Below are 57,458 nucleotides of genomic sequence, written 5' to 3' on the forward strand. Positions count from 1 at the left end.
AACAGGGCGTGGTATTGGTCAGATGCGAACTGTTCGGCGGGGAATTTCCAGTTGCATTCAATGGTCCATTTCTGAACACCGCCGATGATTTCGGTACCGCCTTCGCGCCGGTCCAGCACACCGTCCAGGTACCAGGCAATGTCGCCCATGTACTCTTCCAGATCAGGAGCGGTGGCGTCCCAATTGCCAAAGACCAGGCCTTTGTATACTTTGACGCGGGTCACTTCCTGCAGACCCCACTTTTCCTTGCATAAGCCTTGCGGATAGGCGCGTGGTTCCAGCGGTACATCCACCAGATCGCCGTTGGTGCCATAACTCCAGCCGTGGTAGGGACAGGTAAAGGCTTTGGTATTGCCCGAGTCGGCGTAGGACACGCGCATTGAACGGTGTCGGCATTGGTTCAGGAAGGCCTTGATCGAGCCGTCTTTTTGACGGACCACGATAATCGGGTCTTCGCCCATATAGGTATTGAAGAAGTCTCCCGCTTTGGGAATCTGGCTGGTGTGACACAAAAACAGCCAGGTGCGGCCAAAGATGCGTTCCAGCTCCAGCTCATAAATATCCGGGTCGGTGTAAATGGAAGGGGTAACACGTCCATTACGTGCATCGACCAAGGCTTCGATTTTTTCAGGGTTGATTCCCATCGCTTGCTCCTCGCTATTGCAATGCGTGCTTTTGCAAAACAGGTTTTTGTCGCCAACGGCAAAATGTAGAAGCTTGAAATGAATCCGACCAATACTTGCTTTAGATCGGGTGATCGGCAAACCCGATAAGTCCGCTTTAAAACCCTGGTACGGATAGGGCTTAAGTCTGAAGTCCAAGATTGATGCGGCTTTACAGAGACCTAGGGTTTACGAGAGCTTCAATTGCTGCGCTGCAGCAATGAGAATCGCAGCTGCTTTTGAAGTCTTGGTAGCAGCGACAATAGTGCTTACAAGAACGGCCTTTTCAGGTGAGATACCGCAGGCCCAGCCAGATGCTGTTCGGGTCCGAGCCGGACAGAGGGCGACTAATTTGACAGGAGACAAACTTGGAATTGCGACACTTGCGTTACTTCGTTGCAGTCGCGGAAGAGTTGAATTTCACCCGTGCTGCCGAGCGGCTTTACACCTCTCAACCCTCCCTGAGCGAGCAGATTCGTAATTTGGAGGAAGAGATTGGCTATCCCTTGCTGAACCGGACTCGTCGCAAAGTCGAGCTGACGGAAGCCGGGGCTGTTTTCCTGGATGATGCCCGCGAGATTTTGCAGAAAGTAGACGAGGCGGTGATACGTGCTGGCAAGGCGGCGTCGCAAGCCAGAGAAGTGCTGACGATAGGTTTTGTGCCTGCGGCAGAAGTCCGTATTTTTCCGGCAGTCTTGCCTGCTTTCCGTGCTGCATTTCCACAGGTGGATGTGGTGCTGCGCAGTCTGACGTCCAACGAGCAGGAAGGGGCCATGGCTCGAGGGGAACTGGATCTGGGTTTTATGCGCGGTCCGGTGCGGGCGAGCAATGTCTGTAGCGAGGTGGTGCTGGATGAGCCGTTGCGGGTTTATCTGCCTAAAGGCCATCGCCTGGAAGCGTACAGCCTGATCCCACCTGCGCGCTTGAACCGCCTGCCCATGATAGCGGTGGACCGCTCTTATGGGCGTTCCATGCACGATGTGCTGGCTCGCTATCTGGCCCACCACAAGGTAGTGCCCGAGCATACCTATAACTCGGCCAACCCCTTGATGAGTATTAATCTGGTGGCGGCCGGTTTGGGCTACACCTTGCTGCCGACTTATGCGGAATACTTCATGCCCAAGAATGTGGTGTCGCGGCCCTTGATCGGTGGCGGCCCGCGCTGCGAGTTATTGATGGCCTACCCAAGAGAGACCGGCAGCATGAGTGAAGCCGCTGCCAGCCTGATAGAACGCATACGTAAGCTGGCACGCTGGCATGGTTCGGGACCTTCAGCGGCCAGTCATTTGAAACAGGCGCCCAGCAAAATAGCCTGTATGTAGGAAGAACAAGAGTTTCTTGTTTGAACCTGAAGGGCGGACGGAGAAATGACGCTTGTACCAGCTATGTTTGGGCTGGTACAAGCGTGTGGGGTTAGGAATTGTGGGGAGCAAGCTGCGGTTGCAGTTTGATTCCCAACGCGTGCATGACTTTCAGAATGGTGCCAAAGCTGGGATTGCCTTCGCCAGACAGGGCTTTGTACAGGCTTTCACGTCCCAGGCCCGTTTCCTTAGCCAACTGGCTCATACCCTTGGCGCGAGCAATATTACCTAATGCTTTTGCAATAAAAGCGGCATCGTCGCCAGCTTCTTCCATGCAGGCTTCCAGGTACAGCACCATGTCTTCCTCGGTTTGGAGGTATTCGGCGCTATCCCATTTGCGTAATTTGATGGTTCCCATGATGATCGCCCCTTATAGTTGCCGCGCGATTTCCAGCGCAGTTTTAATATCTTTATTCTGGGTAGATTTATTGCCACCCGCCAATAAGATCACGATCTCCAGTTCACGTTGTACAAAGTACACACGGTAGCCAGGTCCGTAGTGAATACGCATTTCGGACACCCCTTCGCCGACTGGCTCGCAGTCTCCAAAGTTGCCATCTTCAGCTCGGTCAATACGAACCTGAATCCGTCTAGCGGCCTGCTTGTCGCGCAGACCGCCAAACCAGTGATCGAAGGTATCGGTGGTGTGGATAGTCTTCATGGACTGATTGTATAAAACAGGATACAGTCAGTCAAATACTGCTTGGTATTTATTTATCTTCCACAAAACGCATACGGAAGCGACGGCCCTTGATATTGGCGTTGGCGATGCGGTCAAAGTATTGACGCGCAATCCGGCGGTCCAGGGCTACGTAGGAACGGGCGTCGGTAATCGCAATCTTGCCTACCTGGTCGCCTTTCAGGCCCACATCGCGGGTCAGGGCGCCGAGCAGGTCGCCGGGGCGCAGCTTGTCTTTTTTGCCACCCTGAATTTCCAGCGTCATCATGGGCGCGCGTAGCGGCTCTTTGGACTGCGAGCGCAAGGCTTTCAGATTGCCCCATTTCACTTCGCTGCCCTGGAATTCTTCAATCAGCTTCACCCAGCGCTGTTCGCTGCGTGAGACCAGATTCAGGGCCAGGCCTTTCTGATCACCACGGCCAACACGGCCAACGCGGTGAATATGCACTTCGCTGTCCTTGGTGACGTCTACGTTGATGACGGCGCCCAGATTCTGAATATCCAGACCGCGCGAGGCCACATCGGTGGCAACCAGTACGGCGCAGCTCTGGTTGGAGAACTGCACCAGAATCTCGTCGCGATCACGCTGTTCCAGATCGCCGGTCAATGCCAGAGCCTGGATGCCTTCGGATTGCAGTTCTTCCACTACTTCCTGACAACGCATTTTAGTGTTGCAGAAAATCAGGGTAGAGGCGGGGCGGAAGTGCTCCAGCAGTGTTACCACGGCAGACAGGCGCTGCTCGGGATGAACTTCGTAAAAAATCTGTTCGATCTGACTGGCATCGTGCAGCGCTTCCACTTTGACTTCGGCGGGGTTTTTCAGAAAGCGGGCGCTGAGCTTGCGGATATTTTCCGGATAAGTGGCGGAGAACAGCAGGGTTTGACGGCGGGGCGGACAGTGCGAGGCAATGGCCACGATGTCATCGTGAAAACCCATATCCACCATGCGGTCGGCCTCGTCCAGCACCAGGGTTTTCAGGGCGGACAGGTCCAGATTGCCGCGCTCCAGATGGTCCTGAATCCGGCCCGGTGTTCCCACCACCACGTGAGCGCCATTGCGCAAGGCTTCTGTTTGTGGGCGTGAGGGCACGCCACCACACAGCGTCAGCATGCGCACGTTAGGAATCTGGCGGGCCAGACGACGCAGCTCGGTGGTGACCTGGTCAGCCAGCTCGCGCGTGGGACAGATCACCAGGGCTTGCGGTGTCAGTTTGCTGGGGTTGAGGGTTTGCAACAGACCCAGGCCAAACGCGGCAGTTTTGCCGCTGCCGGTCTTGGCTTGGGCGATCAGGTCGCGGCCTTGCAGAATCAAGGGCAGGCTTTGTTCCTGAATGGCCGTCATTTTTTCAAAACCCAGGCTATCCAGGGTTTCAAGCAAGGCGGGCAGAAGGGGAAGGGTACTGAAAGAGGTATGGGGCACGATGGGTGACATCAAAAAGAACTGCAAAATAAAGGATTTAGCGACAGTTTACCGGTATCAGGCCTTACGTGACGCCCCCAATCGTTCAGACAAACGATTCGCCAGCTTGCGCATGGCCTCACCGGCACGGCGTTGAGCTGCTTCATCTGCTTCCTGGGTCAGCAAACTGACGGCTACCCCGGCCACGGCGGCGCGGTTATTGGAATCAAACACGGCGGCTCCAAAGCAGTGCATGCCGTCGCGCACGCCACAGGCATCCACGGAGTACCCCAGGCGCTGCACATCGTTCAGCTCCATCATCAACTCATCCTTGTTGCGTGGACCATGCACGGTGAGCGGTTCGGGCCAGGGATGGTTCAAGGCCTGCTCCAGCTCCGATCCCGGCAAGGTGCTGAGCATGGCCTTGCCCGTTGCCGTATAGACCGCTGGCAAACGCATCCCGGCGCGAAACGTGAAACCCAGTGGGCGCGTTCCGTTGCGGCAGGCTATGTAGACCACATCCTCACCATCCAGAATGGACAGGGTAATGGTCTCTTCAGGCAGGACGCGCATATCGTCCCAGGCCGCAAAGAACTCTTGCGTCAGGTCCAGTTGGGACAGGAAGGCATTGGCCCAACCCATCACGTGTGTGCCCAGGGTGAAACTGCCATTTTCCAGCTTACGAATCAGGTGCAGATCCAGCAAGGTGGTGCACAGACCATAGAGGGAGCTTTTGGGCATGCCCAGGCGTTTGACCAGGTCCGTAAATGACAGGGGCTCCGGTGAGGCCGCCAATTCGTCCAGTACGGTGACTGCACGTACTACAGCCGGAACCAGTTTCTTCTCTTCCACTACGACTAACTCCATAACAACACACAGGAAGTCCATAAGCCCCGGGGGGCTGAACTCTGGAAACAGGGGTAAGGGTCCGTCAGTACCGCTTGACGCATCACTCGGGCGAGCCGACCGGACCAGACGCACAGGTCCTGAATTAGGCCAGATTTGCCGCTTTGATGCCAGCGTTCCATTGTGCCCTCAAACACCCCAAAACAAAAAATACGGCGACTGATCTTCTACGGGTAAACCCGTAAGCCGATTCGTTGACGTCGCGTTTTTTCGGCTCCTATAATTCTATCAAGTTCACTATAAGAGAAACAGGTTCAGCATAATGAACAATATCGCGGCATCATTGATTAGCAAACTGAAGGATCCCAGCCTGGCAAAAGATCAGTCCTGGACCGCTCAGGGTTGGGTCAGCGCAGGTGATGGCAATACATTTGCCGTTCTTAATCCTGCTACGGGCGAGTGCCTGGCCAATGTCGCCAGCCTGGCCACGAAAGAAATTGAAGCGGTCATCAGCGATGCTGAAGTGGCTCAGCGCGAATGGAAGGCTCGCAGTGGGCACGAGCGTGCCAAGCTGTTGCGCGCCTGGTTCGATGCCTTGGTTGCCAACGCAGACGATCTGGCCACCATCATGACCATGGAGCAGGGCAAGCCCTGGGCCGAGGCGCGTGGTGAAGTGCTGTACGCCGCTTCCTTTGTGGAATGGTTCAGCGAAGAAGCCAAGCGCGTATATGGCGACGTGGTCGGACACCCCCAGGCGGATAAACGCATTGTGGTGGTCAAGCAGCCCGTTGGTGTGTGTGCGGCCATCACTCCCTGGAACTTCCCTGCGGCCATGATTACCCGCAAGGTGGCTCCTGCTCTGGCCGCCGGTTGCAGCATTATTGTTCGTCCTGCCGACCTGACTCCTTTGACCGCCCTGGCCCTGGCCGTACTGGCCGAGCGCGTCGGTATCCCCGCTGGCGTGTTCCAGCTGGTGACCGGTCAATCTCGTGTGGTGGGTGCTGCCCTGACGGAAAGCCCCATTGTGCGCAAGCTGTCCTTTACCGGCTCGACCGAAGTGGGTCGTTTGCTGATGGCGCAATGTGCTCCCACCATCAAGCGCCTGTCCCTGGAACTGGGTGGCAACGCACCGTTCATCGTGTTTGACGATGCTGACCTAGATGCCGCCATTGAAGGCGCCATGGCCTCCAAGTACCGCAACAGCGGCCAGACTTGCGTGTGTGCCAACCGCTTCCTGGTGCAAGACGGTATTTACGATCGCTTTGCCAAGGCATTGAGCGAACGTGTTGCGGCCCTGAAAGTGGGCAACGGCATGGAAGAGGGCGTGGAACAAGGTCCGCTGATCGAACAAAAAGCCGTCAACCGTCTACGCGAATTGATTGATGATGCCGTCGAGCACGGTGCCAGCGTTCTGCAAGGTGGCCAGCCTCATCCTCTGGGCGGTACGTACTTCTCACCCACCGTGTTGGGTGATGCAACACCGGCCATGCGCGTGGCTCGTGAAGAATTGTTTGGCCCTGTGGCGCCTTTGTTCCGCTTCAAGGATGAAGCCGAAGCGATCGCGATGGCCAATGACACCGAATATGGTCTTGCTGCCTACCTGTTCACCCGCGACAACGCACGTGCCTGGCGCATGGGCGAAGCGCTGGAATACGGCATGGTCGGCGTCAATACCGGTTTGATTTCCAACGAAGTGGCTCCGTTTGGTGGCGTCAAGCAATCCGGTCTGGGGCGCGAAGGCTCCCGTTACGGAATCGATGAATACCTGGAAATCAAATACATGTGCCAGCAGCTGTAAGTTGATACATGCCCGCGCCCAGCGCAGCGAAGGGGGCCGCTCTTATAGAGAGAGCGCCCCATCAGCAGAACCCCACAATAAGCTAAATAAAGGAGACGCTATGTCTATCCTGTCTGCAACCCCACGAAAATTGACTTTGGCCCTGACACTGGCCACCGCTGGCATCATGGCTAGCACGACTGCCACCGCTGATGATGTCAAACCCATCAAGATTGGTGTGGTGACTTTCTTGTCCGGCGCTGCTTCCGGTCCGTTTGGCGTGCCTGCCAAGAACGCCGCTGAACTGACGGCTGCCCAATTGAATGAAGGTAAAGTACCTGCCCCTTACAACACCAAGGGTCTGGGTGGCGCACCGATTGAACTGGTCTTTATCGACGAGAACGGCGGCACGGCCAAACAGGTTAGCGAATACCGCAACCTGGTTCAGCAACAGAACGTGGACATCGTGGTTGGCTACATCTCCTCGGGCGATTGCCTGGCCGTCGCCCCCGTTGCTGAAGAGCTGAAAAAACTGACGCTGATTTTCGACTGCGGCACACCGCGCCTGTTTGAAGATGCCAGCTACAAATACGTGTTCCGTCCTGTGGCCCACGCCACCATGGACAACGTGGCGGCTGCCCGCTTTGTGTTGGAGCGCAACCCCGAGCTGAAAAGCTACGCTGGTATCAACCAGAACTACGCCTGGGGCCAGGACGCCTGGCACGACTTTGAAGGCACGCTGCAAGCCCTCAAACCCGGTGTAGAAGCCAAGACTTCGCAAATGCCTAAACTGGGCGCCGGTCAGTACAACGCTGAAATCTCGTCCTTGATGGCCGCCCGTCCTGAAGTGATTCACTCCAGCTTCTGGGGTGGCGATCTGGAAGGCTTCGTGGTGCAGGCTCTGCCACGTGGTCTGTTCCGCAACACCCTGACCGTGCTGACCGCTGGTGAAACCGCGACACACCGTGCCAACAACCAGATTCCTACCGGCACCATCATCGGTGCTCGCGGCCCACACGCTGCTTTCGCTCCTGACAATGAATTGAACCGTTGGTTGCGTGCCAGCTACCGCGAGCAATTCAATGCCGATCCTAGCTACCCATCCTACAAGATGACGCAAACCCTGCTGGGTCTGAAAGCCGCTTACGAAAAAGCCCAGGCTGCCAACGAAGGCAAAGCGCCTTCCACCGAACAAGTGATCAGCGCCTTTGAGCACCTGACTTTCGAGAGCCCATCGGGTGACGTGACCATGTCCCTGGGTAAAGGTCACCAGGCTGTTCAAGGTACGACCTTGGGCGTGGTGAAAAACGATAAAGGCGTGATCAGCTACACCGACTTGCGTCACTTCAAACCCGAAGAAGTCACTCCTCCCGAAGGCGTGAAGTCCATCGACTGGATCAAGGGCGGTTTGAAGCACTAAGTTGAGCAAGCGTCCCGCAAGGGACGCTGCCCTGAAAATCCGGGCATGCAAGATCTTGTTTTGCATGTCCGGTTTTTACCGCTAGGCCACTCCCAGGTAAAAGCTTCTCCCATAAGGGGAAGCGAACCGACGGCGTGGTGGCATTTTTTATTCCATTTCCACAGAAACCGACTATGTCTCTTCTTTCTGCTGCCCTAATAGATGGCATCATGTACGCCGCCTGGCTGTTTCTGGTCGCGGTCGGACTCACGCTGATCTATGGTGTGATGAAGATCCTGAACATGGCCCACGGCAGCCTCTATACCATTGGCGCCTATACCGCCGTCACCATGGTGACGCAGTGGCTCTCCACCGATCAAAGCCCTTATGGCAGCTATCTGATGCTGATCCTGGCCGCGGTTATCGCTGGTCTGGTCCTGGGGCTTGTCATTGAATATGGCTTGCTGCGCTTCTTCTACCAGGAAGAACCTGTTGTCTCTTTGCTGATTACCTATGCGGTCTTCCTGATTCTGGAAGATACCGTCAAGCTGGTCTGGGGCGTGGATCCTTATGTGATCGCCGAACCTTACGGTCTGTTGGGTAACGTCGAATTCGGCGACCTGTTCTACCCCACCTACAGCTTTGTGATTGTTGTTGCTGCCATTCTGGCTGGCCTGTTCCTGACCTTGTTCCTGAAGTATTCGCGTCAGGGCCGCATCCTGCTGGCCGTGATTCATGACCGCGAAGTCAGCCAGGCCATGGGCATTAACGTGCAACGCTACTTCCTGCTGACCTTTATTGCAGGCGCCACGCTGGCCGCCCTGGGTGGTGCGCTGACCGCTCCTACTATTTCTGTTGCTCCCGGCATGGGTGTCGAGGTCATTGTGATGGCCTTCGCCGTGGTCGTGATCGGTGGTCTGGGTTCCTTGCCCGGTGCCGCTCTTGGGGCCGTGATTGTTGGCCTGGTGCGCTCCTTTGCCGTGCATTACTGGCCCGAAATCGAACTTTTCTCCATCTACGCGGTAATGGCACTGGTGTTGGCCGTCCGTCCTAAAGGATTGTTTGCTGCTGCCGAGGCCCGAAAGATATGAACAAGACCAACATTACGCTTAAGCAGGGCATGATTGCCCTGGTCATTACGGTGGCCGCCCTGATTGTGGGCTTTGGCTTGCCATCCTGGCAGTTCCTGATCACGGTGGCATTGGCCAAGGGCCTGGTTGCCCTGGGCGTGGTGCTCCTGCTGCGCTCGGGCCTGGCTTCCTTTGGCCAGGGTCTGTACTACTGCATCGGCGCCTATGGTGTCGGTATGGCCATGAACTACCTGGACTGGCGTGAAACCCTCATCCTGCTGCCATTTGCCGCTGCGTGCGCGGCGCTGCTGGCCTGGGTGCTGGGTTTCCTGTTGGCTCGCTACCGCGATATTTTCTTTGCCATGCTCAGCCTGGCTCTGTCCATGATCATGTACGGCCTGCTGGTGCGTAACCCCAGCCTGGGCGGCAGTGACGGCTTTAACGTGCACGCGCCTTCCTTCATGTGGGGGGCCTTTGCTGAAACCCTGTCGCGTCCCGGCGTGTTTGTCCTGACCGTGGTGCTGGTGGGTTTTGTGCTGTGGGCCATGCAAGGCTTTCTGCGCAGCCGTGCTGGTCGTCTGGGACCTGCAATCAAGGACAATGAAATCCGCGTTGAATATCTGGGTGCTTCGGCTTATCGCAATATTCATCTGAGCTATGTGCTGGCTGCGGCTCTGGCCGGTCTGGGCGGTGCCCTGTCCTCGCTGAGCATCGGTCACGTGGACCCTGAACTGGCGTTCTGGACTACCTCGGGCGAGTTCATCTTTATTGCTGTGCTGGGCGGTACTCGTAATGCTTACGCGCCTTTCCTGGGTGCCTTGAGCCTGGAACTGATTCGCACCCTGGCTTACCAATACGCGCCTAATACTTGGCAGATCGTGATGGGTGTCAGCATGTTGGCCCTGATTGTTTTCTTGCCAGGTGGCCTGATCAGTATCCTGAACCGCCGCAACAAGGCGGCTAACACCACCGATTCTTCTTCACCGACAGGGGCCCGCTCATGAGTCAGTCACCCTTGATTTCCGCTAAAGGTTTGTGCAAGCAGTTTGGCGCTGTCCACGCTGCACGCGATATGACCGTTGATATCCATGCGCAAACCATTACGGGCCTGATCGGTACCAATGGCGCAGGTAAAACCACTTTCGTGAACATGTTGACCGGCTACATGAAGCCGGACTCCGGCAATATCTTTTTTGCCGGTCGCGAGATCACGGGTTTGCCACCACGGGAAGTGACCCGTATGGGTATCGCCCGTTCTTTCCAGATTCCGCAGCTGTTTACCTCGCTGAACGCTCTGGAGAACGTGGAAATTGCCCTGGGCGTGGCCAAGCAGCCCTTGTCCGAAGCCAGTGCGATCCTGGAGCGTTTCGGTCTGAGCGCCTTCGCCCAGTCCCAGGCAGGCACCTTGCCTGAAGGGATTCGCAAGCTGCTGGACATTGCGCTGGCCATGGTGGCCCAGCCTAAAGTGCTGTTGCTGGACGAGCCCACCAGTGGCGTGGCCAGTGACGAGAAATTTGAAGTGATGGACCGCGTCATGAAAGTGGTCCGTGATGCGGGTGTGACGGTTCTGTTTGTGGAGCACGATATGGAAATCGTGCGTCGCTACAGCGATCGCGTGCTGGCTTTCTACGACGGCACCATTTTGGCCAACGGCACTCCTGATGAAGTGCTGGCCCATGAGCAGGTTCGTGAATACATCATCGGCGAGCCGGTGGGACGCAATAAACAGGAGGCCGATAATGCTGCTTGATGTCAAAAATCTGGATGTACGTATTGGCCCAACCAGCATTCTGCGCCAGGTAAACCTGCAAGTGCGCCAAGGTCAGATCGTGGGTCTGGCCGGTCGTAACGGCGCGGGTAAAACCACGCTGATGCGTACCGTGATGGGTTTGCTGGCCGTGGACAATGGCTCGGTCATGTTTGATGGTCAGGAACTGACCAAGATGCCTGCGTACCGTCGCACCAGCCTGGGTATGGGTTTTGCCCCCGAGGATCGCAAACTGATCCCCGAGCTGAGCGTGGAAGAGAACATCCGCCTGCCCGCCTGGGCCCTGAAATCCCAGGATATTGAAGAGCGTCTGGAACGTGTCTGGCGCATCATCCCTGAATTGAAAGTATTCGGCCCACGCCGCGCCCTGCAACTGTCGGGTGGTCAGCAGAAGCTGGTCGCGATTGGCCGTGCCTTGATGACCGCCGATAAGCTGCTTTTGCTGGACGAGCCTTTTGAAGGTGTCGCTCCTGCGCTGTCCAAGCGTATTGCAGAAGTGGTGGGCGAATTGAGCAAAGAGGGCTTCAGTGCTTTGTTGTCCGGTGCTGACTTGCAGCACGCAGGCAACGTGATTGATTACACCTACCGGATGGACCGCGGCCGTATCGAAGTACCGCAGCCCGCCATACCATAAGGAGCAAGCCCATGTCGGCATTCGAGTTCAGAACCACCCCCGCTATTTATGTTGAAAGCGGAGCCGCTGCCCGGCTCGGTCAGATCCTGCGCAAGCGCTTCTCGCAAGAGCGTGTTTGTCTGGTGACCGACCGATTCCTGCACGAAAGCGGCTTGCTGGATCCTGCCCTGGCTGATCTGAAAGCCAACGGCTGGACCGTGCAAGTGATTGATGATGTTATTGCCGATCCTCCAGAGCACATTGTTTTGCAGGCAACTGAGCGCGCTCGTCAGGCCAGGACGGAAATCGTCGTCGGCCTGGGTGGCGGTTCGTCCATGGACGTGGCCAAATTGTTGGCCGTCCTGCTGGCATCCGACCAGCCTCTGCAAGAGATGTACGGCATTGATAATGTGCGCGGCTCGCGCCTGCCCTTGGTGCAGATCCCGACCACGGCGGGAACAGGCTCGGAAGTGACGCCTATTTCCATCGTGACCACCGGCGAAACCACCAAATCCGGCGTGGTGGCTCCCGAGCTGTACGCAGACCTGGCCATTCTGGACTCGGAACTGACATTGGGCCTGCCTCCCCGTATTACGGCGGCGACCGGTATTGATGCCATGGTGCACGCCATCGAGGCCTACACCAGCCGTGTCCTGAAAAACCCGCTTTCGGACAACCTGGCCAAACAAGCCTTGCGTCTGATTGGTGGCAAGCTGGTGCACGTTTGTCGTAACGGCAAGGATGCCGCCGCACGTCAGGACATCCTGCTGGGTGCGACCTTGGCTGGCCAGGCCTTTGCGAACGCCCCCGTGGGTGCTGTACACGCCTTGGCTTACCCGATCGGTGGTATTTTCCACGTGCCACATGGCTTGTCGAACTCGCTGGTGCTGCCACACGTTCTGCGCTTCAACGCTCCGGCCGCCGCTCCGCTGTATGCCGAACTGGCTGAAGTGCTGATCCCCGGCATCCAGGGTGATGAGACCTCCAAGACCGAAGCCTTCATCAACTTCATGGAACAGATCGCCATTGATACCGGCATCGAGCGTCAACTGCGCGAAGTCGGCATCAAGGAAAGCGACCTGCGCCGTATGGCCCAGGAAGCCATGAAACAAACCCGTCTGCTGGGCAACAACCCCCGCGACGTGACCGAAGACGACGCCTTCGCTATTTACAGCGCTGCGTTCTGATAGACCGCTAACAGCGGAAACCTTTTTGCCTGAGTCTGGTGCTGTGCCGGCTCAGGCTTTTTTTTGCCTGCGAAATGGTGGTAGCGACGCTAATAGAGAGTGTGTGTGGAGGTCAGGAGGGAATAGGTGAGAGCCATGATGTTTCGATTTCTGCGTTAGGCGGCAGGATAACGGTGCTGTGTCTGCTTGATGAGTGTCAGAACGAACGAGCAGGTCGTACTTTGGGATGGGCTGGTTGTACTAGTCGTGATTTTTTGGGTTATGAGGGTTATGGTATTATTAATCATCATAAATAACCTTCAAGGAGTATATCCATGAGCGTCCTGGTAAGTAGTCCCAGTGTCTCGACCTTGGTGGGTACGCCCAAAGAGGTTAAGGCTCGCTTGGGCCGTTCGCAGGCCGAGCAGGTGCTGGTGCTGGCTTTCGATCACATCAAGCCCGCCGCTTTCAAGGCTTTGGCCGAGAACTTCACCAATGTGGCCTCGTCCATGTTCGAGGTCTTGCAGGAGCGGCAGGACAAGGAGTCGCTGGAGCGTCTGGCTGAAGTGCTGGTGCCCCGCACGCCACCATCGCCCCGTCTGCTGAAAGAAGCCGCCATGCTGGTTCAGGCCCGCACCGCGGTGCTGGAAAGCGGGGATTGGCTTAGCGCTGCTGATGTGGCGCAACTGACGGGCTTAAGCACCCGCAACCCTAGCGCCCAGCCTAATAAGTGGAAGAAGCAGGGGCAGATTTTTGCCATTAACCATGGTGGTGCGGATTACTTTCCTGGCTATGGCCTGGACCCGGCTACCAGCTTCCGTCCTGCCAAACCATTGGCTCAGGTTCTGGAGATTCTGGCCGGGCATAAAGATAGCTGGGGCATGGCCTACTGGTTCATGTCCAGCAACAGCTTTTTGGGTGGCAAGCGGCCGCAGGACTTGTTGATGTCTGCACCGGAAAAGGTCATTGCCGCTGCTCAAGACGAAGTACAAGCCGTGGCTCATGGCTAAGCCAGCGTCGCCCGCGGCCGCTGATAAAAAGCACATTCCGCAGGAGGGGGGATCGGCAATCTCCGCTCCAGGTGGTGAGCTGCGTTTGACCTTGATGGAGTGGCCCAAAGGGCAGTTATTGCATCGCGTTCATCAAGATAAGTATTTGGCGACCCAGTTCAACCCAGGTATGCAGGGCAATGCCCGTTTCAGTCCAATTCAGGATGAGAAGGGCAGGGCCATTCCCACCTTGTACGGTGGCACCAGCCGCGATTGCGCCATGATGGAAACCGTCTTTCATGACGTGCCGCACGCCGCTGGCTTTAAAAGTTATGACAAGAAAAAGCTGCTGGGGCAAGTGCATTCCACCGTGCTGCTGAATGCGCCTTTGGTTCTGGTCGATCTGGCCAGTGTCCCGCTAAGGAAACTGGGTGTGACACGCAAGCAGCTGATCGACACCGAAAAAGATCAGTATCCGGCAACCCGTTTGTGGGCTGCTGCGATTTATCGGCAATGTCCGCAGGCTCAAGGCTTATGCTGGGTGTCCCGGCAGGATGATTCGGCACGGGCCATGATGCTCTTTGGGGATCGCATTGCCAAAAGCGCCTTGAAGCCTCAAGGCCCATCCCACAGCTTGAGCGAAGACCCGGCCAGCTACGATGCCGTGCTGGATCTGGCTGAACGGATCGGGATGCTGATCGTTCCAGGTCGCGTGTAAGCCGCCCATATTTCAGACCTAACGTCTGCTTACAAGAGCAGTTCTGTCCGGGACAGAGAGTGGGCCCTTCAGCGTACTAAACTAGCCGGGTTTCGCAGGGCATGACATGGCTTATCACCCTATGTCCTGACGCCGTCAGCAATGGTGTTCTTCCATCTGCTGTCATTGTTGAATCGATTGCTTTTTACTCTCCATGACCGCGATCTCACTTTCTTCCTTACAAAACCGGCGGACGCTGACTTTATGTCTGGCCGGTGCAGTGCTGGGCCTGCTTGAATGGGTGGCCTTCAGTAATCTGATGATGGCGCCCGCGCCGCGTGAGCATATCTGGGTGTCCTTGCTGTTGGCGGTGGGAATCTTTGGGGTGGCCTCTTTCACCTTGCTGATGCACATTTCTGTGCGCAAGGCCTTGTTGGTGTCCCTGGGTTTGGGGGTGGCTAGTGCAGCGCTGATCCTGCAGGCGCAAGGGGGATATGCAGAGGTCGCCCTTTTTTGGCGAGCCCCGCAGATGTGGGTGGCAATGGGGCTGCTGGCGACCATTACTCTGCCGTTTCTTGCCATTCTGGTAGAGCATCCACGGGACTGGGCTGATTACCGTCGCTTGTTCGAGCTTAGCTGGTCCATGGTGTGTTCCTGGGCGGTGGCCCTGTTCTTCTGCGGCCTGGCCTGGGGCGTGCTGATGGCGTGCCATATGCTGCTCAGCTTTGTCGGCATTCCCCTTTTGGGGGATGTGCTGCTGGAGCCTACGGTTGCGGCTGTGGTGTCAGGTGCTTTGGTAGGAGCAGGTCTGGCGCTTGCTTCGGACTCGGATGGCGGCTATCTGTCTCCGATTCTCTTGCTGAAGCTGCTGCGTTTGCTGACCCCGGTTTTGCTGGTGGTGATGGTGGTGTTCATCGTGGCCTTGCCCTGGCGCACGGGTGACGGTCTGCCACTGGCCGCCTTGTGTGTGGCGGCCGTTCTGGGGGCCTCGACTCTGGTGTCTTCTGTTGTTGCGGACGAGGACACGAATGCCAGCGCCACACCGTTGTTGCGCGCTTCGGCCCGTTTGCTGGGCTTTGTCATGCCCGTGCTGGCAGGCGTTGCCTTGTGGGCGATAGGGGAGCGGGTTGCTCAATATGGTTGGACCCCAATTCGTGTTCTGGTAACGACGGCAGCGCTGGTGGCGGCGGGCTATGGTTTGAGCTACTTCTGGGCTTCCTGCCACCCTCAAAACTGGATGGCGCGAGTACGTCGCTCCAATGTGGGGATGGCGTTGGTTCTGATTGTGCTGGCCATTATCTGGCTGCTGCGCATTGGCTCTCCCGAAGCGATTTCGGCGGCTTCGCAAGTGGCTCGGCTGGAGGCCGGTACCTTAAGCGCGGATGACTTCCCGGATACGGAAATGAGAATGTATTGGGGACTGCCAGGGCAGAGGGCCATGGACTATGTGGTCGAGAAAAACCTGTTGCTTAGCAGGTCCGAGGAAGGGTCTGAAGAAGCTGTGCCGGATCAGGAGCTGGAAGTCTGGAACATAGGTGAGGACAAAGCGCGGCAGATGCTCTTGAGCTCCTTGCCCAGCTCCCCGGCTGATCATCCTTTGCGTCAGTCTTTTATCGAAACCTATCCAGGCTGGGATATTGCTTATCTGGCCAAGGCTTGCGAGACTCGAACGCCGGGTGATCATGCCGGTTGCTTGCTGGTATTTGTGGATTTGTTGCCGGACGAGGCTGGAGACGAAGCAATTGTTCTGTCGGTCAACAATCCCATGAATATGGGTGCTGTGTTTGTGCAGACAGCAGAAGGGGGCTGGGAGAAGGCGACAGGTTTCACGCCCGGCTTGTCTCTGGACAATATGGGCGACGTTATTGATGGCATTCATGCCAAGGGAGCGGTGATTGAACCCGCTCCTTTCAATGTATTGACCTTGCCCGATGGCGGCTTTGTGGGGGCGGCTCAGCGCCCTTGATGGCAGGGCGCTGAGGTGGTGCTCAGAGGTGATGCTTTCGGTTCGAAGGCATCACGGCTGGGCCGCAATTCGCAGGGCGGGTTTCAAGGAGGCGGCCAGCATCTGCCCGTGGTTCAGTTCGCTGAAGTTCTCGTAGCTGACGTTCAGCCCGGCCTCTTGCAAATGCTTGGCCATATCCTGTGTGGACCATTGTGCCGCGGCATTACTCATGGATGTACTGCGGCGCTGTCCGCCGACCATGATGGCGATCTGCTTGTCCTTGGCCCGCGTCGTATCAAACGCCTGAGCCGTCTTGACCAGAATCCCGTCGTACCACCACAGGGAAGGGTCACCGGCTACGTAACGCTGGTACAGATCAGGATGGGTGAACAGGGTGTGCAAGGTGAACAGGCCGCCATAAGAGTGGCCCCACAGGGTCTGGCGGGAGCGATCAATAGGCTCGCGTTCTTCCACGGCTGGCTTGATGTGCGTTTCTATATAGTCCAGAAAAATATCCGCACCGCCCCCTGAACGACCCCGTACTTCCACCGGCTTGCTGACGCCGTTTTCCGTGACCGGAGGCGTGTAGTCGAAGGAGCGGGCAATCACATCGTGACGCGCTTCGGTGTCGTAGCCAATGGCAACCAGTACTGGCGCAGACAGGGCGCTGATGGCTTTCAGGTCGTCCACGTCAATACTGGCCATGGCGGCATTGCCATCCACCATATAAATCACCGGATGACCGCGTGCGGGGGCGGGGCGGTTCGGGGTGCCTATCTGTACTTTGTAGTGTCGCTTGCCGTCTTCCGAGGACATGAGCAGTGTCTCGAAGCGGTACAGGCTTTGTTGCTGGTCCACGATGGTGGGCCCCACCGATTCGTTCCAGGGACGTGTGTTTTGTTGGGCTTGGGTAGGAAGCGTGCAGGCCAGACAGAGTGTGGCGGCACTGAGCAGAAAGCGGGGCAGGGAGGTCATTATCAAATTGTAGGGCGATAAGGTAAGTTGATAATGATTATTATTACATCCTACGGCCTCTGTAGTGACGAATCAATTTATACAGCTGGTAAGCCGCGATGCTACTAAAGAGCAACGCGGGGACAGACCAGACTGCTCCTCCACTGATCAGGTTGCTACCATCAGGCCCATAGCAGCTTGAAGAAGCGGCTTGAATGCAGTCGCGATACTGGTAATAGCGTTCGTAAAATAGCCACCAGAAAAAGAGAGCAGCGATGGTATGGATCATAAATTTCATGCTGGTTCAGCGTACAGAGACAGGCTTGCCTGCCAGTCTATCCTGCTAGCGCAGGTTTCATGACGGTAAGGGTAGAAATATGAAGCCGCCATATAATTGAGAATGTATGCTATTCTCATGTGGCCTATTTCACCTTTTCCCGCCATCCGCGCCATTAAAGAATTATTTGCGGACCTGGCTCGGGCTGCTTGCTCCCACACTCCTATGATCAGATTTACGGTATCGGATTTTGACCGACTCGGTAGTCCGACGGGTTTTCGCTATTGCTTGCCCGATTACAACGGTCCCAAGCAGGACATGGAGCAGGTTTGTATTGCCGAAGGGCGGGTGCAGGAATACGAGGTCCGGCCCGGCATGAAGATGGTGCTTTCAGACATCATCACTCACCACCAATACGAGGCGACCTCTTTGGCCGCGCCGCAGTTCTCGGCCATCGTCATATTGCAGGGACGGGCGCAGACTCAGCTCGCCAGCCAAAATACGGTCGGCATGATGGCCCAAACTGGGGCCACCATTGCACATGCTGACGCGGTGGCCATGACAGGAACTCATCCTGCTGGGCAGCGTCTGCGTGGCTTAAACATCACTGTACATACGCCTGACAGCTTGGCTGACTCGCCGTTGGGGGAGATGCTGGCCAACGTCATGGGTTCTTCGCGGATACGATTGCAACGCTGGGCGGTGCCCCCGCATTTGTTGACCGCGATCGATCAGTTGATAGACAGCCCCTGGCAGGGCACCTTGCACAATCTGTTGTTGGAGGGAGTCAGCTTGCAAGTGCTGGCGCATGCGCTGGATGGCCTGGCCCGAGAAACAGAAGGCGATTCTCCTGTCTCCGCACGCGACCGGCAATTGCTGGAACGTGTCAGAGAGCGCCTCTACCATTCGCCCGGCGAGGATCACACCTTGGCAGATCTGGCCAAACTGGCCTGCATGAGTCCCAGCACCTTACGGGTGAAGTTTCAGGCGGTCTATCAATGCTCGGTATTTGCTTGGCTGCGTGAGCGCAGGCTGGAACTGGCCCGAGAGTATCTGGCGCAAGGCTGGAGCGTACAGCAGGCGGCACATTATGTAGGCTATCGCCATGCCACCAACTTCGCCACGGCATTCCGTGAGCGCTACGGTATCTCACCCAGCGAGTTGAACTAGGCTGTCCCGTCATTGCCCAAAGCTCTTCAGGCATTGCGCATTCCCTGACGACGATTACGTCGGTCATGCTGAAAGACCCTGCCCCTTGGGGGCCGCTTCTTTTTGTATGTGACTGTGCCGCCTTTCCTGCTTCCGCCGTATCCCTTGATGGTTTTGATGTTGGGCCTGCTCGCCTGCGTGGCACCGGCCACCATTGATGCCTATTTACCTGCATTTAGCGCTCTGGAACAGGAGTTCAGTGTGCCGCCACAAAGCGTGCAGCAGACTCTGGGCGTGTACATGTCTGCCTATGCGGCCATGTTGTTATTACACGGTACCTTGTCAGATGCCTGGGGCCGCAAGCCGGTGGTGTTAGCCTCACTGCTGGTTTATGTGGCAGGTTCAGTGATGGCCGCCGTGGCACCCAGTTTCTCCTTCTTGTTGGCGGGCCGTGTCCTGCAAGGCTTGTCTGCCGGAGCGGGTCTGGTGATCGGGCAGGCCATGGTGCGTGACTGCTATGAAGGGCAGCAGGCGCAGCGCACATTTTCTTATATCGTGCTGGTGTTCAATGTCTCGCCCGCGCTGGCGCCGATTGTGGGCGGGCAGTTGATCGCCCATCTGGGCTGGCGCTCCGTGTTCTGGATGCTGGCCGTATTGGCCGCGCTGGCTGCTTGCCTGTGCGCCCTGCGCCTGCCAGAGACCTTGCCGCCGTCCAGACGCCAGCCTTTGGTCTGGTCGCAGTTGCGGGTCGAGCTATGGTTTTTGCTGCGCAATATCCCTTTTATGGGGATGAGCCTGGCTTTGAGCTTGTTGATCGGTGCCCAGGCATTTTTGATTGGCGCCGCGCCTGACTTCATCACCCATACCTTGAAGCTGCCCGAGACCGCGTTTGCTGCCTTGTTCGTGCCCTTGGTGATTGGGGCCAGCGCGGGAGCCTTGGCCTCGGCTCTGCTCTCCCGACGTTGGGAAGCGCGCAAGCTGATTACTTGTGCCTATGGCTTGATGCTGGGGAGCTGCCTGGCCTATGTCGCCTACCTGGCACGTGCTGCAGAACCCGCGTTGCTGTGGGCGGTCGGGTTGCCGGCATTCTTTGCCGCCGGGCTGGCCATGTTGTTTCCCGTGATGACCATGCAGGTCTTGGCGCAGGTTTCCGCACGCTCGGGGCTGGCGGCTTCCTTGCTGGGGTTTTGTCAGATGGCTACCTTTTCCCTGGTCAGTGGCTGGTGCGTGCCTTGGGTCTACGGGCAGCCTGTGCGTATGGCGGCCGCGATGCTGTTGGCCGTTGTTGCCAGCCTTGCAGCTTGGCTTTGGCTGCAAAAGCGTGCAGATCGGGTCGTTTCATAGGCAGGACTGATGTTTGGCATAGCGTTTTTGCGTTTATGAATACATCGCTACGAAGCATGAAGATGATAATTATTCGCATCTAAAACCTTTGCTGAGATCCACCTTCATGTCTGCCGTTTCTTCCAGCTCTGCTCGCCTGCGAGTGCGTTTGCTGACACCTCTTACTCGTTCCGCCATGTTGCTGGCGGCGGCGGGCAGCCCGGTCTGGGCGCAGGACAAGGCTCCTGATCAATCCCCTGTGGAGCTTTCCACGATTACGGTCAAAGGCAATCGAGATCCGGGAGTGACCGAAACCAGCCAGTCCTACACCACCAAGGCAATGAGCACGGCCACGGGTTTGTCACTGTCCATTCGTGAAACACCGCAATCGGTCAGCGTGGTGACCCGCCAGATGATGGAAGATCGCGGTATGCAGACAACGGCCGATGCCCTGCAAAGCGCACCGGGTATTTCTGTGACGCGCAGCGATACCAACCGTTATTCCTTTTCTTCGCGTGGTTTTGGCATCGATAACTATCAGTTTGATGGCTGGACCCAGCCGGTGCTCTCGCCCTGGGCCTTTGGTGAAAGCAATCTGGACCTGGTGGTGTTTGATCGGGTTGAAGTGGTACGCGGTGCGACGGGTTTGATGACGGGGGCGGGTAGCCCATCGGCCTCGGTCAACTATGTACGCAAGCGTCCCTTGCGTGATTTTGCGGCATCGGGGGGCGTGGACGTAGGCAGCTGGGACTTTGCCCGTGGCTATGCTGATGTTTCCACGCCCATTACCGAAGATGGACGTATTCGCGGACGTATTGTGGGGGCTTATGGCAAGGCCAATAGCTACACCAGTTTGCAGGACACGAAGACGCGCACCTTGTATGGCGTGATTACGGCTGACCTGATGCCCGGCATGGAGTTGACCGGTGGAGTGGCCTATCAGTCAAGTTCGAACAATGGCTTTGGCAGTGGTTTTCCGCTGTTCTATAGCGATGGCTCGCGTACGGGCTTCAAGCGCTCTGTTTCTAACAATACGGACTGGTCGCGTATCGAGAATGACACCACTACAGGTTTTCTGGATTTGAGCCATCAGTTTGCCAATGACTTGAAGCTGCGTCTGACTTATAACCAGTCACACACCGATGCGTCCATGAAGCAGATTTTCCGGGGCGGCTACCCGGATCGGGAAACCGGCTTGGGTACGGCCAACTCCTATTCCTATTACAAAGGGGACGTGCGTCGCAAGGCATTCAATGCCTCCTTGTCCGGCCCCTTCGAGCTGTTCGGTAAGGAGCATGAGTTTTCGGTGGGCTGGATGATGTCCCAGGACCGCGTCTCCTTCCCGCAGTATCGCGCCCTGGCACCGTTGCCCGATGCGGGCAGTTTTTATCAGCCGGGTCGCGTGCCCGAACCCATGTGGTCAGGCGAGCCTTCCCAAGCGGATGACATGAACAACAGGCAGTCCGGTGCCTATGCCGTGGGGCGTTTCGCCTTGATGGATAATCTGCGCTTGATGGTAGGTGGACGCTTGAGTAACTGGGAGACGGACCAGACCTACTTCGGTGCCAAACGCCAGTATCGCAACCGCAATGAGTTCATCCCTTATGCCGGCCTGATCTACGACTTTGACGACACTTACACGGCTTACGCCAGCTATACGGAAATCTTCAAACCGCAGAACGCCCGCAACGAACAGGGTGATCTTCTGGCTCCCATCACGGGTAAAAGCTACGAACTGGGCTTGAAGGCCGCCTGGCTGGATGGCCGCTTGAATGGGGCGGTATCCGTGTTCCAGACTCGCCAGGACAATCTGGCCGAAGCCACTGGCAATAACGTGATCGGCGCGCCGCCCAATACCCCCGCCTATCGCCCCGTGTCAGGAGCCAAGGTAGAAGGTATCGAACTGGAGCTGGGCGGGGAGTTGATGCCCGGTTGGAACCTGGCCAGCAGCTTGACGACCTTCACGGCCAAGGATGCACAAGGTAAACCCATCAACACCAGCAAGCCACGTACTTTGTTCAAGCTCTACACCACCTATCGTTTGCAGGGCGATTGGCAAGGGCTGACAGTGGGTGGTGGTATCGACTGGCAAAACCGCATGTACCAGGATGCGACCGCACCGGGCCGTAAAGTGGTCAAGGTAGAGCAGGGCAGCTATGCCATCGTCAACCTGATGGCGCGTTATGACTTCAACAAGCGCATGTCCGCCACGCTGAACGTGAACAACCTGTTCGACAAGAAGTACTACTCGCAGATCGGGTTTTATAACCAGGGCTGGTATGGGGCGCCCCAGAACGTGATGCTGTCCTTGCGGGCGCAGTATTAAGAGGGGAAGGTGCAGGCAGTAGAGCCTGATGCAAAAGCCTGCTGGTGATCACAAGCAGGCTTTTTTTTGGGTGCGGATATGTCGTTTGCTGTATATCGGACATAGAGATCTTGTAGCCCTGGAGCTACAAGAACAGCGCTAACGGTCTGCTTTGAGGCCTGCGGGCTACAAACTCAGGACACCAAAGCCAATAAATCAGTCACCCCAATATCGACACCTGCCTGATACAACAAAGTGCTGGCCTGACCGCGATGGTGAGTCTGGTGATTAAAAAAGTGCGTCACCAGAAGCGCAAAATCCTTCTCCATACTCTGGCCCGCCATATTGCTATAGCGCAGCGTTTGGTCCAGCTGTTCGGGTGTCAGAGTGGCCGCCCAATCAATAATGATCAGGTCCAGCTTGTGACGGTACTGATCCAGTTCCATCAAGGTGTCGAACAGTTGCTGGTCCAGTGCATGTGGTTTGGCCAACACTCCGATTTCTTCGCGCAAGACGTGGGCATCAGGATGCTGGGCAAAGCGATGCAGCCAGACGGTGTCCCCAACTGCAATATGCATCATGGTCTTGAACAGCGAACCAAAGAAGGCCCCGCGTTCCTGATGCAAGTCCTGCGCTGAAAGGCTCGCCGCCGCATCGTAAAGACGTTGGTTCATTTGGCTGTTGTACGAGGCCATGCGGATGGCTGTTTGGGGTGTCATGGTGTGTGCGATGAGTGCTGGCTGTTCTATAGAGATGCCGTTGACTATTTTTTTGCGATTGGGCGTAGCGGTACGATAGCAGACTGAATGTTGTTTCAAGCCTTCCTCCACTTTTATTTCATATATGGAATATCGTTTCTTACAGCTTTTTTAGCTTGATGCCTTTTTAAGCGGACAAAACTGTCCGTATAATTTCGGAATGAAAAACCGGAATTTACCTAATCGTTCTGATGCCTTGGAACGCCGGGAACTGTTGCTGGATGCGGCCAATACGGTCTTTAGCAAGTGTGGTGTCACGGCTCCTTTGGATCAGGTCGTGTCGCAGGCGGGGGTGGGGCGGGCAACGCTGTATCGCAATTTCCCTGATCGGGCTGCCTTGATGGAGGCGTTGCTGATACGGGCAGCAGACCGGATTGAAGAGCGCTTCTTAAGCAAGCGCAAAGGCAATCCCCAGGACTTCAAGGTCTTGATGCAGGTACTGGCAGGGTTCGCGCTGGAGTCGGCTCCCATGTCGGATTACTGGAAGGCGATTGACCCCAATCACCCCACCATTGTGGGGGTGCGCGCACGGTTGGTTGATCTGGCGCGCGAACCCTTGGCAATGGGGCAGGCCGCCGGGCAGTGCAACCCGGCGTTGCAGCCCACCGATATTCCCTTGTTGATTGGCATGCTGGCCGCCAGCTTGCGGGGGCGCACGGACAAGGAAAGGCTGCTGTTTGTAAAACGCTCGTTGAAGTTCTTGTGTGAAGGCGTGTTGTTGCAGGTCGACCGTAATGCTCCTGATTGGGAGCCTGAATGAGTCAGTACATCAAGCCGCATCCACATTGGGAAGACCATGAAAAGCCCTTCATGCCGGGCTCGCCATCGGCCCCTCACCACGAATCGCATATACGCGTGGCCTATGGTCTGGTCGCGATTCTGGTTGGTTTGACAGGCGGTTTGGGCAATGCTTTGGTGTCGGTGAATTTGCCGACCCTGCAAGGGGAATTGGGATTGACGCCTTCCGAGGCTGCCTGGTTACCTGCTGCCTATGCCATGGTCAATATCACCGCCAATCTGCTGGTGTTCAAGTTCAGGCAGCAATATGGCATGCGCCTGTTTGCCGAGATCGGTCTGGGTTTGTATGCCGTTCTGGCCTTGCTGCACTTGTCCATTAATAGTGCTGAATCACTGATTTTTCTGCGTGGTGCCAGTGGGTTTTCTGGTGCGGCAGCCAGCACCCTGGGCGTCTTGTACATGCTGCAAGCTTTCCCCAGACGCCTGTTAGGCAAGGCTTTGGTGCTGGGGGTAAGTATTACGCAAATGGCTACGCCCTTGGCCTGGGTGCTGTCGCCGTCCTTGATAGAGCTGGGGAATTGGCACGGCCTGTACAGCTTTGAAGCGGGCATGGCCTTGTGTTCCTTTGCGGCCGTGGTGCTGCTGAAGTTGCCCCCCGGCTATCAGATCAAGGCATTTGAAAAACTGGACTTCCTGGCCTTCGCCTTGTTCGCACCGGCTGCCGGTTTGCTGATCGCATTTTTGACGCAAGGCTACATCCGCTGGTGGTTCAACGACACCAGCCTGGCCTGGATGGCGATGGCGTCCTTGTTCCTGTTCACCGTCTGCTCGTTTCTGGAGTATCACCGCGTCAATCCTTTGCTGAAGGTGCGCTGGCTGGCGCAGGGCTCGACCATTTACTTTGCCGTTGGCGCCATGATTCTGCGCTTCATCACAACCGAGCAGAATTACGGCATGGTCAATATGTTGCGCTCTTTGGGCATGGGCTCGGAGCAGATGCAGTCTTTGTTCTGGGTGGTGTTCGTGGGCATTGTGTGTGGCATTGTGCTTAGCGCCATCACCTTTGGGCCCAAGACGATTCTGGTACAGGTGTTTGCCGCGATTTTGCTGATTGGTGTCTCCAGCTTCATGGACTTTGGGCGTACCAGCCTGGACCGCCCGCAGGATTTTTTCTATAGCCAGTTTGTGCTGTCCATTGGCGCGGGCATGTTCATGGGGCCCTTGGTGATGATTGGTTTCAAACAAGCCTTCAAGTATGGCCCCGACCATATCGTGACTTTTATTGTGCTGCTCAATGTCACTCAGACTTTGGGCGGCTTGATGGGCACTGCCACGTTGAGCACCTTTCAGCAGCAGCGCCAGCAGCATCATTACGCGGCCATTGTCAGCCATGTGAATGTGGCTGAGCCTTTGGTGGCCAATCGCCTGAAACAGCAGCAACAGGCTGTAGGGTCAACGGTGACCGATCCGATGTTGAGGGCGGCGACGGGCACGGCCCAGCTGGCGCAGATTGCTCGCCGCGAGGCCAGCGTCCGGGCTTACAACGATGTTTTTCTGTTGATTGGCATTCTGGCGACGGGCTTTCTGTTGTGGCCCGTGTTGCTGGCCGCTGGCCCGGCTATTCAGTCCAGACGAGCGCAAGCCGCTGCTGGTACTTCTTCGAATTCTTAAACCTAGTCCGTATTTATGAGTCAAGACACTTCATCTGAAAATCAGGATCGCAATAGTGAGCTTGCCGCACCGACAGACTCGGATAACGATGGCAAGCTGGGTCCAAGCAATGCTCCTTCTACACCTCCCAAGGTCATCAAGCCCAGCAAACGCAGTGTGATTGCGATGGCGTTTGTGTTGCTGGCTGGTGCGCTGTTGATCTTGTGGGCATGGAATCTGGGGCCCTTCAACACCACTCGCGTCACCACTGACAACGCTTATGTGCGAGGGCAAATGACGGTACTGGCGCCGCAGGTAAGCGGTTATGTGTCCGAAGTCCTGGTACAGGACTTTGAACGAGTCAAGGCAGGCCAGCCTTTGGTGCGTATCGACGACCGCATCTATAAAGAAAAACTGAACCAGGCACAGGCCCAGCTGGATGCGGCTTTGGCGGAACTGGCGAACCTGGATCAAGCCCAGGCACAAAACCGTGCCAGTCTGGATGCTCGCAAGGCGGCTCTGGTGTCCGCTCAGGCTGAAGCCCGACGTTCCGAGGCAGATCGAAATCGGGCCAGGGAATTGGCAAACAAGGGGTCGATTTCGGTACGAGAGCGAGATCAGGCGGTGGCGACCGCCGAGCTGGGGCGCGGCAATATGCTGCAAGCCAAGGCGAACATTGCGATTGCCGAAGAAACCATCAAGTCCACCGAGGTGGCTCGGGCGACCTTGCAGGCCAAGGTGAAATCCGCTGAAGCCGCCTTGGGTTTGGCTCGCATCGATATGGATAATACCGTGGTGACCGCGCCTGCAGCCGGTCAGGTCAGCGAAGCGTCCGTGCGTCAGGGGCAGTATGTGACGGCAGGTTCGCAGCTGCTGTTTCTGGTGCCGGATACTCGGTGGGTGGTGGCAAATTTCAAGGAAACGCAGACGGCGGGTATTCATGTGGGCCAGCTGGCACGATTTACCGTGGATGGTCTGGACGGCGCAGAGTTTCAGGGCCACGTAGAGCGCATTGCCCCGGCCACGGGCTCCGAGTTTTCCGTGCTGCGTGCGGATAATGCCAGTGGCAACTTCACCAAGGTTGTTCAGCGCCTTCCCGTGCGAATTGCTATCGATGCGGATCAGCCGGATATGGAGCGTTTGCGTCCCGGCATGTCCGTGATTGCCAAGGTGGACACGTCAGACAAGTCTGATCCGCAAAACCAGGGGCATGAATAATGATCCTGTCAGCAAGAACGTATGGCATGGCTTTATTAAGTGGGGCAGTGCTGTTGTCTGGCTGCATGCCTGCCTACCGAGCCGCACCCGAGCAGGCGCAGGTCACCACGCCATCCGGGTGGATAGGCACTTCCTCTGAAGGTACCGTTGTTGATTCGGCCTGGTGGACAGCCTTCAACGATCCTGGCTTGAGTGCAGTTGTGGAAGCCGCCCTGGCACGTAATAACGATATCTTGAGTGCCGCGACTCGTATCGAGCAGGCCAGGGCAGCCGTGCAGCTGGCGGATTCGTCCTTGGGGCCCTCCTTGTCTTTTGACACGGGCGCACATGCTGAGCGGGCACTGGGGCCAAGCGGTATGGCAATCAGCCGTGCTGTGCAGCCTGCCGTGCAATTGAATTGGGAGCTGGATTTATGGGGGCGTTTGAGTTCGCAGGCGAAAGCGGCTGAACTCAAACTGTCCGCCACGCAGGCGGATTACGATGCGATTGCCTTGAGTGTGGCCTCCGAGACAGCCCGTACCTATATTGCCTTGTTGGGTTTGAACGCGCAGTTGCAACAAGCCAAGGCCACTTCTACATCCCGGACGGAAGCCTTGCGCCTGGCGCAGGAAAAGTTTGAGGCGGGCTATATCTCTCAGCTGGAATTGACCCAGGCCCAGTCCGAGCTGGAAGCGGTAGAGCAGCATATTCCGCAGCTGGAACTGGCGATTAGCCGTCATCACAACGCCTTGCGCCTCTTGTCCGGGGAGTTGCCTGCGGCTTATGAGCAGAACGCCCGTTCAAGCCTGTCGGCGTTGGTACTGCCTGCGCCGGGGGCGGGTTTGCCTTCCGAATTGCTGCGCCGCCGCCCTGATATTGCGCGAGCTGAGCTGGGTTTGGCTTCCAAGGACGCGTCCTTGGAAGCCAGTCGAGCCGCCTTTCTACCGCAGGTTTCCTTGTCGGCGCGGGCCGGGGCTTTATATGTCAGTGCCTTGAGTTATGACCCGACCAAGATCTGGAGTCTGGGTGGCAGCATTCTGGCCCCTATTTTTGATCGTGGCCGTTTGCAGGCGCAGTTTGACTCAGCCACTGCCCAGCGTGACGAGGCGGCTTTTGCGTATCGCGGCGTCGTGTTGACGGCTTTCTCGGAAGTCGAAAATGCCTTGGCGGGTCAAGGTCGCTTTGCGGAAGAATTAAGCCACGTAACGGCGCGTCGGGATGTCTTGAAGCGTTCCTTGGAACACGCCCGCAATCGCTATGAAGCTGGTTACGCCTCTTATCTTGAACAGCTGGATGCGCAGCGTAATCTGTACGAGGCAGAAAACCAGGTCATCGCCGTACGGGAAAGTCAGTTGCAGAACATGGTGGATCTGTACAAGGCGCTGGGCGGTGGTTGGGATTATGAAATGGCGATGAAGCGGGAGTAACTTGAACGGGACGGTAGAGGGGCTCCGTCAGGTGGGGTACGTGTGTTCTTGGGATGATGCCAGAGACCTGAACCTCGGCCTGCGTTATCAGCAGCAACAGCAAGGAACAACTCCGCCTTCCTTCCTGCTCCTTGCTACTGCTCCCGCAAAATCCGCCGAATTTCCAGAATCGCCTCGGGCGTCTCCTGCACGCTGTGGGAGAACGGAATCACCAGCTCTGACGTCGCGCCAGGCAGATGAGAGCTTTGATACGGCACCAGCCCGTCGTCCGAGTACAAGAGGTCTTTCTTGGGCGTGTCATTGGCAATAATGCTGTGATACCGCACTTGCGTGGAGATCGGCATTTTGGAGGTGATCTGCATAAATGGATCGCTGTCGCGCAGGCTTTCCACGCCATTGGGCAGGATCAGCATCTCATCTTTGGCGGGCGTATTGCCAACAGCCACCTGGCTAAGCTTGTTGAGCTGCGTCACCACCGTAACTGGCAAGGTAATCAGTGCCGCTGCCAGGCGTGAAATACGATTTCCTGCAAACGGCGTGCCCTTGTGAGGCGCAGCAATAAAGATGGCTGTCGTCACGCCGGGCAGGGGAGAGAAGTGCACCACATTGCCAAACTCCTGATTCATTTTGGCAATGCTGACATCATCCATTTGATAACGGTCGCGGGCCGCGTCTTCCAGCAGATTATCGGACGAGGACACCAGCAAACGTCCCAGTACACCGCCCATGCTATGACCGATCACCACAATATTGTTCGAGGCGATGGCCTTCCTGTCCGGGTCAAAATGCCGGAAGGTTTCTGTCAGGGCTTTGCGAATCTCGGCATTGTTGTAGGGCAGGGGCAGATTGGTTGGATAGTAGACCTGCCAGATCTGATAGCGATCCCGTAATTCCTCATCGCCCAGCACCTCATTGGCGACGTTAATCCAGGCCTCCGGACTGCTGGCCAGGCCGTGCAGCATGATGATGACGCGGCGGTTCGGATCATAGGGTTGCAGCAGGAACACATGCGGGGATTCAATACCACCGTCCCGTCCCAGGACGGTGCGCAAAGCCTGAGTCGAGAAGTCCGAGCGTGCCAGCCATAGACCGTAGGCAGAGGTGTAATTGGCCGCCAAGGGCACTTGCACGTCTTTTAGCTGGATGCTGGTTTGCTGGTACGGATCGTAGCCAATAATTGTGGCGTCGCGGGTTTGCAGAACCTGGGACAGGGTTTCGCCGGGGAAAGTAATAATCCCCGTCACTGCCTGGAAGGGCGGCTCGCTATAGGTGCTCTGAAAGCTGTTTGGCGTGACATCCTTTGACTCGTTCACGACCACCATCTCGGCTCCAAAACCGTCGCGCCGATAAATGCTACGCACTCCGCGGAATGTTAATTGAGAGGCCGGAATCAGCTCATGGGGTTGAGGGGCGGTGGCATCGCGTACCTGGGACAGATCACCACGAATACGCCATCGACCAATCTCGATAGTTTTCTGGAAGGCGTAGCTGGTGTCGTGATACTTGGCAAACAGCAGCATGGTCGCTTGCTGCACCGCGTAGTTGTAGTAGTCACGCACCTGGGTCTGGCGGTCTTCAAATGCCCGGTCTCCTGGCCTGCGATCCGTGAAGAACAGATAGGCGTAGGCATAGCGGGCGCTTTGCAGATAGGCATCGAACAGCTCGGTCGAGAAGTCTGGCCGGGCATTGCGACGCCCCTGCAAACGCAAGGCCTCTTGCGTCCAGATCTCGGCCAAGGTGGCCATGCGCTGCTCGGTGTCCAGATTCCACAGCTCTGTCAGCCTGGAAGAGCAGTGGGGAGTGTCCTTGGCGCATTGCTCGGGCGCGATAGCCAGACTGGTCAGCGTATCGCGTGCGGAGGCGCTGAGTTTATTAGTGGTAAGAATGTCGCCACGGCGTTGGGCAATGTAGTCCTCAGTGCTGACAGTAGCGATTTTGACGCCGGCGCAGCCGCTCAGCAATATGGCCAGAACTGTGATGGCCCCAGCCTTGTGTAGCCCGCTCCTATGCTTGCCAGATACAAGCCGCTTCAAGCTGGTCGCGATGGCTTGTACCGGTGCCAGGTTAAGCAGCGTGTTCCGTACAGAATTAATCAAGGCCATCACGTTCTACAGTGGGTTCGTTGACAGGTTATGAAGAGCTTGGTGCCGTGATACGGACTCAAGCAGCTGTCCAGCGGCGTCAAATCGGCAGATTTGCGGAATGTATCCGTGTGCGAAATGCGATATTAACCTAAAGGCCTGGTACTGGCAGCAGCCGGATCTGGGCTGTGCAAAGCGTGCTTAGTTTTCTTTGCTGCGGGCGCGGTAGGTGGCTGGTGTATTCAGTCTGTATGGAGGCACTGCGTTCGTAGGCGCAGCGTTCCAGGCATCGCTGCAATGTAGAGCGCTAATTCTTGGTGAGGGGCTAGTTTTAAGCGTGTGGGGTGGACCCACATCAGAGCGTGGTGGAACTATCGGTTTGCTCTTATGGTGTTTTAGCTGCTCTATACGCTTGCCTGCAGCAGAAAATAAAAAAGCCCAAACCGAAGTTTGGGCTTTTTGAATTTGGAGCGGGAGACGAGTCTCGAACTCGCGACCTCAACCTTGGCAAGGTTGCGCTCTACCAACTGAGCTACTCCCGCATTTTTTACTGCACTACCGACTTGTGACCAGAATTACTGGAGGCGCAAGCCGGAATCGAACCGACCTAGACGGATTTGCAATCCGCTGCATAACCACTCTGCCATTGCGCCGTGGTCGATTAAAAAGGGAAGCCTAGGCTTCCCTTAGGAATCTGGAGCGGGAGACGAGTCTCGAACTCGCGACCTCAACCTTGGCAAGGTTGCGCTCTACCAACTGAGCTACTCCCGCATTTTGCTGTGCAGATTGAATCTGTTTTCAGCGCTTTACTTATTAGCTATTGCTTATTAAGTAAAGAAAGCTAGTTTAGAGTGGCTATCTTTGTTTGTCAAGTGTTTTTGATATTTTGCTTAAGCTTTTTATCAATACTGCCTAACAAACTTGCCTGCTTCAAACTGCTTTTTGCTGCGAAACTGACGCTGCGCTAAGCAAGAACGTAACTATAGACTGCAGGAATTAAGCTTGTCAATAGATTCTGTAAATTTTTCCGGAAAACAGGCTGTCCGAGCTATGCTTACTGCTTTCTTTGATCGTGGGACAGGGCCGTGGACAGGCAGCGTAATGTGGATTTGAGCTCGTGTAATACCTTGGGTTTGGGCAGCCGCGCGCGCGACTTGGTGGTGTATTACAATGTTACCCAGCTGCCTGCCTTGCAAGCGTTGGTGGAGCAGGGGGAGCGTATCTTTGTGCTGGGTGGTGGCAGCAATGTGGTGCTGGCCGAGCAAGTGGATGCCCTGGTGATCAAGGTGGAAAGCAAAGGGATCTGTTTACTGCAAGAGCGGGACGATGCCTATATTGTGGAGGCGCAGGCGGGCGAGTGCTGGCATGACTTTGTGCAGCATTGCTTGAGTCAGGGCTGGCCCGGCCTGGAAAACCTGGCTTTGATCCCTGGTACGGTAGGTGCTGCGCCTGTACAAAATATTGGCGCTTATGGCCTGGAGCTGGAGCAGCGGGTGCACAGCGTGCTGGCCTGGAGCTTTAAAGAAGGCAAAGAGGTGGAACTGTCTGCGGCCGAGTGTGGCTTTGCCTATAGAGACAGCCGCTTCAAGCACGATCTGGCGGGTAGCTGGTTGATTCTGGCGGTGCGTTTTGCATTGCCGCGTCAGTGGACGCCGGTGCTGGAATATCCCGATCTTAATAAGCAGGCTCATCTAGCGGGCGAGCCAGACCCGCAACGCATTTTTGATGCAGTCTGCGAGATTCGCCGTCAAAAATTGCCTGACCCTCATGTCTTGGGTAATGCGGGTAGTTTCTTCAAAAATCCCCTTGTGCAGACCGAGCAGCGTGATGCCTTGCAGCAGCAATGGCCCAATCTGGTTTCTTATGAAGTTGGGCAGGGCCAATGCAAACTAGCGGCGGGCTGGTTGATTGATCAGTGTGGCTGGAAAGGCAAGCGGGATGGAACGGTGGGGGTGCATGACCGTCAGGCTTTGGTATTGGTGAATCATGGCGGCGGGACTGCGCATGATATTGAGCGCCTGGCCCAGGCGATTCGGGGCTCTGTTCGAGAGCGTTTCGGCGTGGAGCTGGAACAAGAGCCCGTTGTTGTGAGTTAAGCGTCGACCGCGCCCCACCATCGCAGGGTTTGTGCCAGATGGTGGCGTACGGCTTGCATGGCTGCTTCGGGGTTTCCTGCCTGTAGCGTATCCAGAATCTGCAAATGTTCCTTCATGGCGGGCACAATGCGTTCGGGTAAGGGGCGGCGTGAGTGCTGCAGCACGTTGATGCGATCACAGTTTTCTTCGTAAATCGTCATGGCCGAGCGGTTCTGCAGCGCTTGAGCTAAATAGCGATGCAAGGCCCAGTCCACTTCCATGGCCTGAATCTGCAATACGGTGGTGACGAGGCCGCTTTGTGCCTGTTCCAGAATCTTCTCGTGTTTGTTCCGCAAGCTCTCCAATGCGGGTTGCTTCGCACAGCTAGCCAGTATCCTGGCCCCCTCCTGATCAAAGACACAGCGCAGCTGAAAGCATTCCCGTAGCGCTTCCGTGGTTGCCTCCAGAACCAGCACTCCCCGCTTGGGCAGGATAGACACCAGCCCGGCAGCCGCCGCGCGCTTGACCGCTTCACGCACTGGAGCCAGTGGGAAGTCGCTTAATTTCATCAGTTCTGCCATCGACACCATCTGCCCCGCACGTACCTGCCCTGTAGCCAATAAATGACGAAATGCCTGGAAAGCCTGGGTGGCTAGCAAAGTGTCATCAGAGGAGGAGGGAATACTCATTTAGCGTCTCCGGTTTGTACTGGTAGGGGTTTTATCTGATTTTCTTATGTTTGGTATTTCAAATTATATATATTTTGAAATGCTAGAAGAGATTGTAGTTTCCAGGCCTGCTCTTGAATGAAATGCGAATTATGGAAACACCTGGCCAGTAAAAATACGGGTTTGTATACCGGGTTTGGCCTGAGTATGTAGTTGCCGTTTGGAAAAACGGTGTTTTCGCCGAATTTGATTAATCAGGGCCTGGATAAGTCGGCTCAGGCAAATTGGACTCAGCATGCTATTGGCAAGCTGGCTTAGCTTTTTAGAAGTACAAACCCCGTGTCGGTTGATGCAACCGGCACGGGGTTGTACTGGATTTTATATAAACCAATCATCAATTGAATCAGTGTCTTAAGCCGAAACTTCCTCCAGCGAACGCCCCTTGGTTTCCACGCCCAGAGCGATCACCACCAAAGCAGCAATGGAGAAGGAAATAGCGCCTAAGGTGAAAACGCCTGAATGCCCGGTCCAGGGCAGGATAAAGCCCACCAGCAACGGTCCGAACAAGGAACCCAGTCGGCCAATGGAAGAGGCAAAGCCGGCGCCTGTGCTGCGTGTGCGTGTGGGGTACAGCTCGGGGGTGTAGGCATACAAAACCGACCACATGCCAAACATGAAGAACTGCATGCACAAACCAGCGCCAATCAGTTGAGCAACAGGCGCCTGACTGGTGGCGACGTGGCCATAGATAAAGGCACAGCCGGCGCTACCGAACAGCATCAAGACCATGGTTGCCTTGCGACCCCATTTCTCCAGCAACCAGGCCGAGAAGATGAAGCCTGGGATACCGGCCAAAGAAATATAAATGGTGTAGGTAACGGACTTGGTGACTTCATATCCGGCTTGTTGCAGCAGTGCGCCCAGCCAGGTGGTCAGACCGTAGTAGCCCAGCAAGGAGAAGAACCACAGCATCCACAACATCAGGGTGCGACGGGCGTATTGGCCTTGCCAAAGCTGGGCAAACAGCGCGCCACGTTTCAGCTTCTCGCAAGGGGTGGGAGGCAGGGGAGAGGGCAGAGCCTGGCCGCCGTTGGCCTGAATAACTTTGTGTTCAAAAGCCGTCGTGACCTGTTCGGCGCGGTCGTTGTGGCCTGCCTCTTCCAGCCAGCGGGGGGATTCAGGAACCCAGCGGCGAATCACAAACACAAACAGGGCAGGGATAGACAGGGCAATGAAGATCCCGCGCCAGCCTATATAGTCCAGACTCAGATATGTCAGAATCCCGGCGCTGATAAAGCCCAGCGGCCAGAAGCCTTCCAGAATTGCAATATATCGACCGCGACTTTTAGCGGGCACAATCTCCGAGACCATGGCCAGGCCGATGGGAAACTCCATCCCCATGCCAAACCCCAGCAGCACCCGAAACGCCATCAACTGCTCGACGTTTTGGGACAGGCCACAGGCCAGGCTGCCTACGCCCCAAAAAATCATGCTCCATTGAAAGACGGGTTTGCGCCCGTATTTGTCTGCCAGCATGCCCGCAATGGCAGCTCCCAAAAACATGCCTAAAAAGCTGGAGCTGGCCAGCATCCCCGCCTGTGCGGTGCTGAGCCCCATTTCTGCTTTGATGGAACCTAAAACAAAAGTCATGATGCCCAGGTCCATGGAATCAAAGAACCAGGCGGTCGCGATAATACCGAACAGCATGCGTTGATAGCGTGTCATGGGTAATCGCTCCAGGCGATTGGCCACATTGGGGGATACGGCTGTCATTGGTGTCTCCTGTTGGTCCGCTCTTGTGGCGGGTTTTATGTATAAGTGACCTGCCGTCAGGCCAAGGCAGGCTTTTTTCTTCTACTGATATATTACATGGATACTAGTGGTATTTATTTTAAGATTAAATAATGGTATGTACTTAGCTGACTAATTAATTGTGGGTGATTGCTCCGGCTAAAGTGCCTTCAAAAGCGTGTTGAATAATGCGTTGATAGGCGCTGGCGCAGTCTGCAACCGGGAAGGCTTTGGCAAGACGGCTCACTTGCAGGGCATCGCTCAACAAGCGTTTCAGCTGATGCTCCTGCACGCCGCATTGGCTCAGGTCAGAGGGGATGTCCAACAGCTCCACCTGTGAACGCACATGGGCGGGCAGCGCCAGCAAGGTGTCTTCCGGTTGGCCGGCTGGCATGCCCAGTAGTTGGGCGACTTCCAGCAGTTCGGTGGCACGGGTTTCGCGCAGCTCGTCCAGAACGTAGGGCAGCAGCACCGCATTGGTAGTGCCGTGGGATTGATGCGTCAAACCTGCCAGTGCGTAGGCAATACCATGCACCGCGTTCAGGCCCGCCGTGCCGTAGGACAGGGCGGCATAGTAGCTGGCGCTGGCCATGCCATCACGGGCCTCGGTGTCCGTGCCGTCGCGATAGGCTCGCAGCATGTACTGGCCGCACAGGCGTATGGACTCGCGCGCAAACATCATGGTCAGGCTGGATCGGCCGCTATAACCAGGGTCCGGGCTGCCGCCCCGATCAAACAGGCTGGCGTCCTGGGTCACGAAGGATTCAATTGCGTGGGTCAGGGCATCAATACCGGCGTCGGCAGTGACGCGCGGTGGGCAGCTATCGCTGAGTTCCGGATCGATAACCGCAATGGCGGGGCGCAGCGCATTGCCCATGACGGCGATTTTGGTGGCATTGTCGGGGTCGACCAGAATGGCGCCCGGTGTTGCTTCTGATCCTGTGCCGGAGGTGGTGGGCAAGGCGATCAAGGGCAGGGGCTGGGTGTGTGCTGGCCAGGTGCCGCTATAGGTGCGTATGGACTCCCCGGTGGGGACAGTCAGACACAGGGCTTTGGCCAGATCTATATTGCTGCCGCCGCCCAAAGCCAATACGAAATCTATAGGGTGATCGGCTAGGTGGGCACGTAATTGCAGCGTGGCCTGATCGCATAAGGTGGTGGAAGGATCTGGCTCGCCACCATCAAAAACCACGACCTCAATCCCCAACTCTCTACAGGCGGCGATGTGGTCCTGAACCCAGGTGGTTTGAATGGTGAAAAAGCGGTCGGTAATCAATAAGCCGCGACGCCAGCCCAAGTGCGCAATCAAGGCAGGCAGTTCATGGCGGCAGCCGCGTCCCATCAAGGTGCGGGGCGGTGGGCAAAAGAAAACATGTTTGTTCATACGGAAGTCCTTGCGGTGTGTAGTGAGCAGAAGGGGTCTATCAATGAGGCGATCAGTTCAGTGTGCGAGCCCAGAATGCTGTGGCCCGCATCAGGCAGGCTGTGCAAGGTGGCTTGCGGCAGTGCCTGCGCCAACAGGTGGGCGTGCTCAATGGGGCAGTCCTGATCCTGCTCGCCATGGATGATCAAAGAGGGGAGGGAAATACGGGGTAGCTGTGCGTACAGGTCGTGATGTCGATTCGCCAGCCAGGTCCAGGCCACGTCCTGATGACCGGCGGCTTCAAGCAGGCCCAGGCGTTGTTCCCGCTCTGCAATTTCTTGCAGCAAGGCAGGCGTGTCCTGGGCCTTGAACCATTGAGTCTGGTTCAGGCTGGCTGTGCCCGATAACAACAGCAGGGCTTGCGGTAGTGGGGCCTGTTCGTCCATCAGAGTCAGACAGGTTTGCAGCACCACTGAGACGCCCAGGCTCCAGCCTGCCAGTACATAGGGCGTGTGTTCAGGCAAGGCTTGAATGCTGGCGAGTAGATCGTGTACAAAGCCGTCCAGCCCGTAATCTTCCTGGCTGGAGCCGCGAAAGGCATCGCCTCGGCCGCGTAAGTCCGGGGTGTGCCAGGACATCAAATTCGAGCTGGCTTGGACTACTGGCAACCAGCTGCGATGGGTGCCCTGAATCCCATGCACGGCAATGATGGCCGCTTGTTTTGAATCGCAGGCAATGCTCATGTGGCTTCCTGGAGTAGATAAATACAACTAAGATATGAGGCTGTTGCCCAGCTCCGGCCGTGTACTTGCAAGGCCAGGGCAGGCGTCAGAGTTGGGGTGTCAGCAGCAAACGCTGCGTTTTAAAGGCAGGCTTAGCATGGTCACAAGCAAGCGGAAGGTAGCGGGAAAAGGGCAGGCTCACGATGAGGCCTTGGATATCAAGGCCTTGACGGAACCCAAGCCCAAACTTACGGACATTGCTTACGAGCGTTTGGAAGAAGCCATCATTACCTTGAAGTTGCCGCCGGGCAGCATTGTGTCCGAGCTGACCTTGAGCCAGATGTTCGAGATTGGCCGCACGCCGATTCGGGAGGCCATTCAACGGCTGGCACGCGAACATTTGATGCTGGTCTTGCCGCAGCGCGGGCTGTTGATTCCAGAGCTGGACATGCCCAAGCAGTTGCGGCTGATCGAGACGCGACGGGAGATCGAACGTCTGATCTGCCGTAGTGCGGCCAAACGGGCGACACGAGATCAGCGCGAGCAATTCAAGAGCTTGCATGATGCTTTCCTGGAAGCCGCCACCCAGAACGATGAAGTCAGTTTTATCCGGGCAGATCGACGGTTGAATGAGCTGGAAATCGAGGCGGCTCGCAATGAGTTTGCCGAGGCAGCGATGCGTCTGACCCATGGTCTGTCTCGCCGTTTCTGGTTCTGTCACTATCAGCAGAATCCGGATTTAACAGAGATGGGCAGACTGCATGCCAACTTGGCCATGTCCATTGCCGGGGGCGATATGGACCAGGCGGGTCAAAGCCTGGACCTTTTGATGGACTACATTGAAGAACTCGCCCGCACCACTCTGATTTCCAGCCTGTAAATACAGAGTCAGGGTCTTGGCTAGGCCAGGCCCCGCTCCAGGGCGTGGGCCTCTTCTTGTTTCAGGGCCGGGCCGTCCGTGGTGTCGCCAGTATCCTCAAAGCGGAAGCGGCGGATGATGGGCTTGAGTTCTTCCTTGACGTGCTTTTCGCTATAGCCATTGAACAGGTGGCCAAGCAGGCCGCGACGCAGATCCGTGGTGCCCATGGCCCAGTCCGCAATGGGGAAAGTCAGGTTCATGTTGTACTTCATCATGATGCCCTGATTGTGGTGGGCCGTATGGTGGCGGCGAATGGTGTTGATGAAGGGCATATTGCGCACGAAGCTGTTCTCATGCACGTGACAGCAGTAGTGAAAGGCCTCGTACACCAGGTACTGCGCCACCATGGTCATGAACACAAAATAGCCTGCATTGGGGTTGATGATGGTGGCAGCCAGCCAGCCCAGAATCCCGCCGCCTACGCCCAGCGTTGCCAGAACGCGCCAGGGGAAAAACACAATCCGGAACTCCTTGCTGGAATCAATCGTGGCTTCGTTGTCAGTGAAGTACTGGTGATGCTGGCGGGTGTGGCGTTCGTAGATTTCCCGCAAACCAATGATGTTGATGCGTCGGTGCATCACATAACGGTGCATGGCCCATTCAACAAAATTACCCGCCAGAAAAACGGGAATCACAATCAGCCATTCCCAACCTACCGGGCCTAGCTGGGTGATGCTGTAGTAAATCGCTGCCAGACCCACGATGTAGGTCACAACAACGTGAACAATGCCGTTGTAGGCGGGGCTGATATTGGATTTGTAGTCCTCTCGGAACTTGCGTTGGCGTTCGCTCATCATGTCGGTTGTCTCCTGCGGAAAAGGTTTATTCTTTAAATATCCAACTGACATATTAGTGATATTTTTTTCTGCGTCAAGCAGGGAAAACGGGGGGGGCGAGGAAATGTGGCAAGGGGGCGACTTAAGGGGGGAAGCCGCTGTAGCGCGGGGAGGGGCAGTTTTCAGGCCCGGCTCAGGACTGGTTGTGCAGTTTTACTGGTGAGCTTGGAACTGTTTTTGTTGCGGTGAGGCGAGGCGGGAAGGGGCAAGACGGGACGCACTGGACCAAGGCTGGGGCAGGAGATGAAAGGACCGGTAAAGGACAAAACAAGGTAAAGGGCAGGGACACAGGCAAAGGAATAGGTGCTGGCCAGATCAATCCAGCACGCCACTTTAGGAAAGTAGTCCAACAGGAGGAGGCTCTGTTAAGCGGAGATAAAAAAAGCCGGCTCGAAAGCCGGCTTTTGATCAGAGCGTTTGCAAGTCAGGAACTTACAGGCCCAGCACGTCCTGCATGTTGTACAGGCCAGTGCTTTTATCGCCCAGGAAGCGGGCGGCACGCAGGCTGCCATTGGCATAACCGGCACGGCTGCTGGAGCGATGCGAGATCTCGATGCGTTCGCCTTCACCGCAGAAAAATACGGTGTGGTCGCCCACAATGTCGCCACCACGAACTACGGAGAAACCAATGCGGCCATCCTGACGAGCGCCGGTGTGACCGTGACGGGCCCAGTCAGCGACATCATTCAGAGATTCGCCCCAGGTTTTGGCGATAGCTTCACCCATGGCCAGGGCAGTGCCTGATGGCGCATCCACCTTGTTGCGGTGGTGAGCTTCAAACACCTCGGCGTCGTAGCCCTGGTTCAGCAAGGCTGCCGCCATTTCAATCAGCTTCAACGTGGCGTTAACGCCCACGCTCATGTTCGGAGCGAAGACAATCGCAATCTCGCGGCCAGCCGCCAGAATCTGTTGTTTCTCTGCTTCGGAAAAGCCGGTGGTGCCAATGACCAGACGGGTGCCGTGCTGCACGCAGGCGTCCAGATGAGCCATGGTGCCTTCAGGACGGGTGAAGTCGATCAGGCAATCGGCCTGGGCCAGGGCGTTCAAATCGTCCGTAACCTTGATGCCTGTGTCTTTACCCAAAAAGGCCCCTGCGTCCTGACCAATGGCTTTGGAGCCGCTGTGGTCCAGGGCGGCGGCCAGTGTCAGGTCGGTACTGTTCAAAACAGCTTCAATCAGCATACGGCCCATACGGCCGTCTGCGCCAGCAATGGCAATGCGCATGTATCCGGTGTCCTTAACGTAAAGCTTAAAGCGTAGGCTGGTTGCCGCTCACGCTGGGTGTTGGGGCAGCTTGGTCGGCGTCAGCTGGGGGCGGGGTGTGTTTCTTGCCCGTGTCGCTGCGTTCGAAAGGCTGGCGGTCAGGTTGCTCGTCACCTTCCCAGCGAACCAGGGTGTCGCCCTCAAACCAGACGGTGAAGGTGCGTTGCTCGCTCTTGCCGTAGCCAGGCTGGTTCAGGTAGGGGTAGTCCCAGCGGTCGGCGTGGAAAATGTCTTGCAAGGTCGGTGAACCCAACAGATAACGAACCTGTTCGCGAGTCATCCCCGGTTGCAGGCGGGCCACTTGCTCGGCAGTGATCCAGTTCCCCTGCTGAATGTCGGCGCGGTACGGGAAGCCCCATTTAGAGGATCCGCAGGCGCTCAGGGCGGCGGCAGCCAGGCTGGCTGCGAGTATGGCGCGGATGACAGGAGTGAATGAATTGGCCTTCTTCTGCACGAAATGCCCCAGTAGGAATAAAATCGTTATCATATAAGGGTTTAGGAAAAAGCGCATGAATTGCGCATTGAACCGCCTCAAGACGAGCTGGTTTTCAACCAGAACGGACTTGAGATCCATCCCCATCAAGATGCGATAATTTAGCCATGAACGATCAAAATGAACTGAAGAACATGGGGCTTAAGGCGACTTTTCCGCGCCTGAAGATTCTGGATATTTTTCGCCGCTCCGATCAGGACGGTCAACGCCACCTGAGCGCTGAAGACGTATACCGTCTGCTCATTGCCGAAGAGGTCGATATTGGTTTGGCCACGGTTTACCGTGTGTTGACCCAGTTCGAACAGGCCGGCATTTTGGTGCGCAGCCAGTTTGATGGCGGCAAGGCCGTTTTTGAACTGAATGATGGCGATCACCACGATCACCTGATTTGCACCAACTGCGGCGTTGTTGAAGAGTTTACCGACAGCAATATCGAAGCCCGCCAGCACCAGGTCGCCAAAGACCACGGTTTTGTGCTGGAGAGCCATACGATGCTGCTGTACGGCATTTGCCCCAAGTGCTCGGAAGCGGGCAAGCAGGCCAAGCCCGTTTTGCGTAGTTAATCCTGTTGTAGCTGGCCCGCAGGCGCGGGATCTGATGATTGGGGGCAGGATAGCCAGGGCGGCATCCTGAAAATTCAAAGAACAGTCAGATCCAGGCCACCGGGCCTCACAACTGGATACAAAAAACCACCAGCCGCCACAGGCGCTGGTGGTTTAGCTTGCGTTTCAAAAGCGTTTATTGCTGACGTGCCAGCATTTCCCGCGCATGTTCACGCGTAGTTTGCGTAATTTCCAGACCACCCAGCATACGGGCGATTTCGTCCACGCGTTCGTCTTGCATCAACGGACGGATAGAGGAAAAAGTCTGGCCTTGCTCAGTCGTTTTCTCGACCTTCAAGTGATGGTTGCCACAGGCTGCCACTTGGGGCAGGTGGGTCACGCATAGAACCTGATGGCGTGCGCCCAGCTCTTGCAGCAAACGTCCCACTACTTCGGCCACGGCGCCGCCCACGCCCGTATCCACTTCATCAAAAATCAGGGTAGGTACACGAGCCGCCTGGCTGGCGATAACCGATAGCGCCAGGGAAATTCGCGCCAGCTCACCACCAGAAGCCACTTTAGCCAGTGGACGAGGTGTGACGCCTTCATGACCCGCCACCAGAAACTCCACTTGTTCCACGCCGTGAACTTGAGGCGCGCACGCGGTCAGGGCGACCTCGAAGCGACCGCCTTGCATGGCCATGGATTGCATTGCCTGACTAACCTGTTTGCTCAGTTGCACACTGGTTTTGCGTCTTGCCGTGCTTAGCTTGCCGCTAAGCTCCTGATAGTGTTTTTCCGCTTGCCGGGCTTTGGCTTGCAAGGCTTCCAGATCAAAAGACTGCTGTAATTGTGCCAACTGTTCCTGCCAGGTTTCCAGCAGGCTGGGCAGTTCTTCGGGCGCCACTTTCAGTTTGCGCGCGGCACTGAAAATGGCGGACACCCGTTCTTCTGCCTGCGCCAGGCGTTCGGGGTCCAGTTCCATATCGCTCAAGTAACTGTTCAGGTCCGAAGCCGCTTCGGTGACAGCAATTTGTGCGGACTCCAGCGCATCCACAATCGCTTGCAGGCCAGGGTCATGGCGCAGCAGGGCACTCATTTCATGGCTGGCTTTGCCCAGTAGTTGCTGTACCGAGGTTTCCTCGCCATCCAGAGCGGTCAGGGCCAGCGCACTGCCATCAATCAGGGCTTGGGCATGGGACAGGCGGGTGTGTTCCTGTTGCAGCTGGTCCCACTCACCTGCGCGCAGATTCAGGCTGGACAACTCGTTGATCTGCCATTCCAGGCGCTCCTGCTCGCGCTTGCCTTGCTCCGCACTTTGGCTGGCTTGTTCGACGGCTTTGCGAGCCTGGCTCAATTGCTGCCAGGACTGGGCCACCTGGCGTGCCAGGGGCAAATGACCGCCTTGGCTGTCGAGCAGATCGTACTGGCTTTGAGGGTTCATCAGGCTTTGATGAGCGTGTTGGCCGTGAATATCCACCAGCAGTTCGCCCAGCTCGCGCAACTGGGTCAAGGTTGCTGCGCTGCCGTTGATGTAGCTGCGGTTGCGACCTTGCTGGTCGATCAGGCGACGCAAGATCAGCTCGTCCGAGACATCGAAGTCACGCTCGCTCAGCCAGCCCTGAATGTCTTGTTCGCAATCGAAGTGTGCACTGACCTCGGTGCGAGCACAGCCTTCGCGGATGGCTTTGGCATCGCCACGTGCCCCCAGAACCAGGGAAAGCGCGTCAATCAGGATGGATTTACCAGCGCCGGTCTCCCCGGAAAAAACCGTGAAGCCGGTGTCGAAATCAATCGTGGCTTGATCCACGATGACAAAGTCTCGAACGTGCAGGGTACGGAGCATAGGGGTTTATTCGTTTTCGTCGTTAGGCAAAGGGATATGGTTCCAGCCCAGCTTCTGACGCAGGGTGGAGAAAAAGCTGTAGCCCTTGGGATGGATAAAGCGAATGGTGTCCTGGGAGCGACGCACATCAATGCGGTCTCCCTGCTGACAGTCGGACCAGGTTTGCATGTCAAAGTGCACGCTGCCACCCGATTCCACCCGGCCCAGCGCCGTAATGGTCAGGTTCAGGGTGCCTGTGTCGGGCAGCACAATAGGGCGGTTCGACAGGGTTTGCGGTGCTACGGGCACCAGCAAAAAGGCTTTCAGGGAAGGGTGCAGCAGGGGACCGCTGGCAGCCAGCGCATAAGCGGTCGAACCCGTGGGAGTGGAGATAATCAGGCCGTCGGAACGCTGGCGGTACATGAATACGCCATCGAGCTCGACGCGCAGCTCGATCATGCCACCGCGACCGGCGCGGTTGATGACCACATCGTTCAGGGCCACGCCTGAATACAGCACTTGCCCGTCACGCACCACACGGCCTTCCAGCATGGAGCGCTCTTCAACGTCATACTCGCCTTTGAGCACGCTAAGCAAGGCTTCGTTGGCGTCATTCAAGGGAATATCGGTAATAAAACCCAGGCGGCCATGGTTAATCCCGATCAGGGGCACTTTGCTGTGGGCTAATTCGCGGGCAGCGCCTATCATGGTGCCGTCCCCGCCCATGACGATTGCCAGATCGGCGCGTTCGCCAATTTGGGCATAATCGCCGATGGGAAATTCGGTAATACCGGCATTCTGGGCGGTTGTGGCCTCAAGCAGCACCGAGCAACCAGTGTTGACCAGGGTGTTGGCCAGCGATCGGATGGGCGCATCCAAGCCGGAGTCCTGGTATCTGCCAACAATGGCAACCGTTTTGAAATGCATGGGGCGAAAACCTTATGATTAATGAAATAATGACGATCAGTGGATTATAGAGTTGCCACTCTAGGCTTGGCTGTAAGATTCTCCCCTTTATCATGCAGAGCTGGTGTTTTTAAGTGACGTACGCGACATGGATGACAGAGCAAATGCCTTGTTGAAGGTGCTGATCGAGCGTTACATCGCCGATGGTCAGCCGGTAGGGTCCCGCACCTTATCGACCATTTTTGATTTTTCCCCGGCCACAATCCGTAATGTGATGGCCGAGCTGGAAGGCCTGGGCCTGATTCATAGCCCCCATACCTCGGCGGGGCGTATCCCCACGCCCAAGGGCTACCGCCTGTTTGTGGATCGTCTCCTGGCTGCCGAGCGTTTCGAGCGGCCGGATGCACGCAACCTTAGTCAGTATCTGCCTTTTGACGAGCCTAACCGCGCGGTCAGTTCTGCCGCTTCCTTGCTGTCGAATCTGTCTCAGTTTGCCGGTGTGGTGCTGGCGCCGAAAAAAGCGCAGACCTTCAGGCAGATTGAATTCATCCGCCTGTCCGACAAGCGGGTGTTGCTGATTATCGTCACTCCGGATGGTGATGTGCAAAACCGCATTCTGTTCGTGCCGCGCGATTATCTGGAGCAGGAGCTGGTTGAGGCCAGCAACTTCTTCAATCAGCATTTCTCGGGCATGTCCTTCGAGTCGGTCAAGCTGGCCTTGTCGCAGGAACTCAGCTCCTTGCAGGCGGACATTTCGCGCCTGATGCAACAAGCGGTGGATGTGGGTAGCCATCAGCCCGATAGTGAAGAAGCCGTAGTGATCGCTGGAGAAAGCAAGTTGTTGAACGTGACGGAAATGGTGGCGGATATGGACCGTTTGCGCCGCCTGTTTTCCCTGTTCGAGAAAAAAACCGATCTGTTGCACCTGCTGGATGTTTCCAGCCAGGCCGATGGCGTACAGATTTATATAGGCGGGGATTCCCAGCTTTTGCCTTTGGACGATGTGTCCGTCATTACTGCGCCGTATGGCGTGGATGGCAAGGTCGTGGGCACGCTGGGTGTGATCGGGCCATCGCGGATGGCGTATGATCGTGTGATTCCTATCGTGGACATTACGGCCCGGCTATTGTCCAATGCCCTGAGCCATCACTCTGCCAGTTAAGGGATGGACCTTCGGCCTGCTGTTGGGCTGAGGGCAATCTGGCTGTCTAACGTACTAATCATCATGCCCAAGTTGTTTGCTTCTCCTTATTTGCCCGAAGCGCAGGACGCCGATATGTTCAATGATCAGGCTCCGGTACGCGAGGCCGGACCCATCGGTATCTTGCTGGTCAATCTGGGCACGCCGGACCAGCCCGATGCTGCGTCCATTCGTCGCTATCTGGGTGAGTTTCTGTCTGATCCCCGGGTCATTGAGATTCCGCAGCCGGTCTGGCAGATTATTCTGCGTCTGTTCATCTTGCCGCGCCGCCCCAGCAAGCTGGCGCCGCGTTACAAGGACATCTGGCTGCCGCAAGGCGCGCCCTTGCTGGTTTACAGCCAGGCGCAGGCAGATGGTTTGCAGGAGCTGCTGCAAGCGCAAGGTCATGATGTGAAGGTGGAACTGGGCATGCGTTATGGCAACCCGTCCATTGCCAGTGGGCTGGATAAATTGAAAGCAGCGGGTTGCGAGCGAATTTTGAGTCTGCCCCTGTATCCGCAATATGCGGCCAGCACCACGGCCACTGCGGTTGACTGTGTCGCTGCGCATCTGGGCAAACAACGCAATCAGCCCGAGCTTCGTTTCCTGAAGCGCTACCACACGCACCCGGACTACATAGGTCCGCTGGCGGCGCAGATACGCCGTTATTGGGACGAGCATGGCAAGCCAGAGCGCCTGCTATTGAGTTTCCACGGCTTGCCACGGCGCTGTGTGGAACTGGGTGACCCTTATTACCGAGATTGTCGCGAAACGGCCAATGCCTTGCGTGCCGCACTTGATGAGCCTGCCGTGGAGGTGCACATGGCTTTTCAAAGTCGCTTTGGCGCTCAGCGCTGGCTGGAACCCTATACCGAACCCACGTTGCGTGAGTGGGGCAAACAGGGTGTAGGGCGTGTGGATGCCGTGTGCCCTGGATTTTTGGCCGACTGCCTGGAAACGCTGGAAGAAATCCAGGTGGAATGCCGTGATGCGTTCCTGGAGGAGGGCGGTCGTGAATTCCATTACATTCCGTGCCTGAATGACGATCCGCAATGGATTGAAGGTCTGGGACGGCTGGCCCTGCAGCATTTGGCAGGCTGGTTGCCCAGCCGCCTGGTGCCAGCTCGTTAAGGCCAGCAAAAGGTTTTTACGGGCCAGAACAGCAAAATACGAAAGCAGGTCTTGAACTGGGGGCAGATGCCCCCATTTTCATGCGATCAACGAATTCTGTAGTGGAGATAAATCGAATGGCTACACATGCCGATCCCAATAAGCCTCTGGACGGGGAAGTGACGGAAAACACGCCTGAGCAGGCACAAGCGGGCGCTGTCGAGCAAGACCAGCCAGAGATTTTGGCCCAGCAGCCCGAAGAAAGCTCGGCTGATCTGGCCACCGAATTGGCCCAGGCCCAGGAAAAAGTGTCGCAGTACTACGACCAGTTGCTGCGCGCCAAAGCCGAAGTGGAAAACATCCGCCGCCGTGCGGATGATGATGTTGCCAAAGCGCGCAAGTTTGGTACCGAGTCCTTTGCTGAGAGCCTGATCCCCGTGCGCGACAGCCTGGAGGCTGCCTTGGCCCAGACCGAGCAAACTCCTGAAGCCTGGAAAGAAGGGGTGGAAACCACCTTGCGACAGTTGAACAAGGCTTTCGAGCGCAACAGCTTGAAAGAAGTGGCCCCGCAAGCTGGTGACAAGTTTGACCCGCATCTGCATCAGGCTATCTCGGCAGTGCCTTCCGAGTTTGAAGAAGGCGCGGTTGCCCAGCTGCTGCAAAAGGGCTACACCATTTCGGATCGCGTTTTGCGTCCTGCCTTGGTGATGGTGTCGGCCCCCAAGTAATTGAGCCAGTCTGACTGTGCCAGCAGGCTGTCCGGAATTGACGCGTTTTCAAATGCTTTTTCGGACTTGCTGCTGGCACAGTGAAAAAAATAAGGCTGTTGCTCTTGAAATGCACGCAGAGTTCCCCATATGCATTTCATCAAATAATTTGCTTTCGCAATCAATCTTTTAGTCAGGTAAAAAATCATGGGCAAAATCATTGGTATTGACCTTGGAACCACCAATAGCTGTGTATCGGTGTTGGATGGCGACCAGGTTCGTATTATCGAAAATGCCGAAGGCGGTCGCACGACCCCTTCCATCGTGGCTTACATGCAGGATGGCGAAATCCTGGTTGGCGCTCCTGCCAAACGCCAGGCTGTGACCAACCCTGCCAACACCATCTTCGCGGTCAAGCGTTTGATCGGTCGTAAGTTCACCGAAAAGGCAGTTCAGACAGACATCGACCACGTGCCTTACACCATTGTTGCCGCCGATAACGGCGACGCATGGGTGGAAGCACAGGGCAAGAAGATGGCACCTCAGCAAGTGTCTGCCGACATCTTGCGCAAAATGAAGAAAACCGCCGAAGACTATCTGGGCGAAGAAGTAACCGAGGCCGTGATTACCGTGCCTGCTTACTTTAACGACAGCCAGCGTCAGGCAACCAAGGATGCAGGCCGCATTGCCGGTCTGGACGTCAAGCGCATCATCAACGAGCCAACCGCTGCGGCTTTGGCTTTCGGCCTGGACAAGGCTGAAAAGGGTGATCGCAAGATCGCTGTGTACGACTTGGGTGGCGGTACGTTTGACGTGTCCATCATCGAAATCGCCGACATCGACGGTGAGAAACAATTCGAAGTGCTCTCCACCAACGGTGACACCTTCCTGGGTGGCGAAGACTTTGACAAGCGCATCATCGACTACATCATCGACGAGTTCAAGAAAGAAAGCGGCGTTGATCTGTCCAAGGATGTGCTGGCCTTGCAGCGCCTGAAAGAGTCCGCTGAAAAAGCCAAGATCGAGCTGTCGTCCACGCAGCAGACCGAAATCAACCTGCCTTACATCACGGCAGATGCTTCCGGTCCCAAGCACTTGAACCTGAAGATCACTCGCTCCAAGCTGGAAGCGCTGGTCGAGGACCTGATCGAACGCACGATCGAGCCTTGCCGTGTTGCCATCAAGGATGCTGGCGTGAAGGTTTCGGAAATCGACGACGTGATCCTGGTCGGCGGCATGAGCCGTATGCCCAAGGTGCAAGAGCGCGTTAAAGAGTTCTTTGGCCGTGACCCACGTAAAGACATCAACCCTGACGAAGCTGTTGCCGCTGGTGCAGCCATCCAAGGTTCTGTCCTGTCGGGCGACCGTACTGACGTCTTGTTGCTGGACGTGACTCCTCTGTCCCTGGGTATTGAAACCCTGGGTGGCGTCATGACCAAGATGATCCAGAAGAACACCACGATTCCTACGCGTCATTCGCAAGTGTTCTCCACGGCTGACGACAACCAGCCTGCGGTGACCATCAAGGTGTTCCAGGGCGAGCGTGAAATCGCTGCCGGTAACAAGGCACTGGGCGAGTTCAATCTGGAAGGCATTCCGCCAGCAGCACGTGGCCTGCCACAAATTGAAGTGACCTTCGACATCGACGCCAACGGTATCTTGCACGTGTCCGCCAAAGACAAGGGCACGGGTAAAGAGAACAAGATCACCATCAAGGCAAACTCCGGTTTGTCCGACGAGGAGATCGAGCGCATGGTCAAGGATGCCGAAGTGAACGCGGCTGAAGACCACCGTATCGCCGAGCTGGCTGTTGCTCGCAACCAGGCCGAGGCTTTGATTCACTCGACCCGCAAGTCCTTGACGGAATACGGCGACAAGCTGGAAGCGGAAGAGAAAGAAGCCATCGAAAAGGCAATCGCTGATCTGGAGGAAACGCTGAAAGAAGGCGATAAGGAAGCCATCGACGCCAAGGTGGAAGCACTGGGTGTGGCCTCGCAGAAACTGGGCGAGAAGATGTACGCCGACATGCAGGCCCAAGCCGCAGCACAGGAAGGTGCTGAAGGTACGGCCCAGCAACCCGCCGACGAGAACGTGGTCGACGCTGACTTTAAAGAAGTCAAACGCGATCAGTAATTGCGAGCCTGAGTAAGGTTCCCTGGCCCGATCTTTGGCGGCATACGCTGGAGATCGGGCATTATTATTCAAACAGCGGCGTTTGGACGTCGTTAATCAAACATGGCAAAACGCGATTTATACGAAATTCTCGGTGTGGCCAAAAATGCGACGCAGGATGAAATCCGCAAGGCGTATCGCAAGCTGGCCATGAAGTTCCACCCTGACCGTAATCCGGATAGCAAGGACGCCGAGGAAAAGTTCAAGGAAGCCAAGGAAGCGTACGAGATCCTGTCCGACGAACAGAAACGCGAAGCCTATGACCGCTATGGTCATGCCGGAGTCGATCCCAACGCTGGCATGGGCGGTATGGGTGGCGGCATGGGCGGGGCCGGATTTGCAGACGCCTTTGGCGATATTTTTGGCGAAATCTTTGGTGGCGGCGGCGGACGTCGCGGCGGTGGCCCTCAGGTTTACCGTGGCGCGGACTTGCGCTATTCGCTGGATATCAGCCTGGAGCAGGCAGCAGCCGGTTTTGATACTGAAATTCGCGTACCCAGCTGGGAAAACTGCGAAACCTGCTCGGGTACGGGTGCCAAGCCCGGTACCTCTGCACAGACCTGCCGTACCTGCCAAGGCAGTGGCGCAGTGCGCATGCAGCAGGGCATTTTCAGCATGCAGCAAACCTGCCCGACCTGTCACGGTAGTGGCAAGGAAATTCCTGATCCCTGCGTGGTGTGCCACGGCGAAGGCAAGGTCAAAAAGACCAAGACTTTGCAGGTCAAGATTCCAGCCGGTATTGATGATGGTATGCGCATCCGCTCCAGTGGCAATGGCGAGCCAGGCGTGAACGGTGGTCCTGCCGGTGACTTGTATGTGGAAATCCGCATCAAGCCGCACGGTATTTTCCAGCGTGATGGCGAGGACCTGCATTGCGAGCTGACCATTCCCTTTACCACGGCGGCCTTGGGCGGAACGGTGGAAGTGCCTACCCTGACAGGGCGTGGCGAAATCACCATCCCTGAAGGTACCCAAGTGGGCAAGACATTCCGCTTGCGCGGCAAGGGTATCAAGGGCTTGCGCTCCAGCTACCCCGGTGACTTGTACTGCCACATTCAGATTGAGACACCTGTACGTCTGAACGAAGAGCAAAAGAAATTGCTGCGTCAGTTTGAACAGGCCTTGAGTGATGGTGGCGTCAAGCACTCGCCCAAAAGCGAGTCCTGGACGGACAAGGTGAAGGGTTTCTTCTCCTGAATCCTGCAAGGGACAGCGAAATAAAAAGCCCGGTACATATGTACCGGGCTTTTTATGCCTGCCTGAGCAGGCCCTGGGTTTCAGCTATCAGGGCTGGGCTTCCAATGCAGTCGGAGCAGTGGGAGCCGGAGCGGGTGCCTGCCCTTGCTCTGCTTCCTGGGCCTCAGGAGCGGCAGCACCTTGTTTCTGACGCTCGTGGTCAGCGGCAATCGCCACGACCATTTCCTTGGGCTTCAGGTACTTGCGCAAAACGGCATTGACCTGCTGTGCATTGAGCTTTTGCAGATCCTGATCCATCTTCTCGGACCATTCAAAGCTGCGACCCAGATCCAGGTAATTCAACCAGGCGCTGCTGACCACGGTGTCCTGGCTGCGTGACAAGCGGCGGTAGTTCAGCAAGGCATTGACGCCTTCCTTGATCTCTTGCTCGCTAAAGCCGTCTTTCAGTGTTTGTGCCAGCACTTCGTCGATGGTCTTGGCCAGCTTGTCACTGTTGCTGGGAGCGTGGATGGCATACACCGTCCACGAACCATGGGGCTCGTAGCTGGACGCGTCCACCTGGCTGCGTACGTTGTAGGACAAGCCATCTTCCACACGCACGCGGTTCCACAGGCGCGAGGTTTCAGACAGACCCAGCAAGTAGTTGGCCAGATAGACAGCGGGGAAGTCGGCATCGCTGTCTTGCAGCTTCAGGCCCAGATCCGCCAGATAGAAGGCGTTGGCCTTGTCCGGGGTGTTGATATCAAAGACCTTGGGAGCCACGGTTTGCAGTGGGTCGTCCGGACGCTGGTAGGTCGGGGCTTTGCGCCAGCCTTTCAAACCATCGGCCAAAGCCTTGCGAACCTCGTCCTTGTCAAAGTCGCCCACAGCGCTAAAGGCGACATCCCCCGTCCCGTAGAACTTTTGGTGGAAGTCACGTACCTGTTTGATGCTTACCGCCTGGACGCGCTCTATGCCTTCTTCAAAGCTGGGCGTGTAGCGGATATCGTCCTTCGGCCATGGGTTGGTATAGCGTTCAATCGTCTGGCTAGCCAAAGCAGCGGGCTCGGTGCTGGCCGATTTCAGGTCGGTAACCACGGCTTGCTGATATTTTTTCAGCTCGTCCTCGGGGAAGTTTGCGTTGCGCAGCACGTCCAGCGCCAGCGCAATGGCTTTAGGCAGGTTCTCGCGGTTCGAGGACAGGCTCAGGTACAGACGACCATTGGAGCCGCTGGTGCTGAACTGGGTTTGCATGGCGGTGAACTGGTCGGAAATCTGTTCCCGATTCAGTTTCTTGGTGCCGGTGCTCAGCAGGCTGGCGACGGCTGCAGCGGTAGCGGTCTGGTTCTTGAGTTGATCAGGTGAGCCAAACTTGAAGGACAAGCGGGCTTCCACACGTTCCGCACGAGTTCCCTTGGGCAGCAGTGCCATTTTCACCTCACCCAGATCCTTGCCCAAGGACAAGGGCTGCAGATCGGTGCGAGCCATGATATTGGCAGGGCTGGGGTCAAAGGCTTCTACCGCTTTGCCACTGTCCTTGCCGGTGTAGTCCTGGACCAGCTTGGCCACATCCACCGTAGTGGCTTCAGGAGCGCGCAGCGGTTTTTCCGTGGGGATGTACAAACCATTGCTGCGGTTGCTGGCGACCAGCCAGGTTTCCAGCGCCTTTTGAACTTGGGGCAGCTTGGCAGCTTCGACCCGGTCTCGTTGCAGGAAGAACAAACGCCAGTCGCCGCTGGCCGCCGCTTCAGATAGCGCGCTGGCCAGGCGGGAGGGGTTGGCATAGGTTTGTGTCCAACCCGTCATCCACTGGCTGCGGATGCGTTCCAGATCCGTTTCTTTCAGCGGGGATTTGGCCAGGCCTTCCAGCGTGTCATTCATGGCCTTCAAGGCTTTTTGCTGATCCATATCGGGTTTCAGCTCGGCACCAAACAGGGCGTAGCCTGGATCGTGACTTTCGGAATCAAAGCTGAATACGCTGGTGGCCAGGTTCTTGTTGACCAGATTTTTGTACAGCTGTCCGCTGGGGGTATCGCCCAAGGCACTGATACCCAGGCTCAAGTCCATGTACTCCGGGCTGGCTGCGCTGGGCAGGTGATACAGCGACATGATCAGCGGTGCCCCCCCGTGACGGCGCAAGGTCACCGTGCGGGTGCCGTCCTGTACAGGTTCTACCGTGTACTCAGGACGCAGCGTGCGAGTGGGCTTGGGGATGGAGCCAAAAGCCTTGGCAATGTTTTCCAGGGTCTGCTCGGTGTCGAACTGCCCGGTCACAAACAGCACGGCATTATCGGGTTGATAGTAGTCGTGGTAGAACTTGCGCAGCTGTTCAATATCCACGTTTTCTACGTCGGAGCGGGCGCCAATGGTGGTTTTACCGTAGCTATGCCATTGATAAGCAGCGGCTGTCAGCTTTTGCATCAGAACACGGAAAGGGCTGTTCTCACCGCTTTCCATTTCGTTGCGCACCACGGGCATTTCCGCTTCCAGATCCTGCTTGTCGATCAGGGCGTTGACCATCACGTCGGCTTGCCAGTCCAGATACCATTTCAGGGTTTCGGGGTCAGCGGCGAAGCTGGCAAAGTAATTGGTACGGTCACTAGACGTAGTGCCGTTGGCTTCCAGACCGCGCTTGGAGAATTCGCCCAGTGCATTGCGCAGGGTGGGCGTGCCGCGAAACAGCATGTGCTCCAGCAGGTGAGCCATGCCGGTTTGCCCGTAGTTCTCGTGTCGCGAGCCGACCAGGTAGGTCATGTTGACGGTGGTCGTCGGTTTGGAATCGTCGGGGGCCAGAACAAGGCGCAGGCCATTGTCCAGAGTGTATTGAGTGACGCCTTCGACAGAGGGGCCTTGGGCCAGACCTGCGGGCAGGGCATAGGCAGCCAGTGAACTGGACAGCAGCGCAGCCCCTGCAAGATGGCGCAGGCGCAGGGCGGCAATCAGTACAGAGAGTTTCATGAACACATCCTTACGGTTTTAGCGATGAAAAAGCCAGCTAAGCCGACCAGTGTCTTTTGTAGCATGGGGCCGTTTGGCTGGGTAGGCAGCGCTCCCTGCAATTAGCGGGGCTTAACAAAAAAAGCCCACCAGGGACACTGGTGGGCAAAACAGCAAGAAAACAAGGCCGCTGCTAATTGGGTTTATGTTTCAGTCTCTCCAGCGCATCCTTGCGCAGGTGGCCAAGACTCTTGGAAAGAAAGTCGTAAAGCGCAGTTAACTGCTTGGGGTTGTAATGTGCCGTGGCATTCATGATGTGATGCGCGGGCAGATCCATATCGGCAATCAGGCGTTTGCAGCGCTCCTGGTTGGGATACAGGCTGGTCATGCGTCCGTCGCGCGGATGCGGCTTGCGCAGCAAATAGCCGGCGCTCTCCAGACGAGCGATCAGGGCTTGCGTACCACTGGGGCTCAGGTCCAGTAACTGGGCCAGTTTGCCGGGCGACAGGGGTTTGAGCTCCAGTACAAACTCCAGTGCCTTGTATTCATTCAGGCTTAAACCCGCTGCTTGTGCCAGCAGGTGTTTGTTGGCTTCCAGATAAACATCAAATTGGCGCAACATCATGCGCACAATGTCGTTTTGCATATGCCCTGACAAAACCTCGTCCCTTGCTTCTGGCTCGGTCCATTCAGTTGTCAGGGGCTGTTTATTGGGCATATGCACATATCCTTAGCGCGGGGGAGCGCCCAGCAAACCGTTAACCAGGCCTGTGACGGAGCTTAGCAGATCAGCATTGGTGGCAGCCACCGTATTGGCAGGAGGTGTTTCGGTTACGGCCGTGGAGGGATTAGCCGGGCCATTACCCAGCAGAGCCGTAATAGGGGCCAGCAAACCCTGATTATCGGCATTGCCACCACCAAGTCCGCCCGTTACGCTGCCGACCAGGTTGGTCACCGGAGTCAAGAGCCCAGCGCTTGCTTCTGTGTGGCCTGTCAGCCCTCCAGTCAGAGAGCCGCCCAGATGAGTGACGGGAGCCAGAAGGCCATTCGTGCCGGTATTGCCACCAGTCAACCCGCCTGTCAGCCCATCGACCAGATTGGTGACAGGGACTAGTAAACCAGCATTGCTATGGAGTGCCGTGGTTTGAGCACCAAGCAAAGGTTGTAGCTGATTGCCGCCATTCAAGAGAGCATCGGTTGTAGCAGCAAGGCTGCCCGTTAAGTTGTTCAGCGTGGAGCTGATCGAGTAGGGATTGTTGTAAAGCAGACCTCTTGCGCTACCGACGGTGTCGCTGACTCCATGCAGCAAAGTGCCAGCTGCTTGTCCTGCGTTGAGTGGGAGATTTGCGTTTTCAATGAGACTGCCTAGGATATCGATGCCGTCTTCAGCTGTGTCGAGTGTTACTTCAACTCCACTACTATCGACTATGTGGCTTAGGTCAATGGCAGAAATAATTCGTTCTCTCAAGCGCTCCAGTATCTCGATATCGACAGCGGCTTCATCGCGAATTAGCCCAATGGGACGGAGAGTATCTGCTATTTCTAGTGGAGCAATGTTATCTACGGCCTGGCCAATATTTGCAACACTTGTCTCGAACGGGCCGGGCGGGGTAGTCAGGACATTGATAACGCCTGGACTTTGATTGAGCTTCAAGCTGGCAGGAATAGCTAGGGCGCTATGGCTTAGCAAGTCAGCCTGTGCAGTCATGGAAACCAGACTGGCTGTCAGGCTGAGCAAAACGATCCTGCTGGATGTAAAACGTGTCTTCGTAGTCATTGACTTGCTCCATCTGAAGATCAGGATTGCTCAGGCATTTCAGAAGTTACTGAGTGAGTTTCTGGGGATAGCGGATGGGGCGGTGTCCGCCCCATCCTGTCGCTTAGCGGGGGCCGCCCAGCAGTCCACCGAGCAGGCCGGTCACCGGGGCCAACAAGCCACCGTTATTGGTGCCTGCAGCGGCTCCACCACCAGCGCTTACGTTGCCAGAGGCACCCACCTCAACCGAGGCAGTAACACCGCCCAACAGTCCACCGACCAAGCCGGTGACAGGCGCCAGCAGGCCACCGTTAGCAGCATCGCCACCGCCCAGGCCGCCGGTCAGGCCACCGACCAGGTTGGTGACAGGAGCCAGCAAACCACCGTTAGCGGCGTCACCGCCACCCAGGCCGCCGGTCAAACCGCCGACCAGGTTGGTAACGGGGGCCAGCAAACCGCCATTGGCGCCTTCACCGCCGCCCAAACCACCGAGCAGACCTGTGACGGGGGCCAGCAAGCCACCGTTGGCAGCATCACCACCGCCCAGGCCGCCGGTCAAACCGCCGACCAGATTGGTGACAGGGGCCAGCAAACCACCGTTGGCGCCTTCGCCACCGCCCAAGCCACCTGTCAAACCACCGAGCAGGCCTGTAACAGGAGCCAGCAAGCCACCGTTGGCCGTATCACCACCACCCAAACCACCCGTCAGGCCGCCGAGCAGGCCGGTGACTGGAGAGAGCAGGCCACCCTCGCCATTACCCGTCAGCCCGCCGGTCAGGGATGCGACGGCTTGGGTGGCGTGATTCAGGGTGTTGCCCAGCGGGTTGGTATTGCTATCAGTTTGGTGAACCAGTCCGCCGACCGACGCAACTGCCTGACCCAGGTGTCCCACTACCCCGCCCAGACCCAGGGGGGCAGCGCCGTCCAGTTGGTTACCTACATTGCCCAAGGCACTGCCCACCCCGCCCAGCAGAGCATTGATGGGTTGGCCAACGCCCAGTCCATCCCCCACTTGTTGGGTGACATGCGTGACTGTGGCACCTACGGGAGCTACTACGGTATCCAGGGTCTCACCTACATTGCCCAGGATAGGGTTCAGGCCAATCGGCAAGATGTTGTCGACTGTCTGGCCTACGTTGGCCAGCGAAGGTTCAAGAATGGGGGCGGCATCCGTGCCGTTCAGCAAACCGCCCAGTCCCAGTTGGCCAGTGATGGGGTACAACAAACTGCCTTCGCCCAGCAGGGAGTCGGTCAGGGCGGCTACACCACCAGTTGCGTGACCCAGCACTGCGGTCAATGGGTTGGGGTTGTTGGCATCCGCATGCAGCAAGCCGCCTGCGCTGCCTACCGCATTGCCCAAACCACTCAAGAGACCACCCACGCCCTGGCCCAGATTCAGGGGTAGACCGCTATTGCCCAACTGTTCGCCCAGATTGGCAACGACGCCACCTGTTTGACCCAGCAGGCTGTTCACAGGTTGGCCCAGGCCCGTAGCGCCACCAATTTGTTGAGTCAGGCCAGTTGCGGTGTCCACAACAGGAGCGACTACGGTATCCAGTGTTTTGCCCAGCTTGCCGCCGGTATCTTGCAAGCCAACTGGCAGAACGTTGTCGACGGCTTCACCGACATTATTCAGCGTGGTTTCCAGTGGTCCTGGAGTGCGAGTGGGAGGATTGCCGCCGTTGTCGCCGCCACCGTTGTCACCACCGCCGTTGTCGCCGCCACCGTTGTCACCACCGCCGTTGTCGCCGCCACCGTTGTCACCACCGCCGTTGTCGCCGCCACCGTTGTCACCACCGCCGTTGTCGCCGCCGCCGTTATCGCCGCCGCCGTTGTCGCCTCCACCGTTATCGCCTCCACCGTTATCGCCGCCGCCGTTATCGCCGCCGCCGTTGTCGCCTCCACCGTTATCGCCGCCGCCGTTGTCGCCACCGCCGTTGTCGCCTCCACCGTTATCGCCACCGCCGTTGTCACCACCGCCGTTGTCACCACCGCCGTTATCGCCGCCACCAGGGCCGCCAGTGCCCGGGCCTGGGTTGGTGGGGGTTTCTCCACCGCCACCGCTACCGCCGCCGCCACCGGTCAAACTGCCGCAGGCGGTCAAGACCAAAGTGCTGGCCATCAACGTAGCCAGGAGTGTCAGGCGCAGGCCTGGTTTCTTGCTGTCTGTATTGTTATGCATTGCTTGCTCCAATAAATGATCGGGGTACTTGCTTGCTTCCTGAATCTAGTTAAAGCAATTCGCGTGCCAATTTATCGGTCCGTCTGCAAGCCGCATGCAAGCTGCATTTGGTGAAAAGTAAGAGAAAAAAAGAGGGCTATTTGTTACGTGTTTTGGGCCTTGTGCGGAACGTGTTACGTAACAAAAAAAGAACCGCTGGCAAGCAGCGGTTCGGTAGAGGTAGAGCAGGGTGCTCAGGAGCTTCGTGGCACTAAGGCCTTGGCATCCAGCCAGGCTTTGGTGTTCTGCCTGAAGGTGCTCATGCTATCGACCAGAAAGTCGTACATGGCGATCAACTGGGCGGGGTTTTGATTGGCCGCTGTGTTGATGGCCTGATTGATCGCGCGCTCCTTCACGGCCAGGACTTCTCGACACTTGTCCATCACCGGGTGCAGGGCAATCACGCGCTTGTCCAGAGGGTGACGGCCGCGGGTGATATAGCCCCGATGTTCCAGACGGTTGATCAGTGCGCTGACACCGCTGGCACTCAAGTCCATCAAGTGAGCCAGCTGACCAGTTGGCAGTGCATCGAACTCCATGATGTATTCCAGGGCCTTGAAGTCATT

General features: G+C 56.8%; 48 protein-coding genes and 3 tRNA genes (2 of these 51 running past the window's edge). 26 read left to right on the forward strand and 25 right to left on the reverse strand.

Annotated elements, in window-relative coordinates; genetic code table 11:
* Positions 1–644: the start of a 3-phenylpropionate/cinnamic acid dioxygenase subunit alpha gene (gene hcaE, locus Q9R35_RS00240; RefSeq protein WP_311219155.1), read on the reverse strand. The gene continues 715 nt to the left of window position 1, outside the view; 644 of the gene's 1,359 nt are visible here — the first part of the coding sequence; it begins with the start codon at positions 642–644; its stop codon lies beyond the left edge, outside the window.
* Between the two features lie 386 nt (positions 645–1,030).
* On the opposite strand from hcaE, the gene Q9R35_RS00245 reads away from it, so the two are divergent.
* A complete protein-coding gene (locus tag Q9R35_RS00245) occupies positions 1,031–1,984 on the forward strand; it encodes a LysR substrate-binding domain-containing protein (protein ID WP_311219156.1) in 954 nt (317 codons plus the stop codon).
* Between the two features lie 91 nt (positions 1,985–2,075).
* On the opposite strand, the gene Q9R35_RS00250 is transcribed toward Q9R35_RS00245, so the two are convergent.
* From Q9R35_RS00250 to Q9R35_RS00265, 4 genes are read right to left on the reverse strand one after another with little or no spacing between them, the layout of a single operon-like run.
* Complete coding sequence (locus Q9R35_RS00250; RefSeq protein ID WP_042487247.1) at positions 2,076–2,381, reverse strand: addiction module antidote protein; 306 nt, start codon at positions 2,379–2,381, stop codon at positions 2,076–2,078.
* Between the two features lie 12 nt (positions 2,382–2,393).
* Complete coding sequence (locus Q9R35_RS00255; protein ID WP_086061155.1) at positions 2,394–2,684, reverse strand: type II toxin-antitoxin system RelE/ParE family toxin; 291 nt, start codon at positions 2,682–2,684, stop codon at positions 2,394–2,396.
* Between the two features lie 49 nt (positions 2,685–2,733).
* Complete coding sequence (dbpA, locus tag Q9R35_RS00260; protein ID WP_063691182.1) at positions 2,734–4,134, reverse strand: ATP-dependent RNA helicase DbpA; 1,401 nt, start codon at positions 4,132–4,134, stop codon at positions 2,734–2,736.
* A gap of 45 nt (positions 4,135–4,179) precedes the next feature.
* Positions 4,180–4,953, reverse strand: a complete 774-nt coding sequence (locus tag Q9R35_RS00265; RefSeq protein ID WP_042487251.1) for an IclR family transcriptional regulator — start codon at positions 4,951–4,953, stop codon at positions 4,180–4,182.
* Positions 4,954–5,269: 316 nt separating this feature from the next.
* Between Q9R35_RS00265 and Q9R35_RS00270 the strand changes: the two genes are divergently transcribed.
* From Q9R35_RS00270 to Q9R35_RS00315, 10 genes are all read left to right on the forward strand, one after another.
* Positions 5,270–6,745 carry an NAD-dependent succinate-semialdehyde dehydrogenase gene (locus Q9R35_RS00270; RefSeq protein ID WP_063691185.1) on the forward strand — a complete coding sequence of 492 codons (1,476 nt, stop codon included), beginning with the start codon at positions 5,270–5,272 and terminating at the stop codon, positions 6,743–6,745.
* Between the two features lie 100 nt (positions 6,746–6,845).
* Positions 6,846–8,144: an ABC transporter substrate-binding protein gene (locus Q9R35_RS00275; RefSeq protein ID WP_042487257.1), complete on the forward strand. Its 1,299-nt coding sequence runs from the start codon at positions 6,846–6,848 to the stop codon at positions 8,142–8,144.
* A gap of 173 nt (positions 8,145–8,317) precedes the next feature.
* Positions 8,318–9,214 carry a branched-chain amino acid ABC transporter permease gene (locus Q9R35_RS00280; protein ID WP_035272061.1) on the forward strand — a complete coding sequence of 299 codons (897 nt, stop codon included), beginning with the start codon at positions 8,318–8,320 and terminating at the stop codon, positions 9,212–9,214.
* A complete protein-coding gene (locus Q9R35_RS00285; protein WP_311219157.1) occupies positions 9,211–10,197 on the forward strand; it encodes a branched-chain amino acid ABC transporter permease in 987 nt (328 codons plus the stop codon). Before Q9R35_RS00280 ends, Q9R35_RS00285 begins: the two co-directional genes overlap by 4 nt.
* Positions 10,194–10,943, forward strand: a complete 750-nt coding sequence (locus tag Q9R35_RS00290; protein WP_009459230.1) for an ABC transporter ATP-binding protein — start codon at positions 10,194–10,196, stop codon at positions 10,941–10,943. The genes Q9R35_RS00285 and Q9R35_RS00290 overlap by 4 nt, the downstream gene beginning before the upstream one ends.
* Positions 10,933–11,595 carry an ATP-binding cassette domain-containing protein gene (locus Q9R35_RS00295; RefSeq protein ID WP_311219158.1) on the forward strand — a complete coding sequence of 221 codons (663 nt, stop codon included), beginning with the start codon at positions 10,933–10,935 and terminating at the stop codon, positions 11,593–11,595. Before Q9R35_RS00290 ends, Q9R35_RS00295 begins: the two co-directional genes overlap by 11 nt.
* Before the next feature lie 11 nt (positions 11,596–11,606).
* The gene (locus Q9R35_RS00300) at positions 11,607–12,761 is read left to right on the forward strand and encodes an iron-containing alcohol dehydrogenase (protein WP_311219159.1); all 1,155 of its coding nucleotides are present in this window, start codon (positions 11,607–11,609) and stop codon (positions 12,759–12,761) included.
* A gap of 314 nt (positions 12,762–13,075) precedes the next feature.
* Complete coding sequence (locus Q9R35_RS00305) at positions 13,076–13,750, forward strand: hypothetical protein (RefSeq protein ID WP_311219160.1); 675 nt, start codon at positions 13,076–13,078, stop codon at positions 13,748–13,750.
* Complete coding sequence (locus tag Q9R35_RS00310; protein WP_311219161.1) at positions 13,743–14,447, forward strand: RES family NAD+ phosphorylase; 705 nt, start codon at positions 13,743–13,745, stop codon at positions 14,445–14,447. Before Q9R35_RS00305 ends, Q9R35_RS00310 begins: the two co-directional genes overlap by 8 nt.
* A gap of 193 nt (positions 14,448–14,640) precedes the next feature.
* The gene (locus Q9R35_RS00315) at positions 14,641–16,392 is read left to right on the forward strand and encodes a DUF4153 domain-containing protein (protein WP_311219162.1); all 1,752 of its coding nucleotides are present in this window, start codon (positions 14,641–14,643) and stop codon (positions 16,390–16,392) included.
* 51 nt (positions 16,393–16,443) lie between these two features.
* Here the strand turns inward: Q9R35_RS00315 and Q9R35_RS00320 are convergent, their stop codons facing one another.
* Positions 16,444–17,346 (reverse strand): alpha/beta hydrolase, encoded by a 903-nt coding sequence (locus Q9R35_RS00320; RefSeq protein ID WP_311219163.1) that lies wholly within the window; start codon positions 17,344–17,346, stop codon positions 16,444–16,446.
* Positions 17,347–17,827: 481 nt separating this feature from the next.
* Here Q9R35_RS00320 and Q9R35_RS00325 point away from each other — a divergent pair, with 481 nt between their 5' ends.
* From Q9R35_RS00325 to Q9R35_RS00335, 3 genes are all read left to right on the forward strand, one after another.
* On the forward strand, positions 17,828–18,772 hold the full coding sequence (locus tag Q9R35_RS00325; protein WP_311219164.1) for a helix-turn-helix transcriptional regulator: 945 nt from the start codon (positions 17,828–17,830) through the stop codon (positions 18,770–18,772).
* Positions 18,773–18,919: 147 nt separating this feature from the next.
* Positions 18,920–20,095 (forward strand): multidrug effflux MFS transporter, encoded by a 1,176-nt coding sequence (locus Q9R35_RS00330; RefSeq protein WP_311219447.1) that lies wholly within the window; start codon positions 18,920–18,922, stop codon positions 20,093–20,095.
* Between the two features lie 106 nt (positions 20,096–20,201).
* Positions 20,202–22,400, forward strand: a complete 2,199-nt coding sequence (locus Q9R35_RS00335) for a TonB-dependent siderophore receptor (protein WP_311219165.1) — start codon at positions 20,202–20,204, stop codon at positions 22,398–22,400.
* A gap of 173 nt (positions 22,401–22,573) precedes the next feature.
* On the opposite strand, the gene Q9R35_RS00340 is transcribed toward Q9R35_RS00335, so the two are convergent.
* Entirely contained in the window at positions 22,574–23,098 is a 525-nt protein-coding gene (locus Q9R35_RS00340) for a DinB family protein (protein ID WP_311219166.1), read from the reverse strand.
* Positions 23,099–23,297: 199 nt separating this feature from the next.
* Here Q9R35_RS00340 and Q9R35_RS00345 point away from each other — a divergent pair, with 199 nt between their 5' ends.
* Genes Q9R35_RS00345 through Q9R35_RS00360 form a run of 4 tightly spaced genes read left to right on the forward strand, consistent with a single transcriptional unit; the run spans position 23,298 to position 28,149 of the window.
* On the forward strand, positions 23,298–23,897 hold the full coding sequence (locus Q9R35_RS00345; RefSeq protein WP_042487299.1) for a TetR/AcrR family transcriptional regulator: 600 nt from the start codon (positions 23,298–23,300) through the stop codon (positions 23,895–23,897).
* Complete coding sequence (locus Q9R35_RS00350; RefSeq protein ID WP_311219167.1) at positions 23,894–25,546, forward strand: MFS transporter; 1,653 nt, start codon at positions 23,894–23,896, stop codon at positions 25,544–25,546. The genes Q9R35_RS00345 and Q9R35_RS00350 overlap by 4 nt, the downstream gene beginning before the upstream one ends.
* A gap of 15 nt (positions 25,547–25,561) precedes the next feature.
* On the forward strand, positions 25,562–26,743 hold the full coding sequence (locus Q9R35_RS00355) for an HlyD family secretion protein (protein ID WP_311219168.1): 1,182 nt from the start codon (positions 25,562–25,564) through the stop codon (positions 26,741–26,743).
* A 26-nt stretch (positions 26,744–26,769) separates the two neighbouring features.
* The gene (locus Q9R35_RS00360) at positions 26,770–28,149 is read left to right on the forward strand and encodes an efflux transporter outer membrane subunit (RefSeq protein WP_260466881.1); all 1,380 of its coding nucleotides are present in this window, start codon (positions 26,770–26,772) and stop codon (positions 28,147–28,149) included.
* 134 nt (positions 28,150–28,283) lie between these two features.
* On the opposite strand, the gene Q9R35_RS00365 is transcribed toward Q9R35_RS00360, so the two are convergent.
* The 4 genes from Q9R35_RS00365 to Q9R35_RS00380 form a co-directional block, all read right to left on the reverse strand.
* Positions 28,284–30,251, reverse strand: coding sequence for a triacylglycerol lipase (locus tag Q9R35_RS00365; protein WP_125303500.1), 1,968 nt, complete (start codon positions 30,249–30,251; stop codon positions 28,284–28,286).
* A 445-nt stretch (positions 30,252–30,696) separates the two neighbouring features.
* A tRNA-Gly gene (locus Q9R35_RS00370) sits at positions 30,697–30,772 on the reverse strand.
* Between the two features lie 37 nt (positions 30,773–30,809).
* Positions 30,810–30,883: transfer RNA gene (locus Q9R35_RS00375), tRNA-Cys, on the reverse strand.
* A 42-nt stretch (positions 30,884–30,925) separates the two neighbouring features.
* Positions 30,926–31,001 (reverse strand) — tRNA-Gly (locus tag Q9R35_RS00380).
* Between the two features lie 314 nt (positions 31,002–31,315).
* Between Q9R35_RS00380 and murB the strand changes: the two genes are divergently transcribed.
* Positions 31,316–32,326, forward strand: coding sequence for a UDP-N-acetylmuramate dehydrogenase (gene murB, locus Q9R35_RS00385; RefSeq protein ID WP_311219169.1), 1,011 nt, complete (start codon positions 31,316–31,318; stop codon positions 32,324–32,326).
* On the opposite strand, the gene Q9R35_RS00390 is transcribed toward murB, so the two are convergent.
* From Q9R35_RS00390 to Q9R35_RS00405, 4 genes are all read right to left on the reverse strand, one after another.
* Positions 32,323–32,994, reverse strand: coding sequence for a GntR family transcriptional regulator (locus Q9R35_RS00390; protein WP_311219170.1), 672 nt, complete (start codon positions 32,992–32,994; stop codon positions 32,323–32,325). The two genes, murB and Q9R35_RS00390, sit on opposite strands and share 4 nt — an antisense overlap.
* Positions 32,995–33,384: 390 nt before the next feature.
* Complete coding sequence (locus Q9R35_RS00395) at positions 33,385–34,746, reverse strand: MFS transporter (protein ID WP_042488489.1); 1,362 nt, start codon at positions 34,744–34,746, stop codon at positions 33,385–33,387.
* A gap of 154 nt (positions 34,747–34,900) precedes the next feature.
* Positions 34,901–36,148: an iron-containing alcohol dehydrogenase gene (locus Q9R35_RS00400; protein ID WP_311219171.1), complete on the reverse strand. Its 1,248-nt coding sequence runs from the start codon at positions 36,146–36,148 to the stop codon at positions 34,901–34,903.
* Positions 36,145–36,870 (reverse strand): alpha/beta hydrolase, encoded by a 726-nt coding sequence (locus Q9R35_RS00405; RefSeq protein WP_311219172.1) that lies wholly within the window; start codon positions 36,868–36,870, stop codon positions 36,145–36,147. The genes Q9R35_RS00400 and Q9R35_RS00405 overlap by 4 nt, the downstream gene beginning before the upstream one ends.
* A gap of 136 nt (positions 36,871–37,006) precedes the next feature.
* Between Q9R35_RS00405 and Q9R35_RS00410 the strand changes: the two genes are divergently transcribed.
* Complete coding sequence (locus Q9R35_RS00410; RefSeq protein WP_045930285.1) at positions 37,007–37,729, forward strand: GntR family transcriptional regulator; 723 nt, start codon at positions 37,007–37,009, stop codon at positions 37,727–37,729.
* Positions 37,730–37,749: 20 nt separating this feature from the next.
* On the opposite strand, the gene Q9R35_RS00415 is transcribed toward Q9R35_RS00410, so the two are convergent.
* From Q9R35_RS00415 to Q9R35_RS00425, 3 genes are all read right to left on the reverse strand, one after another.
* Positions 37,750–38,565 (reverse strand): sterol desaturase family protein, encoded by an 816-nt coding sequence (locus Q9R35_RS00415; RefSeq protein ID WP_042488474.1) that lies wholly within the window; start codon positions 38,563–38,565, stop codon positions 37,750–37,752.
* 471 nt (positions 38,566–39,036) lie between these two features.
* Positions 39,037–39,828 carry a 4-hydroxy-tetrahydrodipicolinate reductase gene (gene dapB / locus Q9R35_RS00420; RefSeq protein WP_086068412.1) on the reverse strand — a complete coding sequence of 264 codons (792 nt, stop codon included), beginning with the start codon at positions 39,826–39,828 and terminating at the stop codon, positions 39,037–39,039.
* A 25-nt stretch (positions 39,829–39,853) separates the two neighbouring features.
* Positions 39,854–40,321, reverse strand: coding sequence for an outer membrane protein assembly factor BamE (locus Q9R35_RS00425; RefSeq protein ID WP_233249480.1), 468 nt, complete (start codon positions 40,319–40,321; stop codon positions 39,854–39,856).
* 146 nt (positions 40,322–40,467) lie between these two features.
* Between Q9R35_RS00425 and fur the strand changes: the two genes are divergently transcribed.
* Complete coding sequence (gene fur, locus Q9R35_RS00430; protein ID WP_042488469.1) at positions 40,468–40,923, forward strand: ferric iron uptake transcriptional regulator; 456 nt, start codon at positions 40,468–40,470, stop codon at positions 40,921–40,923.
* A 175-nt stretch (positions 40,924–41,098) separates the two neighbouring features.
* On the opposite strand, the gene recN is transcribed toward fur, so the two are convergent.
* Together recN and Q9R35_RS00440 are read right to left on the reverse strand one after the other, a co-directional pair.
* A complete protein-coding gene (gene recN / locus Q9R35_RS00435; RefSeq protein WP_311219173.1) occupies positions 41,099–42,748 on the reverse strand; it encodes a DNA repair protein RecN in 1,650 nt (549 codons plus the stop codon).
* A gap of 6 nt (positions 42,749–42,754) precedes the next feature.
* Entirely contained in the window at positions 42,755–43,654 is a 900-nt protein-coding gene (locus tag Q9R35_RS00440) for an NAD kinase (RefSeq protein ID WP_042488463.1), read from the reverse strand.
* 127 nt (positions 43,655–43,781) lie between these two features.
* On the opposite strand from Q9R35_RS00440, the gene hrcA reads away from it, so the two are divergent.
* The 5 genes from hrcA (at position 43,782) to dnaJ (ending at position 49,999) form a co-directional block, all read left to right on the forward strand.
* Positions 43,782–44,795, forward strand: coding sequence for a heat-inducible transcriptional repressor HrcA (gene hrcA / locus Q9R35_RS00445; protein WP_009459549.1), 1,014 nt, complete (start codon positions 43,782–43,784; stop codon positions 44,793–44,795).
* Between the two features lie 63 nt (positions 44,796–44,858).
* The gene (gene hemH / locus Q9R35_RS00450; RefSeq protein ID WP_045930281.1) at positions 44,859–45,944 is read left to right on the forward strand and encodes a ferrochelatase; all 1,086 of its coding nucleotides are present in this window, start codon (positions 44,859–44,861) and stop codon (positions 45,942–45,944) included.
* 116 nt (positions 45,945–46,060) lie between these two features.
* Positions 46,061–46,651: a nucleotide exchange factor GrpE gene (gene grpE / locus Q9R35_RS00455; RefSeq protein WP_063691223.1), complete on the forward strand. Its 591-nt coding sequence runs from the start codon at positions 46,061–46,063 to the stop codon at positions 46,649–46,651.
* Between the two features lie 186 nt (positions 46,652–46,837).
* Positions 46,838–48,763 (forward strand): molecular chaperone DnaK, encoded by a 1,926-nt coding sequence (gene dnaK / locus Q9R35_RS00460; RefSeq protein ID WP_042488454.1) that lies wholly within the window; start codon positions 46,838–46,840, stop codon positions 48,761–48,763.
* 102 nt (positions 48,764–48,865) lie between these two features.
* On the forward strand, positions 48,866–49,999 hold the full coding sequence (dnaJ, locus tag Q9R35_RS00465; protein ID WP_042488451.1) for a molecular chaperone DnaJ: 1,134 nt from the start codon (positions 48,866–48,868) through the stop codon (positions 49,997–49,999).
* Between the two features lie 87 nt (positions 50,000–50,086).
* Here dnaJ and Q9R35_RS00470 read toward each other — a convergent pair whose 3' ends face one another.
* The 5 genes from Q9R35_RS00470 to Q9R35_RS00490 all read right to left on the reverse strand — a co-directional run.
* Complete coding sequence (locus tag Q9R35_RS00470; RefSeq protein WP_063691225.1) at positions 50,087–52,936, reverse strand: pitrilysin family protein; 2,850 nt, start codon at positions 52,934–52,936, stop codon at positions 50,087–50,089.
* A 172-nt stretch (positions 52,937–53,108) separates the two neighbouring features.
* Positions 53,109–53,633, reverse strand: coding sequence for a MarR family winged helix-turn-helix transcriptional regulator (locus tag Q9R35_RS00475; protein WP_042488446.1), 525 nt, complete (start codon positions 53,631–53,633; stop codon positions 53,109–53,111).
* A 12-nt stretch (positions 53,634–53,645) separates the two neighbouring features.
* A complete protein-coding gene (locus Q9R35_RS00480; protein ID WP_197313505.1) occupies positions 53,646–54,692 on the reverse strand; it encodes a hypothetical protein in 1,047 nt (348 codons plus the stop codon).
* A gap of 103 nt (positions 54,693–54,795) precedes the next feature.
* Positions 54,796–56,853 (reverse strand): collagen-like triple helix repeat-containing protein, encoded by a 2,058-nt coding sequence (locus tag Q9R35_RS00485; protein ID WP_311219174.1) that lies wholly within the window; start codon positions 56,851–56,853, stop codon positions 54,796–54,798.
* Positions 56,854–57,086: 233 nt separating this feature from the next.
* Positions 57,087–57,458 carry the 3' portion of a MarR family winged helix-turn-helix transcriptional regulator gene (locus Q9R35_RS00490; protein WP_026483238.1) on the reverse strand. Its footprint extends 219 nt past the window's final position, so the window shows 372 of its 591 coding nt (coding positions 220–591); its start codon lies beyond the right edge, outside the window; the stop codon is at positions 57,087–57,089.

Source organism: Alcaligenes sp. AB3 (genome assembly GCF_031844565.1).
Lineage (GTDB): Bacteria > Pseudomonadota > Gammaproteobacteria > Burkholderiales > Burkholderiaceae_B > Alcaligenes > Alcaligenes faecalis.

Excerpts from the sequence above, each read along its gene's own strand:
- Q9R35_RS00250 (WP_042487247.1), bottom strand. The coding sequence starts at position 2,381 with ATGGGAACCATCAAATTACGCAAATGGGATAGCGCCGAATACCTCCAA.
- Q9R35_RS00255 (WP_086061155.1), bottom strand. The coding sequence starts at position 2,684 with ATGAAGACTATCCACACCACCGATACCTTCGATCACTGGTTTGGCGGT.
- dbpA (WP_063691182.1), bottom strand. The coding sequence starts at position 4,134 with ATGTCACCCATCGTGCCCCATACCTCTTTCAGTACCCTTCCCCTTCTG.
- Q9R35_RS00270 (WP_063691185.1), top strand. The coding sequence starts at position 5,270 with ATGAACAATATCGCGGCATCATTGATTAGCAAACTGAAGGATCCCAGC.
- Q9R35_RS00275 (WP_042487257.1), top strand. The coding sequence starts at position 6,846 with ATGTCTATCCTGTCTGCAACCCCACGAAAATTGACTTTGGCCCTGACA.
- Q9R35_RS00280 (WP_035272061.1), top strand. The coding sequence starts at position 8,318 with ATGTCTCTTCTTTCTGCTGCCCTAATAGATGGCATCATGTACGCCGCC.
- Q9R35_RS00285 (WP_311219157.1), top strand. The coding sequence starts at position 9,211 with ATGAACAAGACCAACATTACGCTTAAGCAGGGCATGATTGCCCTGGTC.
- Q9R35_RS00290 (WP_009459230.1), top strand. The coding sequence starts at position 10,194 with ATGAGTCAGTCACCCTTGATTTCCGCTAAAGGTTTGTGCAAGCAGTTT.
- Q9R35_RS00295 (WP_311219158.1), top strand. The coding sequence starts at position 10,933 with ATGCTGCTTGATGTCAAAAATCTGGATGTACGTATTGGCCCAACCAGC.
- Q9R35_RS00300 (WP_311219159.1), top strand. The coding sequence starts at position 11,607 with ATGTCGGCATTCGAGTTCAGAACCACCCCCGCTATTTATGTTGAAAGC.
- Q9R35_RS00305 (WP_311219160.1), top strand. The coding sequence starts at position 13,076 with ATGAGCGTCCTGGTAAGTAGTCCCAGTGTCTCGACCTTGGTGGGTACG.
- Q9R35_RS00310 (WP_311219161.1), top strand. The coding sequence starts at position 13,743 with ATGGCTAAGCCAGCGTCGCCCGCGGCCGCTGATAAAAAGCACATTCCG.
- Q9R35_RS00315 (WP_311219162.1), top strand. The coding sequence starts at position 14,641 with ATGACCGCGATCTCACTTTCTTCCTTACAAAACCGGCGGACGCTGACT.
- Q9R35_RS00320 (WP_311219163.1), bottom strand. The coding sequence starts at position 17,346 with ATGACCTCCCTGCCCCGCTTTCTGCTCAGTGCCGCCACACTCTGTCTG.
- Q9R35_RS00325 (WP_311219164.1), top strand. The coding sequence starts at position 17,828 with ATGATCAGATTTACGGTATCGGATTTTGACCGACTCGGTAGTCCGACG.
- Q9R35_RS00330 (WP_311219447.1), top strand. The coding sequence starts at position 18,920 with ATGGTTTTGATGTTGGGCCTGCTCGCCTGCGTGGCACCGGCCACCATT.
- Q9R35_RS00335 (WP_311219165.1), top strand. The coding sequence starts at position 20,202 with ATGTCTGCCGTTTCTTCCAGCTCTGCTCGCCTGCGAGTGCGTTTGCTG.
- Q9R35_RS00340 (WP_311219166.1), bottom strand. The coding sequence starts at position 23,098 with ATGACACCCCAAACAGCCATCCGCATGGCCTCGTACAACAGCCAAATG.
- Q9R35_RS00345 (WP_042487299.1), top strand. The coding sequence starts at position 23,298 with ATGAAAAACCGGAATTTACCTAATCGTTCTGATGCCTTGGAACGCCGG.
- Q9R35_RS00350 (WP_311219167.1), top strand. The coding sequence starts at position 23,894 with ATGAGTCAGTACATCAAGCCGCATCCACATTGGGAAGACCATGAAAAG.
- Q9R35_RS00355 (WP_311219168.1), top strand. The coding sequence starts at position 25,562 with ATGAGTCAAGACACTTCATCTGAAAATCAGGATCGCAATAGTGAGCTT.
- Q9R35_RS00360 (WP_260466881.1), top strand. The coding sequence starts at position 26,770 with ATGGCTTTATTAAGTGGGGCAGTGCTGTTGTCTGGCTGCATGCCTGCC.
- Q9R35_RS00365 (WP_125303500.1), bottom strand. The coding sequence starts at position 30,251 with ATGGCCTTGATTAATTCTGTACGGAACACGCTGCTTAACCTGGCACCG.
- Q9R35_RS00390 (WP_311219170.1), bottom strand. The coding sequence starts at position 32,994 with ATGAGTATTCCCTCCTCCTCTGATGACACTTTGCTAGCCACCCAGGCT.
- Q9R35_RS00395 (WP_042488489.1), bottom strand. The coding sequence starts at position 34,746 with ATGACAGCCGTATCCCCCAATGTGGCCAATCGCCTGGAGCGATTACCC.
- Q9R35_RS00400 (WP_311219171.1), bottom strand. The coding sequence starts at position 36,148 with ATGAACAAACATGTTTTCTTTTGCCCACCGCCCCGCACCTTGATGGGA.
- Q9R35_RS00405 (WP_311219172.1), bottom strand. The coding sequence starts at position 36,870 with ATGAGCATTGCCTGCGATTCAAAACAAGCGGCCATCATTGCCGTGCAT.
- Q9R35_RS00410 (WP_045930285.1), top strand. The coding sequence starts at position 37,007 with ATGGTCACAAGCAAGCGGAAGGTAGCGGGAAAAGGGCAGGCTCACGAT.
- Q9R35_RS00415 (WP_042488474.1), bottom strand. The coding sequence starts at position 38,565 with ATGATGAGCGAACGCCAACGCAAGTTCCGAGAGGACTACAAATCCAAT.
- dapB (WP_086068412.1), bottom strand. The coding sequence starts at position 39,828 with ATGCGCATTGCCATTGCTGGCGCAGACGGCCGTATGGGCCGTATGCTG.
- fur (WP_042488469.1), top strand. The coding sequence starts at position 40,468 with ATGAACGATCAAAATGAACTGAAGAACATGGGGCTTAAGGCGACTTTT.
- recN (WP_311219173.1), bottom strand. The coding sequence starts at position 42,748 with ATGCTCCGTACCCTGCACGTTCGAGACTTTGTCATCGTGGATCAAGCC.
- Q9R35_RS00440 (WP_042488463.1), bottom strand. The coding sequence starts at position 43,654 with ATGCATTTCAAAACGGTTGCCATTGTTGGCAGATACCAGGACTCCGGC.
- hrcA (WP_009459549.1), top strand. The coding sequence starts at position 43,782 with ATGGATGACAGAGCAAATGCCTTGTTGAAGGTGCTGATCGAGCGTTAC.
- hemH (WP_045930281.1), top strand. The coding sequence starts at position 44,859 with ATGCCCAAGTTGTTTGCTTCTCCTTATTTGCCCGAAGCGCAGGACGCC.
- grpE (WP_063691223.1), top strand. The coding sequence starts at position 46,061 with ATGGCTACACATGCCGATCCCAATAAGCCTCTGGACGGGGAAGTGACG.
- dnaK (WP_042488454.1), top strand. The coding sequence starts at position 46,838 with ATGGGCAAAATCATTGGTATTGACCTTGGAACCACCAATAGCTGTGTA.
- dnaJ (WP_042488451.1), top strand. The coding sequence starts at position 48,866 with ATGGCAAAACGCGATTTATACGAAATTCTCGGTGTGGCCAAAAATGCG.
- Q9R35_RS00470 (WP_063691225.1), bottom strand. The coding sequence starts at position 52,936 with ATGAAACTCTCTGTACTGATTGCCGCCCTGCGCCTGCGCCATCTTGCA.
- Q9R35_RS00475 (WP_042488446.1), bottom strand. The coding sequence starts at position 53,633 with ATGCCCAATAAACAGCCCCTGACAACTGAATGGACCGAGCCAGAAGCA.
- Q9R35_RS00480 (WP_197313505.1), bottom strand. The coding sequence starts at position 54,692 with ATGACTACGAAGACACGTTTTACATCCAGCAGGATCGTTTTGCTCAGC.
- Q9R35_RS00485 (WP_311219174.1), bottom strand. The coding sequence starts at position 56,853 with ATGCATAACAATACAGACAGCAAGAAACCAGGCCTGCGCCTGACACTC.